Raw genomic sequence first — 57,671 nt, 5'->3', positions numbered from 1 at the left:
CCGGATCACCGCTCAGCATCTTGCGATTCGCCTTCTGAATAAATTCGATCTGCTTCCGTTGCTGCGCATCGCTCAGCCGCCCATTGCTCAGATCCGGCACCCCGCCGCCTCCGCTGCTCAGCCGCGTCCCCTGAAACGTCGCCGGCAGAAACGCCGAGCCATAGTTCATCGCTCCTCCATTGTCCGCCGCCGGATTGATCGTCACAAAACCCGGCAGATCCTCCGCCTCCGTGCCCAGTCCATAGACAATCCACGCTCCCATCGAAGGCCGCACAAACGTCTCGCTTCCGATGTGCAGCGCCACCGTCGCCATCTGGTGCGCATTCGTCCGCGTCTGCATCCCGTTCAGCAGGCACAGATCATCCGCATGCTTTGCCAGCTCCGGAAACGCCTCCGAGATCATGATCCCGCTCTTCCCACGCGGCTTGAACTCAAACACGCTGCCCATGTATTTCTGCACCTTGTTCGCCTCCGCCTTCGCCAGCTCCGGTTTGTAATCAAACGTGTCCAGATGACTCGGCCCGCCCTGCATAAACATAAAGATCACCCGCTTCGCCTTCCCAGGAAAATGCGGCGGCTTCGGTGCCAGCGGATTGATCGTCTTCGGCGGCGCCGCAGCGCCCGCCCACTGCTGATGCAGAGCGTTAAATGCCAGCCAGCCAAAGCCGGTCGATGTGGATTGAAGAATGGAGCGACGAGTGGTCATAAGATAAAGGGAAGATCAAGTGCTGGGGTCCACATCGGAGTAAATTTCGGCATGACCGAGCAACCAGTTGAAGGCTCTGTGACGTTCTCTCGCGATGCTCATGGCCGATGCCAATTGCTCAGCAGATGCCTTGGAGATCGCCATTCCATTGATGGCCAGATCCCCATCCTCAAGGGCAATGCCTTCAATGTTCAGCGGCCCAAACCAAGCTGTCTCTGCAAATTTGGCAAAGTCGAGCCGCCGGCCGTCCATCTGGAACTGCCTGAGGCGCCAGTGAACGGCAAACGCCTTGCTCGCTTCAGCTTCAATTTCTTCCGCGCTCTCGAGTTCAATCTCCTCCAGAATATCCGCCGCATCTGGGTGCAGGAAATCGATCGAATCGGTCACCTCTTTCGGATCAACACACTTGTCATGCGCAGGAAGTTCGTGGAAATCGAGCGCCCATATCAGAACGACAAGACCTTCCGCCAGCCAGGAGGCATTGATGCGAACTTGCGGCTCGAGGCTGCCGGTTGGAGCTTGGATGCAGTCGGCCTCCCAAAGCTCGAGTTCGCCTTCCGCTCCCATGTCATGGAGCCACGCTTTCATGGCCGCTTGAAGATTGGCGCAATGTTCGTTGTCGGGTTCATCGATGAACGAACGGCATATCACGGCCGAAAGGCAGAACGCACGGTGAAGAATCCGCTCCACCGTCGGCGGCACCAGCGGCGGATCCTCATCAAGGTCTTCGTTCGATTCCATGGAGATGATCAAAAGGTTAAATTAAAACACATATCTGAACTCAGCCGTTCCTAGCAGAGCCTGCACCAGTGCAGCAAGCCCCACCTCACGTTTCAGCGCTTCCGCATCACTCAGTTCCTCCCCGCTTGGCTCACGATTCAGCACCAGCCGATACACCGCTTTCACATCTCCCTTGGCTTTCTCCGCCACCTCTCCGGCCCCCCCCTCCACAAACTCATTGTTCATAAAAAACAGGGCCTGTGGTGCCACCGTCGTCACATCCCGCTGCCCCTTGATCTGCGTTGGCCCGGGGAAATCAAACGTGCTGAAAAGCTCCGGCACATTGTCCCGCACCACCGGCAGATAGATCGTGCGATACGGCTCCTCGATGCCGAGCAATCCTCGCGTCAGCCCATGCCGGCCTTTGCCACCCGTGCCCGCCACCTGGATTCCTTCCGGCCGGTCCAGCGTCAGCTTCCCTGAGAGCTGCAGCAGGGTGTCGCGCAGCGGTTCCAGTTCCAGCCGCTTCGCGTTCATCCGCCACCGCAGCTTGTTGCCTGCATCCGCATGCTCCGGGTTCCCCGTGCTCGCCAGGCGGTACGTCCGGCTCAGCATCACCGTGCGGATCATTTTCTTCATCGACCATCCGCCTTCCACAAATCGTATCGCCAGATGGTCCAGCAGTTCAGGATGCGTCGGATCGCTGCCCGTAATGCCAAAATCATCCACCGTCCGCACGATCCCTTCACCCATCAGGTGCTCCCAGATCCGGTTCACCGCCACTCGCGAGGTCAGCGGGTGTGTCGTCTGCGTCATCCACTGCGCCAGCTCCAGACGCCCCGATGATTTCGCCGGAATCTTCGGCAGCGGTGGCAGAGCAGGCATGCCCAGTTTCCCACGATCCGGCGCCGCCTTGCGGTCATGCGGATCTCCTCCCACTGCAAGCTCGCAGTCCTGGATCTCTCCCTCAATCACCCCCATGCAAAAATGCGGATCCACATCGTAGCGGATCGTCGTCTTCGGATTCCCCAGCGCGCGAATGTCATCCATCGAATGAATCCCCTCCGGCAGTTTCTGCGGCGGTCCGATCGCCTCGTCCAGCTTCGTCGGCAGATCCACCAGCATCTCCGGATCCACATACCCTGATCCATTCATGTCGCTGCGGTTCGCCTGACCTGGCAGCGTGCGACTGCTGTAAAAGATGCCCGCCAGCGCATAATAATCCTTCTGGCTCACCGGCTCCGTTTTGTGGTCATGACAGCGCGCGCAGCTCAGCGTCAGTCCCATGAACGCCCGTGAAACCACGTCGATCTGGTCATCCACCTGATCCAGCAAAAACTGCTCATAGTCCCCCTCCTGCAAATTCACGCTCCCCAGCGCCAGCATGCCCGTCCCCACGATCTGATCCCGTTTCTGCAGCACCGTTGTCGCAGGCAGTAGATCCCCCGCAATCTGCTCCGCCACAAACCGGTTGTAAGGCTTGTCCGCATTCAGCGAATCGATCACCCAGTCACGATACTTCCACGCATACGTAAACGGCGCATTCCACACCCGCCCCACGCTGTCCGCATACCGCACCACATCCAGCCAGTGCCTCGCCCAGCGTTCTCCAAACCGTTCGCTTTGGAGAAACGCATCCACCACTTTGGCAAACGCCACATCATCCGGCGCAGAATCCCGCACAAAGCGCTCCACTTCCTCCAGCGTCGGCGGCAGCCCCCGCAGATCAAACGACGCCCGCCGGATCAGCGTCACTCTCGGTGCATCCCCAATCGGATGCAGGTTATCCTTCTCCAGCCGCGCGAGAATAAAACGGTCGATGTCATCCTTCGGCCACGCCGCATCCTTCACCGCCGGCACCGGATGCCGCAAAATCTTTTGATAAGACCACGGCGTGGCGTTCTCATATTTCTCCGCTGCAGTCAGCGGAACGATCAGCGCACAGCTGAAAAGACCGCAGAGACTGACGGCGATACGCCTGCAGGGTTGAGTCTTCATGGTTGGGAAATCAGTGAAAGTCTGTGGTTAAAAAAAGGTGCCCGTGCCTCATCGCTTCTCCTTCAGCCAAGTGCTCAGCGCCTTGACGTTCTGCACAAAGTCCAGGCTGTAGATCACACCGCCCGCAGGAGTTGTTTTCTTTCCGCTCGAATCGCGCATCCAGCCACGCTCCGCATCGGTGGCAGCCCACGAGCCATCCGCGTGTTGTTCCTTTAGAATCATCGCGATATCCGATTCCGTTGGCGGCGATGACCATCGTTCGTGCTCCACTCGTGGAAACACCACCTTCTCTCCACGGCTGATCTTTTGCCGGAAACTCTCCAGCGCATCCAGCTCGCTGTCCCACTTCCATCCATAGTTCGACGAGGCCTTCTTGTCCGAATACGTCAGCACAAACCCCTTGCCACCTTCTCCCCGTTCAAAATACAACGGCTTGTTCGTTTGCAGCTCATAGTAGCGCGCAATCCTCCCGTCCGGCAGCAACGACTTCCGCAGATAAGCAATCGCCCTCGGCAGCGGCTCCAGGTATTTCTTCTCCCCGCTCGCCGCAGCCAGCTTTAGCAGAGCCCACATCGCCGCCTGGCTTTCGCGCCCGCAGATCGCGCTCGGTTCAAAGGCTCGGCTCCAGGAGGGATGCATCTCCGCATCATACTGCTGCGCCCACGCAGGCTGCGGATCAGGCATCTGGGAGGTGATGAGAAAATCGCCTCCCCGCTTCGCCGCATCGAGATACTTCGCATCCCCACGAAGTTGCCACGCCAGCAGCAGCGTGCTCATCAGCGTGGCGTGCGTGTTGTCATTCAGCACATAGCACCCGGTGAAATCCTTCGGCCACTTGCGCGGCCAGTCGGCCGGGTAGCTCCCCGGTTTGATCGGATACATCGCCACGGGCGGTGGATTGCTCGGCCACGTATCCCAATTTGCGCTCCATCCACCCGCCGGATACTGCGTCGCCATGATCGAGCTCAGCGCGAAGTCGGCCGCCTCTCTAATCTCCGCATCCTTCCCACCCAGCGCATGATCCACCCGCACCAGCAACCTCGTGGCCGCCTGCGAGACATCATCATCAAACGTCGAGTAGTTGTTCTTGTTCTGATGACGCTTCCATACATGCCAGCCGCCTTCCCCCTGCGGCACCTTCTTGCGCTCGATCAGCCTGCCTTCCTCATCACGCCGATACAGCTGCATGCCCCGGTTCTTCGCATCAAAATGCCCGGAATAGTCCCACCCGCCTGAGGCGAGTTGCGTCCTCGTCACCGCGTGCGCTGCCTCCACCGCCGCTGCCAGGCACTTCTCATCCTTCGTGGCCTCATACGCATCCAGCATCGCCATACCCACCGCGGGAGTTCCCGGCGGCTGAATCCAGATTGTGTCCGGTGCAGGAATTCCCTCAGCCTCCCGCAGCGTGAAGTCAGCGCTGTAGCGGTAAACATACCCCCCATGCGCCGCCGCCTTGCTGTGGTAAAACGAAACCGCTTTGGTAACTGCTGCGATGACCTCCTGCGGAGTGGCCGCCTGCGCAAGAGGCACCAAGCTCGATGTCGAAATCAAGACGACGGCCGAACAACATAGAGTAAGAGATGGAACCCGCATGTTCATAGGATGGTTGAAATCTGGCTTCGAAATGAGGAGGGTAGGGGCATCTGGAATGAGGCGCTGAACATCAAGCCCGCCGCTGCGTGCGTGCAGCGTGGTTTTCGATCGCCGTTCAAAGCTTGCTGCTCGGGGCCTCGGTTACTCCGTCTGGATCCCCACGTTCTTGTTCCCGTTGTCGCGCACGGCATCCACCGTGTTGTTCATGGCGCTCATCGGCACATCGCCTTCGCCAGTCACAATGATCTTGGCACCAGGGTGCTCGGGAAGAAACGTGCTCAGGTGTCCGCGCAAACGGTTCATGGCCACCTCTTCATCGCCCACCATTACGGCTTCGCCGTTCTTGATCACCCGCAGGGTGATTGCCTTTCCCGATGCCGCCGACCGGTCGCCGTCGCGTGCCCCAGCCCTCTTGGTGCCGCCATCGCCATCACGCGCTCCAGTCTTGCCCGCTCCTTCGCCGTCGCCAGTGCCCGGCTTTCTGGCACCTCCCTCGCCATCGCGCGCTCCAGTCTTGCGCGCTCTTTCGCCGTCACCGGTGCCCGGCTTTCTGGCGCCACCTTCGCCGTCGCGGGCACCCGTCTTGCTCGCGCCTTCGCCGTCACCAGTGCCCGGTTTCCGAGCACCACCTTCGCCGTCGCGCGCTCCCGTCTTGCGCGCTCCTTCACCGTCGCCAGTGCCAGGCTTCTTCACCCCGCCTTCACCGTCCCGTGCACCCGTTTTCTTCGCGCCACCATCGCCGTCACGCATGCCGGTCTTCTTGGAGCCGCCTTCACCATCACGCATCCCTGTTTTCTTTGTTCCGCCATCGCCCTCGCGCATGCCCGGCTTCTTGCTCTCGCCCTCGCTGTCACCCGTGCCGGTCTTGGCGGGTTTTTCAGCCTCGGCAGGCGCACGCGCTCCATCGCGTGTGCGCTCTTTGGCTGGCACCTCTTTTTCCACCGCACGCGCGGTGGTGAAGGAGTAGCAAACAAGCGCGCTGAGGGTGACGGCGAGCATCAGTTGGAGCACAGGCTGGCGGGCGGTTGGGTGGGCGATCATGTGAATGCGTTGGCTCAGGGTAGGGTGGTTGCGCACGCATGGGGCCAACCCTGCCATGGCCGGTGGTGCAAAAAAGGTTTCCTGAATCCGCAGCAGCGTGTGCCCGTAGTCGAGCCGCTCCGTCGGCGAGAGCATCGCCAGAGCGCCCGCATCGCAGCGCAGTTCACGGTCCGCCTGAAAACGCGACACCACAAACCACACCAGCGGATTGAACCAATGCAGCGCCTGCACGGCCGTGGCCACCCAGTTCCAGATCAGATCATGCTGCTTCACATGCAGCAGTTCATGCAGCAGCACATGCCGCAGGCTGCCTTCGTCAAAGCGCGTCTCCCAGTCCTCCGGAAGCAGGATGCTCGGCTGCGCTATGCCCACCACTGCCGGTGTGCTGCCGGCCGGCAGCAGAAGCACTCGCACCGTCTTTTGAATGCCCGCCTTCCGGCAAAGACTCGCCACCAGCGCACGAAGCAGCGGGGCCGTGCCAGTTGGCCGCTGACGCAGAGCCAGACTAAAAAGCCGCTGCCGGTACAGCGCGGCCATGAAGACGCACAAGGCTCCCATCAGCCACACGACCAGCGCCCAAGTGTAAGCAGAAATCTTGCGCTCAGGTTCCGCCACAGCACCGCCCCTATCAGAAATCATCGCCACGCTGTTAACATTCGCAGTGGTGGCAAAGTCCGCTGGCACATCGGTAGCCACAGCCAAAGCAGCAGGCCTTGGCGGAGCTTCCTCACGCTGAAACCAGCCTCCAAGTCCAAAGCCCGCCGGAATGAATGCTGGCAGCATCAGCTTCACTCCCACCAGCATCCACAATCCAATGCGCCATGCCGGGCTCAAGCGCGTGCCGAGCATCAGCCGCAGCCCCAGCACGGCCAGAATCAAAAGGCTCGCCTCAAGAGACGTGCGCAGGAGCCAGTGCAGCAATGAGTCGGCATTCATAGTGGTGGTGCTACTTTTTAAGTTTCTTCTCGGCCTGATTCAGCACTTCACGAAGCGCAGCCAGGTCATCTTGCGAGACTTCTTCACGATCCATCAGCCCGGCCACAAATGGAGCCAGCCGTCCGTTAAACACCCGGTCCAGAAAGCTCCGGCTCTCCTCATGCTGGCACTCGTCCTGTGCCACCGCGGGACTGTAGCGAAACTCCCTCCCCACCGCCTCCACCGCCAGCGCCCCTTTGTCCGCCAGTCGGCGGATCAGGCTCTGCACCGTGCGCGGCTTCCAGTGCAGCCGCCCCTCCAGCTCCTTCACCACCTCTGCCAGCGTGCTGGTACCACGATGCCAGAAGACATTCATGACCGTCCATTCAGCGTCGGAAATCTTCGGGGCAGGAGGTGTGGGAATGCGGCGCGCCATGGCTTGGATTACAAATGTGATCCATGGATTACGCATGTAATCCAAATAGGCAAGCGCTTTTTTTCAAGCAGCCATTTGCAGGCAGGAATTCGAAGATTGTCTTGCCACTGCCGCATTCCGCAGCACAAAGCATCTATACATGGAAAAACTCATTGTTCACGGCGGCGCACCTTTGAAGGGCCGCATCAATATCAGCGGCTCAAAGAACTCTTCGCTGCCCATTCTCGCGGCCACCCTGCTTACCAACGACACCTGCACCATCCGTCGTGTCCCTGATCTCAGCGATACCAATTACATGGTCCGCATCCTCGGCGAACTCGGTGCCGAGGTCGAGCGTGCCAGCGGCGTCGTCGTCGTCAAAGCAGAGAAGATCAAATCCGTCGCGCCTTATGATCTCGTTCGCAAAATGCGCGCTTCTATTTGCGTCCTCGGCCCCCTCACTGGCCGTCTCAAAGAGTGCACCGTCTCCCTCCCCGGCGGCTGCGTCATTGGCGACCGCCCCGTCGATCTCCATCTCAAAGGCCTCGAAGCCCTCGGTGCTCAGATCACCGTCGAAGGCGGCGATATCTACGTGAACGCCAAGAAAGGCTTCAAAGGCGGCCCCATGAATCTCATGGGCAAGCACGGCTCCACCGTTCTCGGCACAGACAATGTCATGATGGCCGCCGTCCTCGCCAAAGGCACCACCGTCATCGAAGGCGCTGCCGCCGAGCCTGAAGTCGAAGACCTCGCCAACTTCCTCATCAAGATGGGCGCGAAGATTGAAGGCGCAGGCACCAACCGCATCACCATCGAAGGCGTGAAGGAACTCCACGGCGCAGAGCACGTCGTCATCCCGGACCGCATCGAAGCCGGCACCTTCCTCGTCGCTGGCGCGATGATGGGAGATGGCGTCACGCTCAAGCGCGTCATGCCCGAGCACATGAAGGCCGTTACCGACGCCATGATAAAGTGCGGCTTCCCGATCGACATCACCAAGGACAGCATCACCGTGAAGCCCAATCCAAACGCCAAGGGTTTCGATCTCACCACCCTTTGCTACCCGGGCTTTCCCACCGACATGCAGGCCCAGATGTGTGCCCTCGCCTGTGTCATCAATGACGTCAGCACCATCACCGAGACCATCTTCCCCCAACGCTTCATGCACTGCGCCGAAATGAAGCGCATGGGTGCCAACATCGATCTCCAGGGCGCCACCGCCCGCATCCGCGGCGGCAATGTTCTCAAAGGCGCCCCCGTCATGGCCTCCGATCTCCGCGCCTCCGCCGCCCTCGTCCTCGCCGGCCTCATCGCCGAAGGCAAAACCGAGATCAACCGCCTCTACCACATCGACCGCGGCTACGAACACCTCGACGACAAACTCGCCGCCCTCGGTGCCAGTGTCGAACGCGTCCCCGACCGCTGATCCCCCAAAATCGCCCTTTTCATCGTATTCAGTAAATGACCAGGACGTTCCGCAAACGCACGATCGTCCTCGTCCTCCTACTCGAACTCGTCCTCGATTAGATCGCTCCGCCGAGCCTTCACCCTCCGCGTCCACCTAGAGCCTCCGAGTCCGACCCTCTTCGCATCGTAGTCCCGGCTTTAGCCGGCTCCGGGCATCGTACCCAAGCCCTGAAAACATCCAGCTTCCCTCCAAAAAAGTGCGATGGACAATCCTGTCCGTCGATCAGCGCTCGCAAAAAGCAGCACAGCGTACCATCTGCCCCTGGCCTCCATTCAAGCAGGTCCGCAGCCACCCAACTCTCCGCGCTCCTCAGTTCCCCCGTTACTCCTCTGGCTTTGCGCGTCGATCACATTCGACGCTCCCCAATCCCGTCTGCTCGGCGCCTGACTAATCCAACGCAGCCAAAGCATCTCCCCCTCTCCCCGCTCTAGGCTGCATAACTCTGAGCATCCTCCTGGAAGAGGACAGGGGTGAGGGGACAACCATCAACCACCGTCAGCATATTTCTACGCTGGTAATTTTTCAGGGCGCTCATGAAAGGCATCGGGAATTTTGACCCTCAGCCTCAGGTATCCGTGTCAATCCGTCAATCCGTGGGCAAACACTCTGGAAAAGCTGGCTTTAGCATCCCGGCCATTGGGACTTACCAAAGTAGAAGTAACTTCGTTACATCGCATCCTTCAACCCGCCGCAAAACCTGAAGAACGCAATTCAAACTCTGAATGACGCTCCTCCTTGCCCGGCGTTTACTCCCACATGACCAGCCGTCGCCGCTTCCTGAAAACCCTCTCCGCGCCCGCCCTCGCGGCAGACCCGCCGCCGTGGAAGCTGAATTACATGCTCGCTTCCTCCATGTATGGAAATCTGCCTCTCGCGGAAATCCTGCCTGAAGTCAAAAAGACCGGCGCCACCAGCATCGAACTCTGGCCCAAAAAACACGCCACCCAGCGCGAGGAAATGGACGTCATCGGCCACGACAAACTCGCCGAAATGCTCAAGTCCCAGAGCCTTACCTTCGGCGGTACCACCCGCTACGATCTTGGCCCCTTCCGCCTCACCGATGAAATCCCTATCGTCAAAAAAATGGGCGGCACCTTCATCGTCACCGGCGGGGCAGGGGACTGGAAGGTCAAGCCCGAACAACTCAAGCTGAACGTCAAAGCCTTCGTCGAAAAGATGAAGCCTCACGCCGCCCTCGCCGCCGAAAACGGCGTCACCATCGGTATCGAAAACCACATCAACAATCTCATCGACACCCCCGACTCCCTTCGCTGGCTCGCCGATGACATCCGCACCATCCCTGGCCTCGGCATCGCCCTCGCACCTTACCATCTGCCACAGGACACCGCCCTCATGGCCGATCTCATCAAGCACATCGACCAAAAGCTCACCCTCTTCTATGCCTGGGAGCACGGCATGGGCTGCTCCAAGCCCATGCCCAAGGACGAAGAAGTCCAGCAGATGCCCGGCCGTGGCAAACTCGACTGGAAGCCCCTCCTCCAAGCCCTCAAGTCCACCAACTTCACTGGCCCCACCGAAATCTTCATGCACCCCACCCCCCGCGGCATCCCCATCATGCCCACCGCCGCAGAGACCACCGCCGAAATCGTCCGTGCAAAAAACCACCTCGACAGCATCATCGTCTGACGCCGCATTTATGATTTATGATTTGGCTTCGCCTCACTCGTAAATCGTGACAGAAATACTCCACAATCCCAGCCCCCCCAATTTCTCCTTTTCTCGCTCACCATCCCCAAAGTCCCCACCGCCGAAATCATAAATCAAAAATCATAAATCATAAATCATAAATAGTATGTCCCAACCCCAAGTTCTCATCATCGTCGGCGACGCCACCGAAACAGTTGACACCCTCTATCCCTTCTACCGTCTTATCGAAGGCGGCTACAAGCCCGTCGTCGCGGCGCCGGAAAAGCGGAAATACCAGATGGTGCTTCATGAAATCAAGCCCGGATGGACCATCACCAAAGAGTGGGAAGGTTACAGCATCGACGCCGACATCGCCTTCAAAGACATCAAGCCCGAGGAATACGTCGGCATCTTCTTCAGCGGTGGCCGCGCCCCCGAGTATATCCGCGAAGACGCCGATCTCCTCCGCATCACCAAGTGGTTCTGGGAAAACAAAAAGCCCTGCGCCAGCGTCTGCCACGGCGTGGAAATCCCAGCCCGTGCCGACATCGTCAAAGGCCTCCGCATGGCCACCGTCGCCAAGTGCAAGTTCGACCTCGAAATCTGCGGCGGCATCTACGTCAATGAACCCTGCGTCATCGACCAGCACATGTACTCCGGCCGCACCTACCACGACTCCGGCCACTTCGTCCTCCCTTGGATCAAAGCCCTCGACGAAGAAAAAAAGCGCATGGGTCTCTAATTCAGAATGTGCATGGCCGCAAAGCGACGCAAAAAACGCAAAATGAATACCTCAAAACTCTGGACCCTTTTTGCGGCCTCTGCGTTTTTTTGCGGCCACCTTCGGGCCCACCCTCTCCAGGCTGAGCCCATCAACCACGCTTTCGTCCCCACCTTCGACCAGTTCAACATTCCTCAGGATCCGGACGAATCTCTGGTCAATGGTGGACTGCTCCTCCTGGCTGAGCTTAACTGCACCACCTGCCACACGGTCCCAAAGTCCTGGGAGCAGCGCCTCAAGCCCAAGCCCGGCCCCGATCTCAGCGGCGTCGGTTCGCGTCTCGATTCCGACACTCTCTGGCTCATGATCCGCAGCCCCCAGAGCCGCAAGAAAGGCACGCAGATGCCAGGCTTGTTTGCTGGCGCGGAAGGCGACGATGAAAAAGTAGAAGCCCTCGTCGAGTACCTCAGCGCCATGGAGTGGGACGCGCCGCAAGTCCCCGCTGGCGATGTGGAGCGTGGCAAAGAACTCTACCACAAAGTCGGCTGCGTTGCCTGTCACGAGCCCGCCAAAGACGTGCGCCCGCCCAAGGTCGCAGCCGATGCCGAAGTCGAAAAGCCCGGCGATGCCTCCGTGCCCATTGCACTCGCAGATGCCTATTCCTTCACCGCGCTCTCTCATTTCCTGAAAAACCCTCTCGCCATGCGCCCCGCCGGCCGCATGCCTGACCTGCGCCTAACCGCGCAGGAATCCTCAGACATTGCCGCCTACCTCCACACCGGCCGCGTCGCCGAAAAAGCGACCGCTCGCGCCGCCCTCAAGCTCCCCAAACAATCCGCTGAAAAAGGCCGCGAAATCTTCGAGCAGATGAACTGCATCGCCTGCCACAAATCAGGCCCTCAGAGTATTGTAGTACCGGCTTTTGCCGGCTCCGGCAAAACAAAGCCCCTCAAATCCCTCTCACCCACCAAAGGCTGCCTCGCCGAAAAACAGCCCAGCGGCACCCCTCGCTTCGATCTCAACGACCTCCAAAAACGCGCCCTCACCCTCGCTCTCGCGCTAATCCAAAAAGAAGACGCCCCCAAACTCACCGCCCAGGAAAGCGTGGACTGGCAGATGACCCGCCTCAACTGCTACGCCTGCCATGACCGTGATGGCAAAGGTGGTCCAGATCCTGCCCGCCTGCAGTATTTCGGCGTGAATGATCCCGGCGCCGAATCTCTCGGCCAGCTCGCCAACATACCGCCGGCTCTCGACAAAGTCGGCCGCAAGCTCACCCACGGCTGGTTCGAAAAAATCCTCTGGGGCCTGGACGGCAGCGTGCGACCTTACATGGACACCCACATGCCCAGCTTCGGTCGCGAACAAACCGAGATGCTCATCACCTGGCTCAATGAAGCAGACGCCTTGGAAAAGCCCTTCAAGATCGACGTCACCGGCCTCGCCAAACACCACCGCGCCGAACTCGGCCGCCAGCTTCTCGGTGCCAAAGGCCTCGCCTGCGTCGCCTGCCACGGCCTCAAAGATCGCAAGTCCCTCGGCCCTCCCGTCATCCGCCTCACCCACACCACCGAGCGCCTCCAGCCCGAGTACTTCAAAGAACTTCTCCTCAATCCGCAGGTCACCCAGCCCGGCACCGTCATGCCCCCCATGTTTGTGGGTCGCAAATCCGCCGACAAAGACATCGAAAGCATCTGGACCTACCTCCGCGAAGTCGAAGGCCAGCCACTCCCCGAAGGCCTCATGTCCTCCGAAGACTTCGAGCTGAAACCCGATGTGCAAAAGCGCGTCATCATCTTCCGCAGCTTCATCGAAGGCGTCGGCACCCACGCCATCGGAGTCGGTTTTCCCGGCGGACTCAATGCGGCCTTCGATGCCAAAACCAGCCGCTGGACCCTCCTCTGGAAAGGCCGTTTCCTCGATGCCATGAGCAACTGGCAGGACCGCTCCATGCCCCCCATCAAGCCCCTCGGCACCGACCTCAAACCTCTGCCTCCATCCACCACCGAGCGCACCTATCTCGGCTACACCCTCGCCAAAGACGGCACCCCCACCTTCAAATACCTCGAAAACGGCCAGCAAGTCGAAGACACCCTCCGCCCCGTCAAAGGCGGCTTTGAGCAAATCATCACCATCAACGGCAAGCAAACAAAGGAGACCCTGTCATGGTAGTCGCGAAGCGTCTTGGAGTGCGGTGGCAGAGAGGCAAGCGCAGTCTTGCCTCGGCGACACCGCTTTGGTCTGTCACCCGCTTAGCTCGCCGAATGTCCGAGCGTCTGGCGTCCTATCGCAAAGCAGCATCCTATGCCGCTGCCTTGCTCCTCCTCGCCACCACGGCTCACGCCCAGGACCAGTCGGCCTACTACCGCATCGAAACCTACGAGTCCCCCAAAGGCGTCAACTTCGAAGCCAGCGGCATCGCCGTCCTCCCCGATGGCAAGCTGGCCGTCGGTCTCCGCAAAGGCGAAGTCTGGATCGCCTACAATCCCACCGACCCCGCCAAGCCCGACTTCCGCCTTTTCGCCTCCGGCCTCCACGAAATCCTCGGCCTCGCCTGGCATGATGGAGCACTTTATACCACCCAGCGTTCCGAAGTCACCAAGCTCCGCGACACCGACGGCGACGGCAAAGCCGACGAGTATCTCTGCGCCTCCACCGGCTGGGGCGTCTCCGGTGCCTACCACGAATACGCCTACGGTCCCGTCTTCGACAAAGAAGGCAATCTCTACACCTCCCTCAATTCCAGCATGGGCAAAGCCTGGAAAGGCGCGGGCGATGAAGAAAAGCATCCCCTCTGGCGCGGCTGGGTCGTCCGCATGACCACCGCCGGCAAACTCGAACCCTGGTGCGCCGGATTCCGCAGCCCCTGCGGCATCGGCGAAAACGCCGAGGGCGACATCTTCATCACCGATCAGCAGGGCAACTGGATCCCCACCACCCCGCTCTTCCACGCCCGCAAAGGCGCTTACTTCTCCCACGCCGAATCCATCCCCGACGCCCAGCGCCCCGAGTCTCCCGTCAAAATCGCCACCAAGCAGCCCGACGGCATCACCGTCGCCGAAGCCATGAAGACCGTGCAGGGCTACACCCCTGCCGCCGTCTGGCTCCCCTACGTCAAGATGGGCCAAAGCGGCACCGGCATCGCCTGCGATCTCAGCCCCGGCAAATTCGGCCCCTTTGAAAAGCAGATGTTCCTCGGCGAATTCGTCCTCTCCGGCGTGAACCGCGTCTTCCTCGAAAAAGTCGGCGGCGAATACCAAGGCGCCTGCTTTCCATTTATTGACGGCCTCCAATGCGCCGCCCTCGCCCTCAATTTCCTCCGCGACGGCTCCCTCATCGTCGGTCAGTCCAATCGCGGCTGGAACAGCAAAGGCAATCGCCCCTTCGGCCTCCAGCGCATCGTCTGGACCAAGAAGACCCCGCTCGAAGTCCGCAAAATGGAGCTCACCAAATCCGGCTTCCGTTTCACCTTCACCCTCCCAGTCGATAAAGCCAGCCTAGGAGACCTCACCGGCAAAAGCTACACCTACCCCTTCCAAAGCAAATACGGCGGCGAAGAGCTCGACACCCAGCCCCTCACTATCCAAAGCGCCACTCTCAGCCCCGACTTCCTCACCCTCGAAGTCAAATGCACCGAACTCCGCCCCGGCTATGTCCACGAGTTCGAACTCCCCCAGCTCAAATCCACCGACGGCACCCCACTCTGGCACCGCATGGCCTACTACACCGTCAACAAGCTAAAGTAGTACAGAGCTTTAGCTCGCCCCGGAAAAGTACTCGTGAGCTTTAGCTCACTCTGGAAAGCACGTCACCCACCCCAGAGCGAGCTAAAGCTCTGAACTGCTTTCTCCCCAAAAAAAGAGATCGCCTTGCCCCCATTCCCTCGGGTAAAACGCATGCCATGAATCTCTTAAAACGCATGCTGACCTGCCTAGCGTTATTTCTCGGCACACCGCTCCTCTCCGAGGAAGCGCCACCCCTCATCCCCATGTTTTACCATGGCAGAGAAGTCCACTTTCCAGAAGACCCGCGGCAGTTCAAAGGCTGGCGCCACTTCGGCCAAAACACTCCCTTGTGGCAAGTCTCCGCCGAGCTCCCCAAAGACGTCTTCACCTTCACCCGCCTCCGCTATCCCACTCGACGCGGCGGCCGCTGGACCGCCGACTATCCGGAAGCCGATCTCAATTTCTCCTTCCGCCTCCACCAGCTCACCTCCGTCCAGGTCAACCCCTGTCCCACCATCATCGACATCGAGGAAAAGCAGCTCCGCGGCCACCCCTTCCTCTACGTCTCCGAGCCCGGCCACATGGACATCACCACCGAGCAGGCCCGCCTCCTCCGCGACTACATGCTCAATGGCGGCTTCATCCTCATGGACGACTTCTGGGGCGGCGACGAGTGGAAAGGCTTCGCCCCCTCATTCAAAAAAATCTGGCCCGACCGCAACTACGTCGAGCTAAAACCCGACCACCCCATTTTCCACAGCGTTTTCAATCTCACCTCACCACCCCAGATCCACAGCAACGTCTATTGGCAGGAGATGAACCAGCATGGCAAAACCAACATGCACAATGAGATCCGCCCCGACTCCGCTACCCCGCGTTTTCGTGCCGTCTTCGACGACCGCGGCCGCATGGTCATGCTCATCTGCCTCAACAACGACCTCGGCGACGGCTGGGAGCAGGAGCAAAGCGACCCCTGGTACTTCACCCACGTCTCCGAAAAACACGCCTACCCCCTCGGCATCAATATCGTCTTCTACGCCCTCACGCATTAGGAGCGCGAAGCAACGACATCCGGAAAGTACGACAGACACTCTTGTCTGTCGGTCAGCGTTCTCGCCACCCACCAGGCGCTCCCGCTAGGCCCGCACCCACCCTGGGAGCGCGGCACTCCGATGCCGCCCCCGCTCCGCAAACCCTCACCACCCCGCGCTAGCCATCCCATCCAGTATCCAGCATCGAGGATAGGATCTAGCCCTTCACTTCTCCGGCACCGTCACCACATCCCCCGCCTCCAGCACCTTCGCATTGCCGTTGGGAAGATCCAGCACCGTGGCTTGCGCAGCATGTTTCGGTCCGCGCCTCAGCTCCACCTTCGTCGCATCCGCCCGCTCGCTTAGCCCCTGAGCCTCTTTCACCAGATCCCCCACCGTCATCCCTGGTTTGAAAGCGTACACCCCCTGGCGCTTCACCTGTCCCACCACCGTCACCGCGGCGTCCGCCACCCGCACGTCGGCCGTGACGTTGGTCTTCGCCACCTCTTTCCCCGCCTCCACCACATCCGCCTCGATCACGAAAAACATCAGGTCCTTCGTCTTCGGCATCCGGCTCGTCAGCTGCGTCGCATCCGGGCTCCCCAGCCCTCCAAACACCACGCTCTGCCCCGGCTTCATCACAAAGCTCGCCGTCGTTTTCATCGTGTAAAAAATCGGCTGCTGAATCTTGTTTTCAGACACCACCTTGCCCTCGTGCGTGATCGGTGCGCCATAGTCCATGAACCCCTCAAAGCTCGTCGCCTCAGGGGTTACCTCCAGAAAGAGGTTCCCGGCTTCCTCCAGCGTTGGCACCACCTCCATCTTCACCCCCACCTTCTTCATCTCAAACGCCGTCGGCGTCGTGGGAATCACCGGATCTTTCTGCGTCGCCTGCTTCGGCGGATCAAACTCCGTCGGATAGATAAACTCCCGCGCCACCTCCACCGTCGCCTTCGCACCGCTGCGCGTCGTCACCGAGGGCGCGCTCATCAACTCCACGCCCTTCTGCTCGCTCAGCTTGCGCAGCAGTTCCTTGGTTTGTTCCTCATTCAAAAGCCCCAGGCTCTGCAGCCCCGGCGGCTGCTTTTCATCCAGCACCAGCCCCGCCTCCGCCAGCACCGGCGAATCCTTCGGAATGCTCACAAACCGGCTCCTCACCAGGATCTGCCTCGGCACCTCGTTCGTCGCTGCCGCCCCCGCCGTCGTTTCCGTCTTCCGGCACGCACTCAGCCCCGCCAGCACAAACGCCACGCCCAGCATCGGCACCACCATCGTCACCTTTTGCATCAAAGAATAGCCGCATCGTCCGCGACCCGCCTGCACCAGATTCGTCAGCCTCAGCCGCATCGCCTTCGCATTTGCAGACACCGCCATCGCCATCGCCATGGCCAGCGCCAGCGGCATCCACGGCCGGGCCCGCGATGCGCCCTCGCCACCTCCCAGCCCCGCCACCGCCGCCAGCAGCTCCTCCGCGAAATCCTCCGCACTCTGTCCGCTACGCTCCAGCGCCACATCATCACACGCCTCCTCACGCGCCCTTCCACACGCCCGCAGCATCACCCACACCAGCGGATGAAACCACAGCAGCAGCGCCGCCACCGTCGTCATCAAAGTAATCAGCACATCCCCGCGCGCGATGTGCGCCAGCTCATGCCGCAGCACCAGCCTCAGCCGCGCCTCACTCCACTCCGCCGCCGCCTCCGGCAGCAGCACCGTCTTTTGAGAAATCCCCCACGTCATCGGCACCGCACACGCCCCGCTCATCCGCAGGCACCCCTCCGGCAGCCTCAGTCCCAAACCCTCCGCCTCCTCCTCAAAACAGCGCCGCAGCCTCGCATCCACCACCACTCGCGCTTCCACCCGCAGCCTCCGCAGCGCCAGTGCCGAGCATCCCAGCACCACCGCGCCTACACCCATCCCCGCCAGCCACAGCACCGACCACAGCGGAGAAACCGGCGACGCCTCAGCAGCCGCTCCCGCCGTCGCCACAGACACCGTCGAGGCAATCCTCGGCCGCACACAGCTGTAATCCAGATTCACCATCGTCATCAATCCGCCAGGCCCCATCGCCCCATCATTTCCCACTCCATCCTTCTCACCCCAGGACACCCGCCACACCGGCGCCACAAAACTGCACCCCATCACCACTGGAATCATGAGCAGTGCGCAAGCCATCACAAAATGCCGCCGCGCCGCCGCCATCCATCTCCCCCACACCATCACCACCCCTCCCGCCACCACCATGATGACCGTCACCTGCAGCCCCACATCCACCAGCCACCCCGGCGTAAAAGAATAGATCGATTCCAAGTTCATAGCATTCGTCTCCTCGTTCGTGTTTGTGTTCGTGGTTAAATCATCGCCTTCAAATCCAAAGCATCAGCCCCAAGCTCAACCGTCCCCCTTGGGACCGCGGCACTCCGATGCCGCACACGCTCCGCATCCACCGACCACTCCCCACATCCCCCAAGGCTCGCCCTCTCTCTCCGAGAGCGTCCCTTGGTCATAGCCCCATGCGTCAGCAGTGTGTAAATCATAAAATCAGTCCTTCATCTCTGCGGTCTTCTAATTTGCCTTCGGCTGCTTCCACTTCGTTCCAGAGCTGCGTTGTAAAACTCCGGCCCTTCATCCCAGCGCTCCCATCCTCATCCCTTCCTCCCGCCCTTCTCCTTCTTCGCCCTCTCCAAAAACCCCCTCAACTCCTCCACCTCCCCCTCGCTCAGCTTCGTCCCCGGAGCGCTCAGATACGCCGCCAGCGCCTGCGTCAGCGACCCCCCGAAGAACGTCCCGATCACCCGGCTCAGCGTGGACTTCCCCACCTCCTCCCGTGAGTGCACCGGCGCATAAATAAACTCCCGCCCCTCCTGCCGATGCTTCAGCTGTCCTTTCCCCTCCAGAATCGTCAGGATCGATCTCAGCGCCGCCCTCGTCGGCGCCTTCTCCATCCCCTCCAAAATCTGCGACAACGTCGCCTCCCCCTGCGCAAACACGAGGTCCATGATCTCCCGCTCACGGCGGCTCAAATGCGCTATTTTCTTCATGGGTTGAAATTTCAACCCATGTTGGCGCAGGTGTCAATATCAAAGATTGAATTTTCAATCTTCAAAAAAAATACCGCTCACTTCGAAGCTCTCTATTGCCTGAAGTAACCGGTAAGAATTTGAGGGCTGCTTATTTAAGCAAATTCCAAATCTTGATCGAAGCCGTCCGAATCCGGCTTTCCTTCAGACCGCCTTTTCACAGCAGCATGAAACGCTTTAACAGCTATTCTTTCTCTATCGGTTGCTTTTTTTAAGTCCACGTTATCTAGCTGCGATTTTAATGCCTCAACTTCAGTGAATTGTTCGATATCACTTAGGTTTACAAAATGTCGAACCGTCACTTTGGACCCGTGTGCGTGTGCTTCAATAAGTAAGACATTTGTTAGCCAAAGAGCCCCTTGGTGCTTTTGGATCTTTTGTTTGATCCATGACTTTGCTCCGGACGGATCCCAGTCTTTCCAACGCCAAAGCAAATAATCCGCTTGAGGATGTGTTATTATTTTCCCATTCGCGGCTATCTTGGCGATCTTCTGGACGCATATTTCACGCAATGTGCCGCAATCTTTCTCGCTGACTAGATAATCCTGACCTTGTTCGGCGTCTTTTTGTCGGCGGGTTTGAAGTGATGTTACAAGTGCCGGCAACAGTGATCCTGTTGACTCTTTAAAAGCGTTTATCAGAATTTTGAGACGCTCCTGCTCATTTTTCTCTCGAAGAAGACCAAAATGAATGATTCGCGCCGCCCTCATTTTCGCTTCCGTGTCAAACATACTTGGGCTTCTTGGAGGAAACGAATCGCTCAAATCTGAAAGTGCCTGAATCAAAGGTCTCATATTCTTTAAAGGAATTATTTCCTTGCAGGCATCCAAATGCTCGAAGGCGAGATGTATTAGTCCTCTGGACTGCAAAGTGCTAAAACGTTTGAAAAAATTTGAATGATCACTCGACTCGTCGATTAGTTGATCCAACTCAGTTTGAGCAAATTCGTCGTCGCTAACAGAAAGAGCAAAATACCGTTCAAACATATTTGGGTGGCACACCCTTGCATCTCGCAGCCAATCCTGGGAGTCTCTACCGCTCACCCCGTATTTGCCTGAATGAGTGCTGTTAGTTGGTGGGAAAAGGCCTGAGATGATGCGCCGGAGCGCCATTTGATTGTCTTCTGAACACAGTTGAACCAGTTCGTTGATGGAAGTTTCGATTTCCTCCTGTTTTATTTCTCCAAAAAGAGACTTTCCGGTGTCTCGTGTTAAGAGAGTTTTTAATGTGGAAATTCTTTCAAAAACTTTTGGTTCGAAGACTCTCAGAACTTCGAGTGTAATAAGATCGATAGGATTTACTTCGAAATGGCTAAGATGCTGAAATTGGCGCACATGAAAATCGAACGAAGATAAGAATCGGTACACGTGTCTAAGATTGCGAAAAAAGCCTTGTAGACCATCCAGGTAAATTCGTGACCATCGATCAGCATTCCAGCGCCTCAGGACGCCTGGCTTGGCCAGAATTTCATCGAGTTTTTCAAAGAGAATTTTTTGAATTGATGCTCTGGATGCCTTTGGAATGTGATAACCAACCTGAATAATTTTTTCTAAAAATTCAACTCCACGGCCACCCGATACAGCATCCAATGCGGTTGAAACTATACTTCTTTCGAACAGCATCAGGTATATAATTTGGGGAAAGTCTGCATTGACTTTGACGAGTTGAAATACGTCGAGTATTTCACGGGTCGTCAGGCGGTCGATGTCATCAATTACGACAAGCAACGGACGTTGCATTTTCCGCAATGATGCATCCAGTGACTTCTTCAATTCGAAGAGGGATGAGTCGTCCGCTTTATCGAGTTCATCTAATGTCTCTGCGCCTGATTTTGTTACTTCAGCTGCATGATTTAGCGCTTCGGCTGCTGCTGCCGAATTAATTGCTGCCTCGGGCTCCCCAAGAGCTGCAAAAAGAGGGCTAAACATACGTCCCATGACGCTTCCAAAGGCGAGTCGTTTAGAATACCTCGATAGACGCTCTCTCACTTCAGTCGTTTTTTGTTCGCCCGAAACTGCTTTGGACGCCAATGTGATTTTGAGTTCATTGAGAAAAAATTCTGTGGTTCCGCCGGTGCCTGATAGTTGCCATGGATTAAATTCCAAAATCGGTATTTTACTCCGCCGCTTTTTCAGTGATGCGAGAACAAGATTTTTTAGAGATGTTTTGCCAACTCCCCAATCACCGTAGAGACCAATAACTAAAGAGCTATCACCATCCCAAGCTGCAATGTCATTTGCTAGACGTGTTGCAAATGAGCTTCGTCCTAGCCTGTCTTCGGGCAATCGGGAAATCGGTTTGTCCGATGAATATCGAGGCTGCTTTTTTTGACTCATGGCGAAGCCCTGTTGGATTCACTCGTTTACACCTCAGCTCACCAGCTCGCCACCACCTCATACGCATACCCTCGCAAATACTCCGTCTCCGGAATCGTTGCCAGAATCGGATGATCCGGCCGCTGCGTGTACGTCGTCACCCGCCGCAGCGTCTTCTTCGCATCCACCGCCGCATCCGTGATGCTGCTGTGAAACTCGCTCGCGCTCACATGGTGCGAGCACGTGAACGTCGCAAAGATCCCCCCCGTCTCCAGCATCTTCATCGCCCGCAGGTGGATCTCCTTGTACCCCCGCAGCGCATCCTTCACTGAACTCTTCGTCTTCGTGAACGATGGTGGATCCAGGATGATCAGGTCATACTTCGCCCCCGCCGCCTCGCTCCGCTTCAGGAAATCAAAGCAGTTCTCCGCGATGCACTCGATCTTCGCCCCAGCGATCCCCGCATTCTTCCGCGCCACCTCCGTCGCCGGCTCGCTGATGTCCACCGCCGTCACCTCGCTCGCACCCGCCAGCGCACAGGCCTGCGCAAACCCGCCCTGATTCGAAAAACAGTCCAGCACCCGCCGACCCTTCGCCAGCCGCGCCACCTGCTGATAATTGTCCAGCTGATCCAGATACAGCCCCGTCTTCTGCCCCTCGATCAGGTCCGCATGAAACGCGCTGCCCTGATACCGCACCACAAACGGCTCTGGCGTCTCCCCGCTGATCACTCCTTTCATGAGTTCCATCCCCTCCGCCTTGCGCACCGCCACCTCATTGCGCTCCACAATGCCCCGCGGCTTCAGCACCTCATTCAGCGCCTGCACGATCAGCTCCTTCCGCTGCTCCATCGCCAGCGTCAGCGTCTGCAGCACCAGAAAGTCCCCATAGCGATCCACGATCACCCCCGGCAGCCCATCCGACTCACTCCACACCACGCGGCACAGCGTCAGATCCACCCCCGACTCCTCACGCACCTTCAGCGCCCGCTGAATCCTTCGCGTGAAAAAGTCCAAATCCAAGTCCTGCCGCCGATACGAAAACAGCCGCGCCGAAATCTGCGACTGCGGATTATAAATCGCACTCCCCAGCGGCTTCCCCCTCACATCCTGCAAATGCACCACATCCCCCGGCTTCGGATCCCCAAACCGCTTCTGAATCTCCGTCGCATAAACCCAAAGATGACCATGAAAAAGACGTGCACGCGGCTGAACAGTAAGAGTAGGCATGATTGAAGGGCAGGGGAGTGATGGGTTGGTAAACAGTAGTGGGCGAGATGGTAGAGCAGACCTGGCAAATGACGAATGCCGAATTCAGAATGCCGAATGAATGACCAAGCTCAAATGAGTTGTGCGGAGCTTCCGAAACTCGGCCTCGAGTCCAAAACTCTTAGTATTGTAGTAACGGCTTTAGCCGGTCCGGAAGAGCCCTCATCCCACCCATCTCCTCCGCCATCCAACATCGTCCTCGTCCTCCTACTCGAACTCGTCCTCGATCACATCCCTCCGCAAACACCCTCCTTCCCGAATTCTCCATCGGGTCGGCTCGCACCTCCTGCATCACTCAAAATCCAGTCAATCCGCCGTCAAAAAAACAACGCCACCTTTCGCCCACCCTCATCTTCACCATTCAAAACCTCCCTTTTTCCGCGTCTTCCGCGTGTTCCGTAGGCCATCCATTCCGGCTCTCAATGCCATATCGTCATTCGTCATTAGATCCCCACCACCGCCTTGATCACCCTCGACTCCGGCAGCAGCCATCCTTCCATCTCCCCCGGCAGCTCCTCAAACGCACACCGGTGACTGATCCACGGCCTCGTATCAATCTGCCCGCTCTGAATCATCCCCAAAATCCTCGGAAAATCTGACGCCACCGCATTCCGGCTCGCCAGCAGCGTCAGCTCCCTCCGGTGAAACAGCGGATCATCAATCCCCACCGGCTCCTTCGTGATCCCCACATACACGATCCTCCCCGTGAATCGCGCAAACCGCAGCGCCCCGCTCATCGATCCCGCGTGTCCCGTCGCATCAAACACCACCTGAAACGCCGCCTCATCAGGCGCCGTCGCCACCACCTGCACTCCCGGATAATTCTGCTCCACAAAAAGCCGCCGCGCCGGATTCAGCTCCAGCACCGTGATCGCCCCCTCCGCCGCCCGCGCAAACTCCAGCACCGTCAGCCCGATCGGCCCCGCGCCAACAATCAAAACCTCATCGCCCGGCGCCACCTGCGCCCGGTTCACCGCATGGCACCCGATCGCCAGCGTCTCCACCAGCGCCAGCTGTTCAAACCCCAGCGCATTGCACACATGCAGCTTGTGCGCCGGCAGCACCATCCGCTCCCGCATTCCCCCATCACAGTGCACCCCCAGCACCTGCAACGTCTCACAGCAGTTCGTGCTCCCACGTTTGCACGAGTGGCACGTCCCACAGTTCAAGTACGGCTCCACCGAGCATCGATCCCCCACAGCGACATTCGTCACCCCATCCCCCATCGCCAGCACTTCCACCCCCAGCTCATGCCCCAGGATCCGCGGAAACTCAATGAACGGCATCTTCCCCAGATACCCGCTGAAATCCGTCCCACAAATCCCAATCGCCCTGATCCCCACCAACACCTCACCCACCCCCGGCCCCTCCGCCTCCGGCAGAGTCGTCCATTCAAAAGTCCTGGCAGCAGTAAGAGTCAGCGCACGCATAACTCGAAGGATAGGCGTCCCGCCTGTCCGGTCTATCCCATAATTCTCCCCCCAACAAACAATCCACCCACCCCATAGTGGTCCGCACAGTCCTCTGTGCGGCTCGCACGTCCCTCAACCTCCCTCTCCCCCCGCGCCCCCGCATCAAACAGTCCCCTCTCAGAACCTCCGGGAAATTTTTCTACCCCTAATTTTTCTACCTTCACTCCCCTTCGACATTTTCCCTTTTTTCCCTCTTTCGGCCAACTCTTCCGGCCCCGTCCTCATCTCACCACATACTTACCATCCACCACCTTCACTCCCGGAACCCTCCGCTCTTTCTCAAACACCTCATACGCCGGTACCAGTCCTTGCCAAAAATGAAGATGTGCCGCCTCCGCCTCCTTCATCCTCTCCTCCGTCATCCGAAACGGAAAACAATGCACCGGCACACTCCCACCTTTCTTCACCGCCGCCTCCACCACCAGATAGATCTCCTCGATCACCGCATCTGTCATCGCAAAGCACCCCACGCTGCAGATGTCCCCATGCACCATGATCAGGCTCCCCGTCCGCTTCTGCGCCAGATCATACGCATTCGGATACCCCACATTAAAGGCCAGATGATACCGGCTCGCCGGATTCATCTGCTTCAGGGACACCTGGTAAAAACCCTCCGGTGCCTGCATGTCTCCCTCCCTTGTCTTCGGCCCCAGCTTCCCTGAAAAACACGCGATCGGATAACGCCGAAACAGCCGCCACTCCGACTTCTCCGCCTGCAGCCACAGCTCCAGTTCACGGCTCTCCTTGAAAATGCGCACAAACACTGGCTGCCCCAGCTTGCACTGCGTGGACGCCAGCTCCTCGTTCAGCCGAGGCAGCAGCCGCTTCCGCACATCACTCACCCGCTGCTCTCCGCTCAGGCTCTGCCACTTCCTCGCATCCGGCGGTGCAGGGTAGGGCAGGGGCATTTCTTGGTGAGTCATGATCTGCATGGCCGGTCGGATCCAAGCTTCCGCCTTCTCCATCAGCGACAGCGCGTCCGCCGCGTCGGCCTTCTCAGCAGCACGCGGTGCGGCCTTCGGCTCGCCTGTCGGTTCTCGGGATGCACCTGCTGAAGGAGGTTTGGAGGTGGATGTTGAAGGTGATGTCGGAGTAGAAATAGAAGCCGAACGTGAACCCGAAGCCGAACGCTCATGAGCCGCCGCAGGCCTCGTCGAAACCAGCTTGTCGAAAAAAGCAGTCTTCAACAAATAGCCGTATAAAACAAGCGATGCCGTCGCCAAAGCCGCTGCCACGAATTTCATGACGCGCACCTGGTTCATGCTTCATCCTTTCTTCAGGCCACAGGCGCAGGAGCCATCGAAGGCGGGGGTTGCTTTCCACGCACAATGTTCATCGCCCCGTTCAGTTCACCTCCGGGCTCGATCGACACCGATCGTGCCGTCACATCGCCGTTCACAGAACCGCTGCTGCCAATAAGCACCGGGCCGCTGCTGTAAATCGTTCCCGTCACACGCGCCTGGATCTCCACCTCATTCGCATGCACCGTGTTCAGAAAGGCCACATCCGCACCCTTCTCCACCACAAAGCGGTGGCAGCGGATTTCTCCAATGATGCTTCCCGTCGTCCGGAAAGTCGCGTCACCGGAGCACGTTACATTCGCTTCAATGATCCCTTGGCAGGCCAGGTCACGGCACTGCACGCTGCTGGCCGAAAGACGTCCGCGCTTGCGGATCAGCACGTCTCCACGTGTCTTGACCGCCTGCGTGGAGGTCATGTTGATCTCCACATCCTCCAGCGAAATATACGCACCGCAGGCCGGACAGTTGGCAGACTTCGCAGAGCGCCCGGTCTTGAACTTGTGGCCGCAGTCAAAGCACTCCGCGTCCTTGAAATACTGGTTCCGGTACATGCCCTGCTCCTTCATCTTCTGCAGCGAAGTGGCCGTTTGCGGCGCAGGTGCAGGCGTAGGGGGAGGGGAGTTGGACTGCGGCCGCCGCATGCTCGCAGCGTTGTTCTCCTGCATCGCAGGCTCCGTCGCGGGTGCCACAGCCGCCACAGGTGCAGGTGCCGGCTTGGTCGCGGGCGGTGCCGCATCCGGAGGTGGCGGCAGGTTTTGACTTTGCAGAAAGGCGCCAAATCCATCCGCCGCAGTCGGTGGCGGAGCAGGAGTCGGTTTGCTCTCGGGCGCGGGTTCCGCAGCCGGTTGCTTCACCGGTTCTGCAGCCTTGGCCGCAGGCGGGCTTGCCGGAGGTTGTTCTTTCGCCCAGTCATCGCCCATGCCCGCCCCCGAACGTGTCACCGCCGAGGCGATCACCCGGCGTTTCTCCAGCGGCTCATACTGAGCCGCGCCACAAGAAGGGCACACCACTTCGATTTGATTCTTAGGTGGTGTGGGAAGGATGCTGGTCTTCGCGCCGAAGAGCCGCCTGAACACTCAGGTGATAAGTTAAGGTTGTTTTGGACCGCCAAACGCTGGCTTGGAGTCAGACTTTTTACCGACCTGGGACTGACCCATGAAGGTAGCGCCTTCTTCGATGGCAAGGGTGCCTGCGGCAATGTCGCCCACGAGGATCGCGTTGCTCTTCAGCTCGCAGCGTTCCTGGACGGTGATGTTGCCTTCGACTTTGCCGAAAATGATGACGGAACGGGTTTTCACTTCACCCTTGATCAGAGCGTTCTCACCCACCGTCAGGCTGCCGTCCGAAATGACTTCGCCTTCAATCTTGCCGTCGATGATAAGGTCGTGCGAGAACTTGATGGAGCCTTTGATTTCGACGTCGTTGGCGAGAACGTTTTTACTGGTGGTCATGACGGGAGCTTGATGTGAGCGTTGGGGTTGTGCAGCGGGAGCGGATGCGGTGGAGAGAATTGGGGCGCGCTCGGCCGCGGGAGCCGGTGCGTGAACCTCGGAACGCCTGTCTTCCTTTTGCCCTTCGGGTTGTCCAATGATTTGCCTTAACATGAGATTTAAAATATAGCTGTCTATTAACTTGAGTGTCAATCTTTCGGTTGCTTATTTTTTGTCAGTTTGGTGTGAGTGATTTTTGGCGAGGAGGTTGCGTTGGGTGGGTTTTGCGGCTGTATCAGTCATGATGGAATCTGTGTTCATCACAGCCGTGGAGACGGCCTGTGTTCTTGGCTTGCGGGTGGAGGACTGCCTCACCGCGCTGCGCGCCCGGCGTGGCGGGCTGGCCCTGCCCGGCCCCCTCCTGGGTGCCTCCTTCGCCTCGCTTCCTGTGGGCGCGTTTCCATCACGTGAACCGCTGAAAGGCCGCCGCTATGGCGCTGCCAGCAATGCAGCCCTGCAGGCAGCCGTATCCGCCGTCCGTCGCGCTGGCTGGAGCCCGCAGGAAGTGCGCGGCTGCTGGCTTTATGGTGCCAGCAGTCGTGGAAATGCGGCTGAAATACTGGGGGAAAATGCATGGCGTCGACCCCTGCGCAAGTTCAGTGCCAGCAACACCATGCATTGCGAAATACCTGCCGCTGTCAGCATCGAACTCGGCATCCGTGGCCCCTGGCAGATGATCTCCAACGGCTGCTCCTCCGGTCTCGATGCCCTCGGCCTCGCCTGGATGTCCGTTGCCAGCGGCGCCGCCCCCCGCGCCCTCGTCGTGGCCGTCGATCTCCCTCTCATCGACGCCCTTCTTCAAGATTTCCAGGAAACCGGCCTCCTTTCCACTAACAACGTCAACGATCCCTTCTCTCCGCGCACCAGCGGCTTCTTCCCCGGCGAAGCAGCCGTCGCCCTGACCTTGGAACGCGACAAATCAGGCCTCTGCCGCCTCGAACACTATTCCGCCAACAGCGACGCCTACGACACCCTCATGATCCCCGCCGACGGCGGCGGCATCGAATCCTGCGTCCGCACCTCCATTGATGCGGGCGATCCCGCCAGAGTCGTCGCCCTCTGCCCCCACGCCACCGGCACCCTCAACCACGCCCGTGTTGAGCCACCCGCCCTCCTCCGTGCCCTCGATGGCCGCCACGTCCCCCTCCTGCCTCTCAAGCCCCACACTGGCCACACTCTCGGCGCCAGCGGCCTCCTCGACGTCGCCCTGCTCGCCCCCCTGATGGCCGAACACTGCCTCCCCGACACCCTCCCAGGCCTCACCCCGCCTGCCTGCGGCCTGCCCCTGAACAACGCCCCCCTTCAACTCAGTCCAGGAGACCGCATCATCAAGCTCGCCTCCGGCATGGGCGGCCACAACGCCGCCGTCTCTCTCTCCGTCGTTTGATTTCCGTGCTTGGCACCGGCGGCGGATTCGCGAATATCGCGCACCGCGCATGACCCGCCTGCCTCTCTCGATCTCCATCATCTCTCTCAACGAGGAGGAAAACCTGCGCCGCTGTCTCGCCAGCGTGGTCGATCTCGCTGAGGAAATCGTCATCGTCGATTCCGGCTCCACCGACCGCACCGCCGAAATCGCCGCCGAGTTCGGTGCCAGATTCATCCATCAGGACTGGCTCGGCTACACCGCCCAAAAAAATCACTGCCTCACCCTATGCTCCCAGCCCTGGATCCTGGCGCTCGATTGTGATGAAGAAGTCACCCCGGAATTGCGGAATTCGATACACAAGTTCTTCCAAAACGGCGACGACAACCGCTTCAACGGAGCCTGGATGTCCCGCCTCGTCTGGTTCATGGGTCGCTGGATTCATCACGGCGACTGGTACCCCGACCGCAAAATCCGCCTCTTCCGACGCACTGAAAGTCAATGGATTGCAGACGGTGGAGGCCAGGTCCACGAGCGCCTCAACGTCGCCGCCCCCTGCACCACCCTCCAGGGCGACCTCCTGCACTACTCCTTCAAAAACATCCAGCACTACCTCGTCAAGCACGCCCAATATTCCAACGTTTTCCTCCAAACGCAGCAAAACAAGCACAAACGCTGGTCGTTGCTTCACACCCTCTTCCGCCCTTGGTGGCGCTTCACCCGCGCCTACCTCCTGAAACTCGGCTTCCTCGACGGTTTTCCCGGCCTATGGATCGCCGCCGCCACCGCTTTTTTCACCTTCGACCGCTACAGCCGCATGTATGAGAGCGAAGCAGAGCGCAGGGAGAAGCAATAAGATGAAACTGGCCCTCATCCATCCCCAGATCATCCGCGGCTCCGGCGTCGAGAATTACCTCATCGAATTCGCCAAACGCCTCTCCGCTTCCGGCCACGAACTCACCTACATCACCTCCCTCACCACCCCGGAAATCGGCGCCACCCTCCCGGGCCGCTGGGAACTCCAGCCCCGCATTCGCGGCTCCGCCACCATGCGCATGTGGCATTTCAACCGCCTCGCCCCACGTGCTGTTGGGGATGCGGATCTCAGCATCGCATTTGGTCGCACCTGCATGCAGGACATCCACAGGAATGGAACCGGATGCCACCGCATCTACGGCAATCTGCTCCCCCTCTGGCAGCGCCTCAGCGTCAAGCACCTCTACGAACTCCACCTTGAGCGCCGCCTTTACACCCGCCGGGAAACAAAGCAGTTCATCTCCAGCTCCGCGCGCGTAGCCGCCCAGTTGCAGGGCGTTTACGGCAGCGATGGCGAACGCCATCGCATCATCTCTCCACCGGTGGAAACCCACCTCTTCAAACCGGCGGAAAACCGTGCGAACACTCGCGAAATCATCTGCAGAAAGCTGCAAACAGATGCAGCAAAGCCCGTTCTCATTTTCGTCTCCCTCAGTCACCGCCGACGCGGCTTGGAGCCACTGCTGGAAGCCCTGGCAAGGATTGACGCTACGCTCTGGATTGTTGGCAAGAGCCTCAGCCCCACGCTGCGCGACAAGATCAACCACCTTGGCGTCGCCTCACGCATCCGAGCCGTGCCGGTCACGAGTGATCTCGTGGAGCTTTACCAGTCTGCCGACTGGTTTGTGCATCCCACGCAGTATGATGCGTTTTCAAACACCGTCCTGCAAAGTATGGCATGCGGTCTCCCCGGTATCGTTTCCGTCATGGACGGTGCCGTCGATCACGTGCGCAATGGCGAGAACGGCCTCATGCTCTACCACCCGCAGCAGCCCAAGGAACTCGCCGCCCGCATCCAGGAGGCTCTCGCCTATGATGCCACCACATGGCAGGTCCTTTCCACGGCTGCACGTGAGACTGTCCAGGCGCTCACCTGGGACCGACACATGCAGGAGTGGACGGAGGTTCTTGAGGGAACGTAATGCAGTGCCTTGAGACTTGCTGCCTGTCGTCAAAGACAACAGGCAGCGCTCTTGCGACGCTTCATTCACTCACGGAAAAAAGCGGTGGCGTTCCGCGCCTTCGTAGCGGCCTGCGGCAAGGCAGCAGTTCTTGAAACCGGCGGCTGGAACCGCAGGGGCAGAGATCCTCGCGGCCGAGTTTCTCTTCCAGCCACTTGTCTCCGTGGACGATGCGCACGCCGCGTTTGACGCGTGTTTCGCTGGGGTAGCCTTTACGACGCTTGCTGGAGCGTTCGAAAAAAGGATGCCTGTTCGTATTGATCAATGTTGTTTTGCATAAGGCCCTCCTGGTTTGGTTTGGGACCGGAGGCTGGTGCAGCCATTGACTTTTTCAAGGCGTATGTTATGTCATAACCGCGTCTTATGACACCCCGCGTTCTCAAAATAGTTTCTTCAGCCCGGCTACGGCCAGGGCTCGGGATGACTATGTCATAGAGGACAGAAGTCAGAGTTTGCTGCTATCCCCGGGAGCCCTGAATGCCGCCAGTCTGCATCAGGGCCTTTTCATATCCACCGGGGAGCAGCGCGTTCCGAATCCGAACCTCTGACTCTTATGAAACTCAATACGACTGACACCGGCCGCATCCGCAACATTGGCATCGCGGCCCACATTGATGCTGGCAAAACCACGCTGACCGAGCGCATTCTCTTCTACGCAGGAGCCATCCATGCGTGCGGAGATGTGCATGAGGGCAATACCACCACGGACTTCTCGGACATCGAGAAGGACAAAGGCATCACCATTTCCTCCGCAGCCGCGCCCTGTGCATGGACGCAGCGTCCGGTGGAAGGACTGACGCGCCTGCATGCGGGCCAGCCGCACCGGCTCAACATCATCGACACACCCGGCCACGTGGACTTCACGGCCGAGGTGGAGCGCTCCCTGCGCGTGCTCGATGGTGCTGTGGCCGTGTTCTGCGGTGTGGGCGGTGTGCAGCCGCAGAGCGAAACCGTCTGGCGACAGGCGGACCGCTATCGCGTGCCCCGTGTGGCGTTCATCAATAAGATGGACCGCCAGGGGGCGGACTTTGCCCGTGTGGTGAATGAACTGCGTGCCAAGCTGGGCGCAAATGCCTGGCCTGTGCTGCTGCCTTGGGGCGCGGAGTCCGCACTTCGCGGACAGATCGACATCATCGACGAGCGTGCACTGCGTACGAATGCAGAATCGCCCGCCGGATTCATTGTGGAAGACCTTCCTGAGGAATGGCTCTCTGCAGTGGAAACGGCGCGGCGCGAGCTGATCGAAGCGCTTGCCAATCTGGATGATGAGATCGCCGCGCTGTGGATCGAAGGCCAGCCCGTGCCTGCGCAGGTGCTGCGTGCTGCGGTGCGTCGTCAGACCATCGCCGGGCACTTTGTGCCTGTGATCGGTGGCAGTGCGTACAAGCACATCGGCGTGTCAGCGCTGGTGGATGCCATCGTGGACTTCCTGCCTGCTCCTGCCGAGGTGCAGCGCACGCAGGCCATCGAGGCTCCGTTTGCAGCACTGGCTTTCAAAGTCGTGCGCCATCCGCAGGCGGGGCGTCTGGTCTATGTGCGTGTTTATCAAGGCACGCTGCAGAAGGGCGCTTCGCTTCTCAATCCGCGGCTCGGCAAAACCGAGCGCTGCGGCAGGCTGCTCCGTGTCTTTGCCGACCGCCGGGATGAACTCGAAAGCGTTCAGGCTGGCGACATCTGCGCCGTCACAGGTTTACGTGACTTCAGCACGGGGGACACCCTGTGTCTGGAGGACCACGTGATCATGCTGGAGCCGCCGGTGTTCCCTGAACCCGTCGTCAGCATGGCCATCGAGCCTGCGAAGTCCGCCGACCAGTCCAGGCTGGCAACCGCTCTGGGACGACTCAGTGATGAGGATCCCACGTTCCGTGTGCGCACTCATGAGGAGACGGGGCAGTGTCTCATCTCCGGCATGGGCGAGCTGCATCTGGAAGTGATCCGCGAGAAACTGCTGCGCGAGCATGGCGTCGAAACCATCGCTGGCGCACCGGAGATCGCGTGTCGCGAGACCATCACGCAGGCTGCTGAGGCCGACCATTTGCTCAAAAAGCAAAACGGTGGCTCAGGCATGTATGCGCGGGTGCGGCTCGTCGTGGAGCCTCTGGAGCGTGGCGCAGGTGTGGCCATCGAAGACGCTGTCATCGGTGGCACCATTCCGGCCCAGTTCATGGGCGCGGTGCGTCGTGGCATCGCCGAAGCAACTGTGGCCGGACCTCTGGCCGGCAGTCCGCTGGTGGATGTCCGCGTGCGCATCGTCGATGGTGCCTTCCATGCGAAGGACTCAAATGACCAGGCCTTCCGCATGGCTGCCGGAGAAGCCCTCCGCGAAGCTGTGCGTCAGGCGGCTCCCGTTCTGCTGGAGCCCGTGATGCAGGTGGAGTGCGCCGTTTCAGAAGAGCACCAGGGAGACATCCTGGGCGATCTGAACCGCCGCCGTGCCCGTGTCATGAACATCGACCATCGTGGAACCGAGGCGGGAATCCTCGCCGAAGTGCCGCTGGTGGAGATGTTTGGTTATGCGGGAGCCATCCGCAGCATGTCCCGTGGCCGCGCCAGCTACTCCATGGTGCCTGCTTCCTATGAAGTGGTGCCGGAGTCGGTGAAGGCGAAGCTGGTCAAAAGGTAAGTGAACCCTACGGCGGGGCCTGTTTTCGAAAGAAAGCAGGCCCCGCTTTTTTGTGTCAAGCGGTCAAGGTGTGGTCAAGCCGTCAAGGTGTGGTCAAGAGGTCAAGACGGGTTGCCGGTGAGCGTGAGTGCATGGGCTTCGGCAAGCGTGGGTACTTCCGTCTTGGCGAGCAGTCGATGAATCACCCTCTCGGGCACGTCGGCTTCACGAGCTTTGTTCTGCTTCAGGATGGTGGTCAAAGGCGGCTCAAGATAGATGATCTCGATGCGGGCATTATAGTCGGCAAAGAGGTCGATCCAGCGTTTGCGCAGAGAGGTGGTCAGATTGGTGGCATTAAAGGCGAAGTCGCGATGAGCGCGCAGGTGCCCGCGGCATTGCTCCCTCGCAGCCTGGATGACCTGGCCTTGGTTGTCGGTGGAGGAGACATCGAGTTCCTCGCGCACGGCATCCAGCGACACCACGGGAAGCCCGCGCCGCTCCCTGGCCAGCCAGGAGTCCTTGCCAGCCCCGGGAAGGGCGCTCATCATGGTGACGGTGCAGCGTGGCTCCTCGTGTGGTGTGTAATGGAGGCTCGTCAGTTCATCGCGGTGGTAGAGAAAGCGCGCCTGATCATTCGCAAAGGCATACTCTGCGGTGAAGCAACCCTGCTCCAGGGCCGTGTCCCGCCAGAGATGCAGCGTGTCTTCCGGCCGCGACATTTCCTCGGCATGGCGGCCGCGCGTGTCTGCCAGGGCAAAGAGGTAGAGCAGGCGATTCGAAAGCAGGCTGGAAAGCTGGATGACGCTGCGCTCGGGATCGCGCGACTCTAGCAGATAAGGCGGCCGCCCGTGATAGCGCACGAGGTTGACGATGTGCTCTCGCGTCGGCAGGTCGCAGTCGAGTTCACGCAGAATGTGGCGTGTCATCGCAGCTCCCGCGATTGAGTGTTTGGGTGAGCGCGTGCGGCCTGTCTCAGGATCCAGCATGGTTGTGGCTGGTTTTCCAGCATCGTGCAGCAGAGCCACAAACAGCAGCATGATCTGCTCCAGCCGGCTCAGGTCCGGATAGTCCGCCAGCCGCGTGACCTGTTCATACACCATGCCCGTGTGCGTCCACACATCTCCCTCTGCATGCCAATGGGCGTCCTGCATGCACTGGCGCATCGGCCCGGCCCAGGACTGCTTTCCGGCCCAGTCGAAAATGGCGGCATCGCTCGCCTTCAGCACGTCGCTCCAGTTTTTCATGACCAGATGTCAGCGCCTTCCGCGAGCACGTTGGGCACCATCTGCTGGTGCTGCCAGTGCTCGCTCTGTTTCACCTTCTCCACGAATTCAGGGCGAACGATCTTCGCGCGCCCCGTGGCCTCCCCATTGGCCTCGATGCGCAGATACAGGCCCTCCATGCGCGCGTCCGTGCCACCTGTCAGCGGATTTTCAAACTCTGCCCGAAAGGCTGATTCCGTGATGATCTCCAGCAGTCGCTCATGCTTCGCCGCTCCCGTGTGCACCACCGGCACCGTGTGCACGCCGGTGCCTTCGAGCAGATCAAGTCGGCGCTCCAGGGAGAGGAAGCAGCCCGCCTCCTTGTCATAGATATCGAACTCAAAGAAGTAGTGCGGCAGCGCCCGATAAAAGACGCTGTGCTTCGCATACAGCCATTCTCCGAAGAGGATGAAGCGGTCCGCCAGCATGCCCTCCAGCACGGGGCGCTTCACCGCCACCCACTGCTTGAAGAGATCATACTGCGGGTGCATGCCCTCCGTGATCTCATGCCCGCGGCATTGCAGCACCAGGCGCCCTGCGCCTGTGAAGTGGATGCCCACGTTTGTGCCATCCAGTTTCTCCTCCACGATCAAGGACGGATTGGCAATAAACGCCGCCGAATCCTTTGCCCCCATATGGCGGTCGTCCTCCGTGCCCTTCGAACCAAACAGGTGAGGGGTGCGGGGGTATTTGATAAAGTCGTCTCGTGTGGCACCCATGGCGTGAGGGTGGGTTCAACGGCTGATGGCGCCTGTTGATTAGAAATATTTTGCAGCCTGTGTTTATGTGCGTGAGCTGAGAAGGATTCTTCAGGCGGAGTCAGTCTGCGTATTTCAGGGCTTTGCTCCACTCTTCCTGCAATCGCTGCTCCTGAATCATCTCCAGCAAAGGCTGCCGATTCCAGGCGTCGCCGAGGCCGATCATCATCCGGCTGATGTCACGGAGATGCTTGCCTGAGCCGCCTTCGCGGAAGAACTGCATCTTTCGGACAATGACGTATTCCGGCGGCGCAAAGACCACTGTTTTTCCATTGATGTCTGCCGTGACGGCGTGAGCGATGCCCCAGGCGTGAAGATCATCTCGGCCGCTCAGGTAGATGTCGGCCTTGAAGCCCGATTCATGGTGGATGAGATTGAAATGCCCACGTTGATCCCGGCTGCGTTCGGATTCGATCACATCCAGAGGCGGGCAGTAAAATTTTTCATCGGGGAAAGCGTCCAGCAGGCGACGTGAGTCCTCGCGTCGCAGAAAGACAATGATGTCCACGTCATTGGTAAATCGCGGTTCCCCATAGTACATGGCAGCCATGCTGCCGCTGACCATGTAGCGGATGCCGAGTTCATTCAGCTTCTGCGTGAAGATCAGGTATGGCTCACGTGACTGCATGCATGAAAATTTTCTTCACTTTCTGCTGTACCTGCTCTTCGGTCCAGTCTGGGTGCTGCTGGCGAAGGCGTGCTGCTTTGATGTCGCGGGCTCCCCAGTATAAATCAGACGCCGTGCGCAGTTTCTCCGCGCCCGTCATGCGCTGCAGCGTGGCGATGTATTCAGGGGTGAGAGTGGAAGCCATTGGGCGAGGGTAATGTAAACAGGGCGACTTTGCACGAAAAAGGCGGCCGATATTCTGTGTCGGCCTTTTGCACCACGAGTTCCAATCCACTCACGACTGAATAACGCGGGCGCCGCGCTGCCAGGTGACGTAGGACCAGACCCAGTGGAGGAAGACGATGATGCGATTGCGCATGCCCATGAGGAAGAGCAGGTGGATGAAGAGCCACATGAGCCAGGCCGGAAAGCCGCGCAGATGCATGCCTCCGACACTGGCAACGGCAGCGCTGCGGCCGATGGTGGCCATGATGCCTTTATCAAAATAGACGAAGGATGGGCGGGGAAGGGTGGTGCCATTTTCGATGATGGTTTTGGCGATGAAACGTCCCATTTGAATGGCTGCCGGACTCACGCCGGGAACGCGGACGCCTTTGGCATCCGTCAATGATGCCACATCTCCGGCGGCGAAGACTTCCGGATGGCCGGGAAGGCTCAGGTCTGGCTGCACCTGGATGCGGCCTGCGCGATCCAAGGGGATGCCTGCGAGTGTGCGGGTCACTTCGCTGGCCTCTACGCCTGCGCCCCAGATGATGATGTCGGATTCAATGCGCTGATCCCCGGTGACGACATAACCGGCGCCGACTTCCTTCACAGGAGAGTTGAGGTGAACCGTGACGCCGAGCTTTTCCAATCGCCTGTGGGTGTAATCTGGCAGCGTGCCCGGGAAGGTGGCCAGGAGCTTGGGGCCTGACTCGATGAGGTGGATGTTGGCTGAACTGGGATCGATGCGGCGGAAGTCGTCCTTCAGCACCACTTTGGCGAGTTCGGCCAGAGAACCTGCCATCTCCACGCCGGTGGGGCCGCCGCCGACCACGACGATTGTCATGAGGCGCGCAGTTTCCTTGGGATCGTCCGTGGATTCAGCACGCTCAAAGGCCAGCAGCACTTTTTTGCGGATCGCCATGGCATCGTCCAGGCTTTTTAGTCCCAGCGTGTGCTGCGCCCAGTCGTTGTGGCCGAAGTAGCCAGTCTTCGCACCGACGGCGATGACGAGGTAGTCATACTCCAGCACATGGTCTTGCAGATGAACCTGGCGCGCGGCGAGATCGATGGTGCGCACCTCGCCCATCAGTGTCGTCACGTTTTTGCGATGGGAGAGAATGGACCGCAGCGGCTGTGCGATATCGGTCATGGCCAGACCTGCGGTTGCCACCTGGTAGAGGAGCGGCTGGAAAAGGTGATGGTTCCAGCGGTCCACGAGCGTCACGGAAAACTGGTCCTCAGGAAAACTTTTGGCACACTCCAAACCGGCAAAGCCACCTCCCAGAACCAGAACACGTTGTTGTTTCATGCCGCCATTAAAGCATGGCGCGGCGGCACGGCAATTTGCGATGCCCCGGTTCGATCATCGGGGAATGGAGGATGCGGTTGGTTTGAGCGCACAAAAAAGCGGCTGGGTTTCCCCAGCCGCTTTCGCGAGTTTTGGTGGAGCCAGTTGCGGCGCAACTGGTCAACTTCTAGCCGATGACTTCAGGCCATTCGGTGTGGAACATCTGGCCTTCGGGCTTGTCGGTGCGCTCGTAGGTGTGGGCGCCGAAGAAGTCGCGCTGGGCCTGCAGCAGGTTGGCTGGCAGGCGGGCGGCGCGGTAGCTGTCGTAGTAGCCGAGGGAAGCGGAGAAGGCAGGGACGGGGATGCCGTTCAGGGTGGCGATGCTGACCACTTCGCGCCAGTTCTGCTGGGTCTTGCTGAGCACATCTTTGAAGAACGGGTCGAGCATGAGGTTGGCGAGGCTGGCGTTGGTGCGGTAGGCGTCGGTGATGCGGTTGAGGAACTTTGCACGGATGATGCAACCGCCGCGCCAGATGGCGGCGATGCGGCCGAGGTCGAGGTTCCAGTTCTTCTTCGCTCCCGTCGTCTGGATGAGGTCCAGGCCCTGAGCGTAGGAGATGATCTTGGAGGCGTAGAGGGCGTCGTGCACTTTCTTCACCAGTTCGGCTTTGTCCGTGGTGATGTTCACGGTCGGGCCGGTAAGCTGGGTGCTGGCGGCGACGCGCTGCTTCTTCTGGGAGGAAAGGATGCGGGCCTCCACGGCGGCATTGATGGTGCTGATGACGACGGCGTTTTCAGCGGCGTTGAGCAGCGTCCACTGGCCGGTGCCTTTCTGGCCGGCCTTGTCCACGATGAGCTCGACGATGGGCTTGCCGGTTTCCGGATCCTTCTGCTCCAGAGCCTTGCCGGAGATCTGGATGAGGTAGCTCAGGAGGTCGCCTTCGTTCCACTCATTGAAGATGGCGGCCATCTCGTCGGTGGTGAATCCGGCGTTCTTGAAGATGTTGTAGGCTTCGCAGATGAGCTGCATGTCGCCGTATTCGATGCCGTTGTGGATCATCTTCACATAGTGGCCGGCACCGCCGGGGCCGATGTGGATGACGCAGGGCTCTCCGTCCACCTTGGCGGCGATGGATTCAAAGATGGGCTTCATGACTTCCCAGGTGGAAGCAGGGCCGCCGGGCATGATGGAGGGGCCTTTGCGGGCGCCTTCTTCACCGCCGGAGACGCCAGCGCCGATGAAGCGCAGGCCTTTTTCCGTGAGGTAGGCATCGCGGCGCTCGGTGGTCTGGTAGAAGCTGTTGCCGCCGTCGATGATGATGTCGTCCTTGTCCAGGAGGGGGATGAGCTGCTCGATCACGGCGTCCACGGCGTCGCGGTCGGTATCCTTCACGGCGGTGGACTTCACCATGATGTGAATCTTGCGCGGCAGGGCGAGGCTCTGGACGAACTCCTCCAGGGTATGGCAGCCGACGAGGGCCTTGCCGGGGTGCTTGGCCACAAATTCATCCGTCACGCTGGTGGTGCGGTTAAAGACGCTCACCTGGAAGCCGCGGCTTTCCACGTTGAGAACGAGGTTCTGGCCCATCACAGCGAGGCCGATCAATCCGAAGTCACTTTTTTTGCTCATATTTAGGGGTGGGAGACATAGCCGCCCCCTCCGGCTTGGCAAAGGGGAATTTCCTCATGGCTGGCATGAGCGGGATTGATGGCATCCGTCGTGATTTAAGGGTTGTGCCGCATCCCTTGTTTTGTTTAGCTCGCCCGGCTCCGAATTTACCCTGCTTACCCCCATGCAATATCACGTCGCTCAAAACGGAATAAAGATTGGCCCTCTGGAAAAAGAGGAAGTGCTGCGCCTCTTGATTGCGGGAGAACTTAAACCCAACGACCTGGGCTGGCATGAGGGCCTGGCGGAGTGGGAGCCGCTGTCAAAGCTGATCCCCCCGCCACAGCCGCAGGCGGTTCCGTCCGGCTCCGGGGTGTTCGTAAGCCCTGGCGGGCAGCCGGCCATGGCTGTGGCTCCGCAGGGCACCTCCGGCCTGGCGATCGCAAGTCTGGTTTTTGGCATCCTGGTGTTCCTGACCTTTGGGCTGGCCGGCCTGCCCGCTGTGATCCTTGGCCACATCGGCCTCTCGAAGATCAACAAATCCAACGGCGCACTTAAAGGCCGTGGCATGGCCATCGCCGGACTCGTCATGGGCTACCTGGGCTTTGGCCTCACCTTCATCGCCATCCTTGCTTCGCTGGCAGTGCCGGCCTTCACCTCTGTCCAGTCAAAAGGAAACCAGATGAAGGCGGTGAACAATGCCAGGCAGCTCGTTCTCGCCATGAGGCAGTATTCGGCGGACCACGACGGCAGTTTCCCGCCGACGCTCGAAAGTTTGTACGAAGAACAATATGTGACGGACCGCAGGCTTCTGGAGTTCCCGGCCGCCATGGACGTCCCCGGCCAGGGATGGGAATACCGTGGAAACGGGGTCAAAGACACAGACTCCAGCACCATCGTCCTGATCTCCAAACAGCCGGATCGCAGCAAAATGAAGATCGTGGCCCGCAGCGATGGATCGGCCTCTGTTGAGAAAGCGAGCACGGCGCCCTGAAGGCGAACGTGAACCGCCTTGCGTCCTGCCTTTTGTCGATGCGGGACTTGCTCTAATCACGCCGTGTCTGCGCAAAAAGGGCCGCACTTCCAAAGTGCGGCCCCCAAATTTCGACTCTCTTAGCGGCATTCTAGCCACCAAAGCCCTCACGGCACCGGCTGGCCTTTGGCGCCGATGCAGTAGAGCGAGTTCGCCGTGCGGACGTAGATGCGCTTGTCACCAATCGCAGGCACCGAATTGACCGGGCCATCGAGCTTGCTGGCGGCGAGCTTTTCAAATTGCGGCCCCGCTTTGATCACGATGAGATCGCCCTGCTGGCTGGCGCAGAAGATTTTGCCGTCGCCAGCCACCGGGCTGCTGAAAAACTTGGCGCTGCCCGCGGTGCCTTCGACGCGCTCTTCATAGATGACTTTGCCCGTCTTGAACTCCACGCAGCGCAGGATGCCGCCGTCGCCGAGAAGATACATTTTGTCGCCAATGACGAGAGGGGAGGGGACGTAGGGCAGCCCCTTGGGAATGTCGAAGGGCACGGACACAGGCTTGCCGCTTTTCAAGTCGAGCGCAGCGATCTCCTTCACGCCACCGCCGGTGCCGAAGGTGCAGAAGTAAAAGTCGTCGCTCAGCACGCCGGAGCCCAGACTGCGCTGCTTGTAGCCGGGATTGTGCTGCCAGTTGATCTTGCCGGTTTTCAGGTCGATGCCCATGACGCCGCTGCCCGTGTCAGCGCAGATCAGCTCCTTGGCGCCGCCCTTCAATTCATGCACCACTGGAGTGGAGAAAGTGTTGAGGCAGTTCGGGATGTCCAGCTTCCAGGCCTGCTTGCCCGTTTTGGCGTCCAGCGCCACGATGCAGCTCTTCCATTTCTGCTGTTCGGGAACTTCCGTGTACACCTTGCCGTCGCGCTGCCAGTCGAATTCGCTGCGCACGATCATGAGGCCATCCACAACGATCGGCGAGATCCCTGTGCCGTGTTCGTGGATGTAGTCGGCCACGTGATCGTTGCGCCAGACCACGTTGCCCGCGTGATCCAGGGCCAGAGCCTGGATGTTGGTGCCGCTGCTCCAGTTGATGTAAATGCGCTCCGCATCCGCAAAGGCGGAGCTGCTGGCGTAGGTGTTGTACGTTTTATGAATGGGGTGCGCGACGAACTCCTCCTCATGCCTCCAGAGTTCCTTGCCATCCTTGGCCGAAAGGCAGATGACCGCACGACGATTGGCCCCCGTTTCGGCCGTGACGATGACCTCGTTTTTCCAGAGCACGGGCGAAGACCAGCCCTTGCCCACACCAACCTTCCACAGGGTGGTGCTGTCATCGACCACCGCAGGCAGGCCCGTGGTTTCGGCGATTCCGGTGCCGTTCGGACCACGGAAGCGGGACCAGTCCGCAGCGGACAGCGTTGAGACAGAAAGAAGCGTGAGGAAAGCAAAGGAGAGTTTCATGAAACAAAAAGAACGCGGCTGAAGGGCGAAAAATTACCCAAACTCGTCAACTGACTCGCAGATGTCTGGCGCTAGGACAGCAGAGGAAGTTCCGGGGTGCCGGTGACGGCCGGTTCTTCACGAAGAACCGGGGGTGCAGGTGCTTCAGCCACCTGCGGCAGCGGCGCAAAGATGGCTGGCGCCTCAGCAGGAGGTGCCGGTTCGGATGGCTCCGCGACGGCTGCCACTGTTTCCACCGGACCCTCGGGTAATGCTGAAACCACAGCCTCCTCTTCGGGCCTTTCCTGCGGTGCTTGCTCAGCCGTGGGTGCTGCGACCACCGGTTCAGTCGGGGGCTGTTCTGGAGCTGCTGGCGGAGCCGTCTCAGCAACGAACTCTGGTGCAGGCGCTGGCGCTACCTCAGGTGTCGGTGCAGGGGGCTCAGGCGCAGGCTCTGGCTCAGGTTTTGCCAGGGCAGCCTTGGCCGTTTTGGCGGCTTCCAGGGCCTCGCTGAGGCGGTACTCGAGTTCGGCGATTTTGTAGCCGTCTTCCCGCGCACGTTTGCGCGAGTCCGCCTCCACGTGGGTGAGTTTCTCCTCCATGTCGCGCAGTTTTTTGTCGCTCGTAGCCGCAGGCGCTCCGGGAGACGGCGCGGTGGCGAGACCGACGGCATTCATGAATTCCTTTTGCACCATTTCGGTGCGCGCCTCCGCCGCCTTGAGGGCGCGCTGCAGGTTCGCGACTTTCGTTTCGGCCTGGTGGGTGGCCTCACGTGCCTTCGCCAGTTCGGCTTCCGGCCCGCCAGCAGCAGCGTAGGCGGCCTGTTCATCCCGGATCTTTTTCAGCTCAAAGGCGGTGTCCTGCATCTCCATCTTTTGCTTCAGCACCATGTCCTTGGCTTCGAGCATGCGTTTCTCGAAATCAGCGGCCCGGGCGTTGGTGGCCTCGATGGCCTGCTCCTGGGCCTTCACCCGGCCCTGTTCGGCAGCGAGCGCGGTTTCGAGATCCTTGATGCGCGACTGCGTGGGTACCAGTTGGGCGGCGATTTCACGCGTGGACGCCAGTTCCGCCTCCAGCCGGGTGATCTGCTGGGAGGCGTCATTGGACCTGCGCTCGGAAACTTCGCGGTGGGTGTTGAAGCGCTGCTGCAGGTCGGTGAAGCTTGCTGCCGCCTCCACGCTCGCTTTCCGGGCTTCCGCGGCCACTTTGGAGGCTTCCGCACGTTCGGCCTGCAGCACTGCTTCGGCCTCACTGCGCTGCCTGTCCAGAGTCGCGGCGGATTCAGCCTGCAGGCGCTTGAGCTTGCCCCTCATCACCAGCCACACGACCAGCGGGGGCAGCAGGAGTGCGGCGGCGGCCACAGGGGCAAATTCTTCCAGCGGGAAAGGCCCGATCAAAGCGAGTGTTGCTGTGGTAGACGTAGTTCCTGCAAACATACTTCCTATATGAACGCTCCGCCGGACGTCTGTCCAGCACGCATTGTTCCTTGAGCGCACGATAAAGGTGGCTAGTCTGCGCCCCCTTTCCCCAAAACAACCCCCATGTCCAAGTTCAACATCCTCATCGCCGGCAACAACGACCCTATTTCGAGCAAAGGCATCGACCTGCTCAAGGCGGAGCCGTCTTTCTCTGTCGAGGTCAACATGAATCTCAAGGCCGAGGACGCGATGATCGAGGCCTCCCGCAACGCCCATGCCATCATCGTCCGCAGCGGTGCCAAGGTGACCGCCAAGGTGATCGATGCCGCACCCAATCTCAAGGTCGTCGGGCGCGCTGGCGTCGGCGTGGACAATATTGATGTGCCCGTGGCCTCCAAGCGCGGCGTGGTGGTCATGAACACCCCCGGCGGCAACACCATTTCCACCGCCGAGCAGGCCTTCACCCTCATGATGGCCCTCTCCCGCAAGACACCCCAGGCCCACGCCACCATCGTCGGCGGCAAGTGGGACCGCGCCAAATTCAAGGGCACCGAAGTCTATGGCAAGACCCTCGTCGTGCTCGGCATGGGCCGCATCGGTGCGGAATTTGCCAAGCGCGCCCAGGCTTTCGGCATGAGCGTGGTGGCCTACGACCCCTACCTTTCCAAAAATCGTGCGGAAAGCCTTGGCGTGACGCTGTGCGAAGACCTCGATGCCGCCATCGTGCAGGCCGACTACATCACCATGCACATGCCGCTGACGCCTGAGACGAAGCACATGATCAATGCCAAGCGCCTCGGCACCCTCAAGAAAACCTGCCGCATCATCAACTGCGCCCGCGGTGGCCTCATCGACGACGCCGCGCTGGCCCAGGCCCTCACGGATGGCACCATTGCCGGTGCCGCGCTGGACGTCTTCGAAGTGGAGCCCCCGCCCGCCGACTACCCGCTTCTCAGCGCTCCGAACACCGTCTTCACCCCCCACCTCGGTGCCTCCACCGAAGAGGCCCAGGAAAACGTCGGCATTGAAATCGCCGAAGTCATCAAGGCTCACCTTCTCCAAGGCACCGTCGTCAACGCGGTCAACATGCCGAATGTGGATCCCAAGGTGCTCGCAGAAATCGGTCCTTTCCTCAAGTTTGGCGAGCTCCTCGGCCGCCTCGTTTCCCAGTTTGCCCCTTCACGCGCCAACGTCGTCCGCATCAACTACAGCGGCAAGGTCGGCAGCGGCGACACCACCCTTATCTCCCGCGCCGTGCTCAAGGGCTTCCTCGAACGCGCCGTCGGCGCTGAGCAGGTGAACTACATCAACGCCAACGGCGTGGCTGAAAATCTCGGACTGCGCTTTACCGAAAGCCGCCTCACCGACCCAAGCGAATTCACCGATCTCATCGAGGTGATCGCCCGCAACGACAGCAACGAGAGCTCCAGCATCGCCGGCACCTTCTTCGCCGGAGAGCCCCGCATCGTCCGCGTCAACAGCCACCGCATCGAGGCCCGCCCGCAGGGCACGCTGCTGTTCATTGAGAACATCGACCGCCCGGGAATGATCGCCGCCTACAGCGCCACTCTGGGCAAGAACCAGGTGAACATCGCCGACATGAGCCTCAGCCGCGACAAAGAATCTGGCAAGGCCCTCACCCTCCTCACGCTCGACTCCACCCCGGGCGCGGAAGTCATCGCTGAACTGGAGAAGATCCAGGGCATCAGCAAGGTGCATTGCGTGGAGGTTTGAGGCCTTTCGCCTTCAGATTCCGACAGGCTCAGGGGACGACAACATCCGTGTTGTCGTCCCTTTCTTTTCATGGCATCATGCAGAAGTATGATCGCCGAGAAACTTCCAGCCATCGCCGGACTCAGCATTGAAGAGAAGTTTGACCTTGCCGTGGAGCTTTGGGATGAAGTGTCCGCGCGTCAAAATGAACTGCCGACCCAGAAGGTGATCCTCGACGAGGTCGAGCGGCGTTTCGCCGACTATGAGCGAGATCCAAGCTCTGCGCTGACCCTGGAAGAATTTAAGCGTAAATTCAGCCTGCCGTGAGCAGCAATGAAATTGTGCTGCTCCAAGGCGCTCAAAGCGATCTTTTGAGCATCTACGCTGTGCAAGGAGAGCAGACGTACCTGCGCGTTGATCAGGCGCTCGGCATCCTCCGTCTGTTTCCTGAGGCCGGTCCGATGCACCACAAAAACAAGATTCGTCGACTGGTGGTCACACGCACTCATTTTGGCGTTTTCTATTCTATCACTGGCACTCGGGTCCTGGTTGGCGCTGTCATGGATTTGCGCCAGTCTCCGAGGCATATCGTAAATCGATTGAATCAACTCTGAATGAATACCGGTCACCTTATGTCCAGCCGCCGCCGCTTTCTTGTCTCCAGCGCCGCCGCTGCATTTCCAGTTTGGACCATTCCCTCGAGTGCAGAGTCAGTCCCGATGCCTCAATCCGTGGCGGAGCTCTGGGCGGACTTCGATCCGCGCAAAGACCCGCTGGAGACCGAAGTCATCCGCGAATGGACGGAGGATGGTGCCGTCCTGCGCCTCGTCCGCTACCTCATCGGCACCTTCAAAGGAAAGAAGGCATTCATGGCCGCCGTGCATGGCTTTCCGCAGCAGGCGCAGGGAAGCGTGCCCGCCGTCATGCACATTCACGGCGGCGGCCAGCGCGGCTCCGTGGCGGAGGTGAAGCTGCTCGTCTCCCGCGGATACGCGGCGCTTTCCGTCAACTGGGGCGGCAGCGGCACGGGAAAAGCCCCCTTCAATTTCTGCGAGAAATCCCAGCCTCAGGATCCCAACACCGACTGGGGCGCCGTGGACCCCAGCCAGCTTAACGTCCAGGGATATGCCTCCATGCTTCCCGGCCCCAGGCAGTTCTTTGAAGACCGCGAGCACCCGAAAAACAACAACTGGTATCTTCTGGCACTCGGCTGCCGCCGCGGCCTGACCTTCCTGGAGCAGCAGCCTGGGGTGGATGCTTCACGCCTTGGCGTCCATGGCTACTCCATGGGCGGAAACCTCACCATGTATGTTGCTGGCACGGACGCGCGCGTGAAGGCCGCCGTTCCTGGCGTGGGCGGTCAGGGCTGGCGCTGGCAGGAGCACGTCTTTGGCAGCTTCAAAGCAAGTCCCCAGGATGTCGTGAAGGGAGATGTGGAGGTTTTCCGCAAAACACTCAGTTTCGAAAGCTATGCACCGCGCATCGGCTGCCCAGTCCTGCACCGCAGCGGCACCAATGATTTCCACGGATGGATGGACGACGTCTACCGCACCAATGCCCTCATTCCGCAGCCCACGCGCTACAGCTGGTCGCCGCATCTGAACCATCGCCTCAGCCCGGCGGTGGCCGTCACCATGCCACTCTGGTTTGACCAGCATCTCAAGAACGGCACTCCGCTGCCCGACACGCCCCAGAGCCTGCTCACGCTCTCGCCAGCGCCCGCCTTCCAAGTTTCGCCCGCAGCGCACCCGTGGCCGGTGGCCCGCTGCGAGATCTTTTACTCCACCGATGATGATCCCCGCGCCCGCTTCTGGCGCAGCGCAGAGGTCTGCCCCCAGGTGGGCGGCGGGTTCACGGCTGAACTGGCCCTGCACACGCGCGAATCCGCCCTGCATGCCTTCGCCAATGTCTATTTCACCCTGCCGCAGCCGGTCTCGCTCTCCGTGCTCGGCGGCTACGGCGCGCCTGTCACGGAGGTCTGCATCAGCACCCTGCTGCACACCCGCAGTGCGCAAGAACTGCAAAAGGCACAGGTTCCGCTCAAAGCTGAAATCAGCCGCCTCATCGATGACTTCACCCACGGCCTGCGCGACTGGTATGTGCTCAATCAGGGCAACAACGCGCATCAGCAGTTGTGGACGCGCAAAGTCACCGATCCCCTCTGGCGCGGCCCCGAGGGCGCAAAGCTCGCCATCACCCTCAAAATGCCCCGCACCAACCGCATGGCTTTCGTCATCGAGGAAAACGAATGGCGCAGCTATCGTGGTCCGCGCAAAACTTTTGCATGCAGGCGCGAGATCGCCGGTGCCGAAGAGGCTCAGACTCTCGTGCTTGAATTGAAGGATTTCACCGCGCGTGACGGCTCGGCTCCCGGCAGCTGGGCTCAGATTGACCAGCTGGCGATCTGCGCCCATCATGCACAATCAGCGGATGCCGAAGCGCAGCCCCCTGTCTGGAATGGCCCGCCACCGCAGTTTCTCCGCGTGGACTGGATTTGATGCTCGGCTGCTCCAGCAGCCACGACTGATCATCCCCGGCAGGAACACGGAATCGGGATGATATCAAATCACCGCATCTGAGCTACTCCATCGGCGCTGCTTTGAAATCGAGATTGATGAGGGTCTCGTCGCTCACCGTGAGGTCTTTGTCGTTTCGATGGTTGGCAGTCACCGTGAAGCGTCCCTTGCCGACCCGCATCTCATAGTAGCCTTGAGCATCGGTGGTCGCCCAGCGCACGAGAGCCTCCTCCTTGTCTTCTACCGGAGAGCTGGAGTTAAGGCGCAGGCTGGCCTCATCAATGCGAGCACCATGTTCAATGAAGGTGATGGTGGCACCTGCAAGCGGCTTGCCCGTCGTTGAGTGGGTGACGATGCCGGTGACGAGCGTGCCTTCGTTCAAGAAGATTTGGATATTTTCCCGCGGTTCATTTTCATGCATGATGAGGCCGCTGATGCTGGGGGCTGCCAGGTCCATGTCAGTGACGGCAATGAGGTAGCTTTGCTCGGGAGAAAGCAAAAAACGAAAGCCGCCATCAGCTCCGGTGCCCGTGAGTACACGGCAATAATCGTTGGTCTTGCCGCGTCCCTCCGCTTGCAGGAGGATGCCGCTGGCTGGTTTGCCATCGGGGAGGAAAACGGTTCCGCGTGCCTCGACCATTTTGAATACGGAGGTCTTCAGCTCTGGCATCGGATCATCGCGGTGTGCGTCGGGCCCCCAAACCACTTGCTCGGGCTGGTGCCACTCTTTCGACGCGCACAGAAGGGGGATGCTCTCTTTGACGTCCTCAGGCAGATAGTCAAAGATGGCGACGCCCTTTGCGTCGGTCACGCGTTCCAAGCCCAGCGCATGAGGGGCGCCACTGACGTTTATATATTGGGAGCGGTCGAAAAGGTGGATGGTCCATGGGCAAAAGGCGACGCCTGCGACGGGATTGCCCTGGCGGTCGCAGGCTTTAATCCGGCACGGTTTACTGCGGCGCAGTTGCAAGGCAACTTCCGGGGGCGTGGGATTTGCATCCAACCACTTCTGCGAACTGGCGTTATCATAGTAGTCCAACCCGAGGCCAGCTTTGACTGCCATGATTTGGCGAACGTGGATGTCAGATGGAAGACTGATACGCGCACGACCATCAACACCCGTCGTCGTGGTGGCAATGAAGGCATGGTAAGCCTCCACGCCAACCTCTGCCTGCGGCACAGGATCGCCCTTGCTGTCCTTGACGGTGATTTGGACGGAAACGCACGGGCGCAGAGTGATGCGTACCATTTCGCGATGTTTGAGCGTTCGCTGGTCGGCGTCATTGCACACCCAGGTGCCTTGCACGGTGCCATCTTCGCTGCGGGCGAGGAGTTCTGCGTAGCGTATGCTGGGCGAGCCGAGGACGAATTCGAAATGCCCCTTGGCATCCGAGCGCACAGCGCGGGAGGGCTCGCTCCAGGGATGAATAATGGCTCCAGCCACGGGCCGGTTATCGGTGCCGACGACGTCGCCAACGATCACCGACGATTCGGGAAGTTGTGCAGCGGCAAGGCTGGCAGCTGAATACAGAAGGAGTAAGCAGGCTTTCATTGATGCTTCAAACGCACAGGCCGCCCGGTCTATTGGTCTCGTTTGAGGTTCCAAGCTGCGGTTTTTTATTGTCAGCACATCAATCACCCGCCCCGCGAATAGCGCGTGGTTGTCTCCATGCCGCCACACCGGGACACATACCTTACAAGACCTTAATGTTCCCGCGGTCATTCAACCTCTGAACCTCCTGTTTGGAGTAAAGGACTGACGGCAGATTATAAAGAGAAAAGCAGGTGTTATAATCACCCCAACTTTTTGCAGTTCAACGGTGCCTCCATCCGGGCTAGAGAGACGTAAACGATCCGACTTTTGCCTATTTTGACACCTTCCACTCTTTATACGCCCAACCTCTCCCCCAGTACTCTGCTGCAGCTCTCGGCCATCCTCGGCACGGATGTAAGCCCTGAGCGTGCCCGCACGGCCATCCTTCAGGCTACGCAGACGGAGACAGATCCTTTCGCGCAGCTCAGCGCCGCCGCTGCAGGCGCTGGCATGCGCATTTCTCCTGCACGCCTCCCCTTGAGCGATGCCCTGTGGCAGGCTCATGCGGACTCACCGGTGGTCATCTGGAGCACGGCGGAAAGCCGCTGGCTCGTCATCACCTACGCAGGCTGGTTCAAACTCCGCATGGCCGATGGGGAGCATCCGACCCACCGCATCAGTGTCACACGCCAGGCTCTCGCACGCCTCGTGGGAGTCACGAGCGTTCATGATGTGGTGGAGGCCGGCATCGTCCACCCAGACCGTGCCGCATCGGAGATCAGCACCGCGTCACAGCACGGGCATGACGTGGCTCATGAGCACGTCGGCCTGAGTCCCGCCCGGCGCTTCATTGGCCTGCTTCTGGCGGAGAAGCAGGAGGTCCGCACGCTGCTGATGTTCTCAGTCATTTCAGCGGTCCTCTACCTCGCCGTGCCCCTGGCGGTGGACGCCATTGTGAGCAATCTCGCATTTGGCGGCCAGGCCCGCCCCTACCTGCAGGCTCTGGTCATTGTGTCTCTGGCGCTCTTCGGGTGCCTGGGGCTTCAAGCTGTCATCAGCGCTTTTCAGTTCTATGTATCAGACATGATTCAGCGTCGCATCTTTGTGCGTGCCGCTTCAGACCTGGCCCACCGCCTGCCGCGTGTGAAGGCCCAGGTGCACGATGAAGTCCACGCTCCGGAAATGGTAAACCGCTTTCTGGATGTGGTCACCGCCCAGAAATCCACAGCCTTGCTTCTTCTCGATGGGGTAAACCTCGTCTTCGGCGGGCTCATCGGCATGCTGCTTCTTTCGCTTTACCACCCCCTGCTTCTCCTCTTCGCCGCAGTGCTGCTCATCCTCATCATCCTCAGCCTCTGGCTGCTGGGGCGCGGCGCGGTGGACACCAGCATCGAGGAGTCCCGGATGAAATACGATCTGGTGAACTGGTTTGAGGAAGTCGCTCATTTCCCCTTTCTCTTTAAAGGCCCCGGCGGCAGCCGCATGGCGCATGAGCGTGCGAACGAGCTCAGCACCGGTTACGTGATGGCCCGCAGCAGGCACTTTCGCGTGCTCATGCGCCAGATAGCAGCCCTGCTCACGCTTCAGGTGGTGGCTTCCGCCGCCCTGCTTGTGGTGGGTGGCTACCTCGTTATCAGCCAGCAGATCACCCTCGGTCAGCTCGTCGCCAGCGAGATCATCATGAGCGGCATCGTTGCCTCCCTCTCCAAGCTGGGCAAAAAACTCGAGGCCTGGTATGACGCCATGGCCGCCATGGACAAGCTCGGCCATGTCTTCGATCTCGAAACCGAGCGCGAAGGCGGTGAACGCCCGCGGGTGCATGGCAGCGGCGCCGAGGTGGTCGCCAGCCAGATGTCCTTTGCGCACATCCCCACCATGCCGCTCTTCAGCTGGCGCAGCTTCACCATCCCTGCCGGTGCCAGCGCCGCGATCGTGGGCCCTCATGGCGCGGGTGCCAGCTCCTTGCTGGACATTCTCTTTGGCCTCCGGACTCCCACGGCCGGCTACGTCACCGTCGATGGCGTGGATCTCCGCAGCTGGGATCTCGAAGCCCTGCGGGAAAGCACCCAGCTGCTCCGCCGGGATGAAATCATGGACGCCACCGTCGTGGAAAATTTGCGCCTCGGGCGCAGCGACATCGGCATGGATGAAATTCGCGCCGCGCTGAAACAGGTCGGCCTCCTGGAGGAGCTTCTGGCCCGGCCGGAAGGACTGAACCTGCGGCTCCAGATCGGCGGCGCACCCCTCTCTGGAAATCAGCGCATGCGTCTTCTCCTTGCCCGCGCCTTGGCGCAGCGCCCCCGCCTCCTGCTGATCGATGAATTGCTCGACAACATGGACGACGCCTCCTTTGCCCCGCTCTCCGCCGCAATCCTGGGCAAATCGGCTCCCTGGACCGTCATTGTCACCACCCGCGATTCCCAGGTCAGCAGCCGCTGCGACCAGATCATCGAGTTGTCTCCCTGCCGGATGACCGATGGCACCACCCCGCAAACCACCGCCGCTTAGTCTCAGCATCGTCCTCCTACTCGAACTCGTCCTCGATCCAAGCGCCCCGCACCTGCCCATGACGCCGATTACAACATCCGCTCCCCACGCTTGCTCCGCCCCCCCGCTGCCCGCGCTCAGTCTCGCCACCCCCGCGCGCTTCACTCGCATCTTCAGCCATCTGCTGCTGGGGGGCTTTGCCGTGCTGGCCATCGCCCTCATGTTTCTGCCCTGGCGCCAGTTCGTCGCTGGCACCGGGCGGGTCATTGCTTTCAATCCCTTGGACCGCCGGGTGAATGTGGAGGCCCAGGTCTCCGGCCGCGTGCGCAACCTTCACATCACCGAAGGCCAGCGCGTCAAAAAAGGCGAGCTTGTCATCGAAATTCAGGACAATGACCCCAACCTTCTGAACAATCTCCGTGCCCAGCGCGAGGCGATCGAGAGCCGCCGTGATTTTGCCCAGGGTCGTGTGGAGTCTCTCACCGCACAGATCACCCAGCAGGAACTGGCCAAAGCTCAGGCCATCGATGGCGCACAGCAGCGTGTGGCTGGGGCCAAAATCGCCGCCGAAACGGCACAGCTCAATCACAAACGCACGCTGGATCTCTTCAACAAGCAGCTCGAATCCCAGCGCAATCTGGAACTGGCCACCCTCCAGCGGGATGCCACCGCCGCCGATCTCAAATCCGCCGAGGCCGCCCTCAAGCGCACCGGCAATGACATGGACGCCCTCATCGCCTCCATCCACGCTTCCAAAGGCAGCGCCCTCGGTGAAGTCGCCACCGCCGAGCGCGATCTCTCCGCCATCGATGTCCAGATCAATCAGAACCTGCGCCAGATCGTGGAGGCTCCGCGCGACGGCGTCGTCCTTCAGGTCTCTGTCACCGATGGCACCTACCTGCGCCCCGGCTCGCTCATCTGCGTGATCATTCCTGAAAGCGACAGCCGCAACGTCGAAGTCTGGGTCGATGGCAATGACATGCCGCTCATCCACGCGCGCAAGGAGGAGAACGGCGTCGTCACTCCGGGCAGCCCGGTGCGCCTCGCCTTCGAGGGCTGGCCTGCCGTGCAGGCCATCGGCTGGCCGCAGCTCGCCATCGGCACTTTCGGCGGCGAGGTGGTCTTCATCGATGCAAGCGATGACGGGCAGGGGCGCTTCCGCGTGCTCATCGGCCCCGCGGATGACGTCGTGGACCGTGGCGACGGCCGGGGGCCTGTCACCGTCGGCTGGCCGGACCGCGAGCGCTGGCTGCGTCAGGGCACCCGCGCCAACGCCTGGTTCCTGCTGGATGAAGTGCCGCTCTGGTTTGAGCTGTGGCGGCAGATCAATGGATTTCCCGCCGTGAACTCCAGCGCGGAAGGCAGCCTGGACCCCACCAAAAAGTGACATTTCCTACCACACTGAACAGGCACTCCATTTTGAAGATGAAAATAAACACGCCCACCGCCCGAAAGACCATCGCCTTCGCCTCACCCTCCGTGCGCCGCTGCCGTGCCGCCATGGTGGCCCTGGTGCTGCCCTTTGCCAGTCTCGAGGCCGCGCCGGAGGAGAAGGAGAAAAGCCGCCCGCTGCTTCTTGCCGACGTCCTGCAAAGCGTGAAGACCCAGTATCCGCCCTACCTGGCTGCCATGATCGAGCAGGACATCGCCAACGGCCGCGCCCGACAGGCCATGGGGGCCTTTGACCTCAACCTCAGCGCCGGAGGCGCCTTTGCACCCGCCGGATATTATGACGGCCAGACGGCCTACACCATGCTGGAGCAGCCGTTTTCCAACTGGGGCGGCAGCGTCTACGGCGGCTATCGCCTCAGCAGCGGATTCCTTCCCAACTACAACAAGGATCGCACCAGCACCGATGGCGAAGGCGTTCTCGGCTTTCGCATCCCTCTTCTGAGAGATGGCACCATCGACCGCAGACGTGCCACTCTTTGGCAGGCTAAGATCGACCAGGAGCTGGCTGATCCAATCATCTTCCGCCAATACCTGGACTTTGTCCGCGCCGCCTCCATCGCCTACTACGGCTGGCTCTCCGCAGGGATGCGCCTGAGCCTCAGCGAAGAGCTTCTGCGCGTTGCCAAAGAGCGAGACTCCGGCATCGCCGAACAAGTGAAAACAGGTGCTTCGGCCCCGATTGTGCAGGTGGACAATCAGCGCCTCGTCGTCAGCCGCGAGATCGCCGTCGTCCAGGCGCGGCGCCGTCTGCAGGCCGCCACCATCGAGCTCTCTCTCTTCTATCGCGACCGTCGCAGCGCGGAACCCATCCTCGCCGCACGCACACGCCTGCCCTCGTCGTTTCCCAAGCACTCCTCTCCTTCGGACTCACAGCTCACCGTGGACATCGCCAAGGCCCGCATCTTCCGCCCCGAGATACGCCGTATCGAACTCACCCTCGAAAAGGCGGACATCGACCGCCGCCTCGCCAAAAACAACCTGCTGCCCAGCCTGGAAGTCGGCGTGCAGGCCGCGCAGGGCCTCAATGGCCGGACGCCGCGCGATGTCGAACGCACCGAGATGGAGGCCAAGGTCGAGTTCAAAGTCCCGCTCCAACGCCGTGAAGCCAAGGGCCGCCTCGATGTGGCCCAGGCCCAGATCGACCGGCTCGATCAGGAGATGCTTTTCGCAAGGCAGCGCATCACAGCGGATGTGCGCGACTCCCACAGCGCCCTGCTGGCCGCCAATGAGGTTCTGCGCCAGACTCGCCGAAATGTGGACCTTTCCCAGCAGCTGGCCGGCGCCGAAGCTGAGCGCCTCAAGCAGGGAGCCACCGACTTGCTGGCCCTGCAAATCCGTGAGCAGGCTAATTTCGACGCCAAGGTCCTCGAAGTGGAGGCCCAGTTCGAATACTTCCGCGCTCTTGCCAATTACAATGCCGCCATCGCCGCAAGCCCCTGACCATCCGCATGGCGGTCCCGTCTGGGACAACGAGGATTCATGCAGGGCCCAAAGCAAACGACGCGGCCGAAAGGGCTGCGTCGAATTCCTGTCGTTGAGACAAATGGATGACTGCTGCTCTCGCTACTCCAGCAGCCATTTCACCGCCGTGCCTGCAGGCTCCTTGCCTTCGCCTTTCACCCACTGCGGCAGATTTGCCTGAAGAGCGATCATGCCCGGCAGATCCTGGTATTTAGCACCACCCGGCAGGAACATCGGATCGCGATAGTCCAGCAGCTTGCCAAAGCGGAAACCGTGCGTGTCGACCGCGGCGCGGTCGATCGCACTGCCAGCCAAGGCACGTGCCGCTGCGGCGATGGGGCCGGTCTGCTCTCCAAAGGCCGCCAGGCACACCGTCTTCGGGCTTGGGTGGCTTCCCACCTTGGTGTTGCGCAGGAAGGTCGTCAGCGTCAGCACATCATGCACGCGCTGGGCGTAGAGTGCGTTGTTGTAGCCGTAGGTGTAGCCGGCAAACTCACGCGGATTGGCCACCACCCGGTTCTGCTTGCCTTCCGCATTGCCTTGGAAAAGCAGGTCCACTCCCAGCACCGCCGAGCCGCCAGCCACCAGTTCCTTCACCTCTTTGCTGCCCGCCAGTCCAGACTTGCCCGCGTCATCCAGCCAGATCACCACGCGCCCGTTCCACTGCTTGGGATAGAGCCAGGACACTGCCAGCTCCTCCTGGTAGGTCTTGTTGGTCAAGGTGCCGCTCATGGCCAGGTGATCGCCCTGATCCTGCTTGTCCTTCAGCGTCCATTCCACCTCGCCCGCCTTGTCATAGCTGCGGCCGATGATCGCCTCCACGCCCTGCTGCAGCACCTTGGGGTCAGCCTTGCTCAGCTGCTTTTCAGCGTCGTCCGTCAGGTAGGTCAGCAGCTTGCGTTCAAATTCAGGATCCGCCGCCTTGGGGGCAGGGTGCTTGTCGTCCCACACCGTGAGCTGCTCCTTCGTCAGCGGCTCGTAGTCCTTTTCGATCACCGGAGAAGGGAAGCCCAGTTTGAAGTGCTTGTTCACGAACGTGTAAAACGCAGAGCGCGTCACCGCGTTGTAGTTGTGCGGGAAGTGCTCCCCGCGCAGCAGGAAGACGTTGTCCTTCTTGCCAAAGGTCGTGTACAGCTTCTGCAGATCAGGAAAGCCCTTGGTGGCCATTTCCTTGGTCCAGTCGTTGGCCGTGTTCATGCCCTGCGGCTTCGGAGCAAAAAGACCCGCAAACTCCACATTGCCCGTGCCAATGCGCAGCAGCGAGGTGTTCTCGCAGGTGCAGCCCCCCTGCATCGCCGTGCTCACCATCACGCAGGGAAACGAAAGCTTGATGCGGTCATCGATCGCCGCCAGCAGCATCGTCTGCGTGCCGCCGCCGCTCGCACCCGTGATCGCCGTACGTTCAGGGTCCACCTCGGGAATGGAGAGCAGGAAATCCAGCCCGCGCACTGCGTTCCACGTTTGCAGGCCCATGATGGACTGCAGATGCGCCTCCGCCTGCGGGCTGAAGAGACCCCAGTTCTTCACCGTGTTCATCTCCGGCCGCTGCTTGGCAAAGGTGTGCACCACTTCACGCGGGATCTGCACCGAGTCCGAATCACTCAGCATGTCCCACTGCCAGACGATGCAGCCCATGCGCGCCAGCTGCACGCAAAGCGACTGGAAGATGCTCTTGCCGCCCTGCTCAAAACGCTCGCCGCCTGCGGCGATCTCCGCGCGCACCTTGGCCTCCGTTTCCATGGACAGGCGCGCATCCTTCCAGTGGCCGTGCGCAAACATCACGCCTGGCACCTTGCCCTTGATCTCCTTCGGCTTCCACAGGCTGCCCGTCACGTAGAACCCCGGCGCGCTCTCAAAGTAAACCTTCTCCACCGTGAATCCATCGCCCTCCACCTTGCCATGCACCACCGCATTCAGCGGCGTCTTCGTCGGCATCGGCCACAGGCCCTCCGCCACCAGGATCTGCCTCCGCACCTGCTCCTTGCGCGCATCCCACTCGCTCAGCGACGAAGGCGGATTGAAGGGAAAATAGCCGTTCAGATCCTTGGGCGGCTGCAGGCGGCTGTCTTCGGCATTGGCCAGGGTGGAAGCAAGCGCGACGGCGAGGAGAGTCAGTTTGGGATTCATCGGGTTGGAATAGAGAGGACAGAGGCACACTGCTACGGAGCCAGGGCGGCAGGTTGATCAGCCAACGTCGAATAATCAAGCCTGGAACAGCCTCGTCGGAGGAGAACCTTCGGGAAAGCGCATGAACTCATGTCGCCCTGCTCACGGCAGTTGACAGGCCGCGCCGTTTGTCAGCTAGTAGGCGGCATGCCCATGCCATTTGACTCATCCTTTCGGTGGTTCGTTTTCGCCACAGTGTTCCCCGCTGCCTTGGCTCACCTCCACGCCGGAGACTTCACAGCACAGGTCAGCGAAGCGCGCAAAACCCACTACCAGCTGGCACCCATCGCGGCAAACACGCTGATCATGGAGGATAAATTCGATGAGGCGATGCAAGTCTTCATCAAGGCGGTGCCAGATGCAGAGCTGACCGCCGCGGACTGCATGGTGCTCGCCGAGTTCTTGTTCCGCCTCGATGATGCGAAGTCGCTCGAGTACTCCCGGCGCGCCAATGACAAGCTCCCTGACGAACCCGCCACCAATCTGGAACTCGCAAAGAGGCTCCACCGAGCAGGCAATCACACGGAGGCGCAAATACGCTACAAGTGGTCCCTGGCCGCTGACCCCGCGCAATTTCTCCCGAATGCCCTCCAGGCCGAATGCCTGACTCGCTCCCGCATGGCCAAGGAAGCCGTGGCTCACTGGGAAAAGGCCGGCCCAGAGGACAACGCCACCGGTATTGCCTACGGCATCTTTGAAGTGCACGGTCCGGCCAATCCCCTCAAGCGCCGCGCCGACCTTCTGAAAGCCGTGCAGCAGGGGCAGACCGCGAAGATCGAGGACCTCATCGCCCTCTCCGCGGTTTGGGACCGCGACTGGTGGAACTCGGAGGTGAACAAAGCCTTCCTGCAGCGGGACATGGAGATGGCCAGGAAGGTTCTGGCCGCAGAACCTCAGCGCCTTGCCGAGCTCAACCTCTACGCCCGCACGTATCTGGAGGAAGTAAACGCGGAATGGCTCAAGAAAGAACTGGAGGAAGGCGGCTGGCTCATCGGTGAAAAGAGCAAGCTGCCCTCCAGTGCGCGGGTGGCGGAGCGCCTCATCAATCTGGCGGGCAAACATCATCTCGCAGACGTGCCCACGCTGCTGTCACGTTTTGAAAAGGAGCTTCGCACCCGCGCCTTTGCCGACGGCCCCAAGGACCTGGGCGCGGTCAACCTTCTCGCGGGTCTGATGATCAACGCCGGCAAAGCCCGCGCCGCAGATTTGACCGCCGTCAAGCGTGTCGGCTGGAAGCTCTACCACGACCCCGTCATGGCGGGCGGTTACCTCGCCGACAAGCTGAACCAGAACAAGCTGGACTACAAAAACCTCGAACTCCGAAGTGCGCTCACCGAATTCCCCCAGGACAGCATGCTCTGCATGCTCGACGTGGTTCTGGCCAAAGAGGGAAGCTATTCCATGCGCGATCCTCTCCTGGCCGCCATTCCAGCCGAGTTCACCCAGCTCTCTCCCGACGTGGGCACAGTCAGAGGCATCTCACGCCTGAACGCGTACTTCGGCATGTTAAAAGAGTACCTGGACAAGCAGTTTGTGAAATGAGGCAAACCGAGGGTGACTGACGCTCCGCTTCATCTCGCTGTGATTCTGAAGCAGCCGGCTTTCTGTCTCAAGTCATAACCAGTCGGAAAAAAGCTTTAGCACCGCATTCAGCCAAGGCCCCATCATGCCTGCGCCCCATCTTTCTCTTCACAAGCGCGACGTTGATCTTATTGAGACTTGCGCAATAGACTGACACCTCTGCCTTTGAAGGCCAACGGCCTTCCGTATCATAGCGAAGGTTTCCCGAGCCTCGGCGAGGCCACCCTGGTACGGGGGTGCATCCTACAGGAAAGCAACCCAGCGCCTTCTTTTCACAACGCGACCTCCAGCAGCGTCTGCCTCGCCATTCC

Annotated in this window: 44 protein-coding genes (1 of these 44 cut by a window edge); 19 read left to right on the top strand and 25 right to left on the bottom strand. The window is 60.1% G+C overall.

Features of this window, described 5'->3' with window-relative positions; all coding sequences use genetic code 11:
- From ACILSO_RS06985 to ACILSO_RS06960, 6 genes are all read right to left on the bottom strand, one after another.
- Positions 1–706, bottom strand: partial view of a DUF1501 domain-containing protein gene (locus ACILSO_RS06985; protein WP_395736660.1) — the 5' portion only. Its footprint begins 644 nt before the window's first position; the window shows 706 of its 1,350 coding nt (coding positions 1–706); the start codon lies at positions 704–706; its stop codon lies off the left edge, out of view.
- A gap of 15 nt (positions 707–721) precedes the next feature.
- Positions 722–1,447: a DUF4272 domain-containing protein gene (locus ACILSO_RS06980; protein ID WP_395736659.1), complete on the bottom strand. Its 726-nt coding sequence runs from the start codon at positions 1,445–1,447 to the stop codon at positions 722–724.
- 21 nt (positions 1,448–1,468) lie between these two features.
- On the bottom strand, positions 1,469–3,424 hold the full coding sequence (locus ACILSO_RS06975; RefSeq protein WP_395736658.1) for a DUF1549 and DUF1553 domain-containing protein: 1,956 nt from the start codon (positions 3,422–3,424) through the stop codon (positions 1,469–1,471).
- Between the two features lie 48 nt (positions 3,425–3,472).
- Complete coding sequence (locus tag ACILSO_RS06970; RefSeq protein WP_395736657.1) at positions 3,473–4,975, bottom strand: polysaccharide lyase; 1,503 nt, start codon at positions 4,973–4,975, stop codon at positions 3,473–3,475.
- A gap of 183 nt (positions 4,976–5,158) precedes the next feature.
- A complete protein-coding gene (locus ACILSO_RS06965) occupies positions 5,159–6,994 on the bottom strand; it encodes a M56 family metallopeptidase (RefSeq protein WP_395736656.1) in 1,836 nt (611 codons plus the stop codon).
- 10 nt (positions 6,995–7,004) lie between these two features.
- The gene (locus tag ACILSO_RS06960; RefSeq protein ID WP_395736655.1) at positions 7,005–7,409 is read right to left on the bottom strand and encodes a BlaI/MecI/CopY family transcriptional regulator; all 405 of its coding nucleotides are present in this window, start codon (positions 7,407–7,409) and stop codon (positions 7,005–7,007) included.
- A 139-nt stretch (positions 7,410–7,548) separates the two neighbouring features.
- Here ACILSO_RS06960 and murA point away from each other — a divergent pair, with 139 nt between their 5' ends.
- The 6 genes from murA to ACILSO_RS06930 all read left to right on the top strand — a co-directional run bounded on the left by murA (position 7,549) and on the right by ACILSO_RS06930 (position 16,001).
- Positions 7,549–8,814, top strand: coding sequence for a UDP-N-acetylglucosamine 1-carboxyvinyltransferase (gene murA / locus ACILSO_RS06955; protein ID WP_395736654.1), 1,266 nt, complete (start codon positions 7,549–7,551; stop codon positions 8,812–8,814).
- Between the two features lie 798 nt (positions 8,815–9,612).
- Positions 9,613–10,503, top strand: a complete 891-nt coding sequence (locus ACILSO_RS06950) for a sugar phosphate isomerase/epimerase family protein (protein WP_395736653.1) — start codon at positions 9,613–9,615, stop codon at positions 10,501–10,503.
- Positions 10,504–10,669: 166 nt separating this feature from the next.
- A complete protein-coding gene (locus ACILSO_RS06945) occupies positions 10,670–11,245 on the top strand; it encodes a DJ-1/PfpI family protein (RefSeq protein ID WP_395736652.1) in 576 nt (191 codons plus the stop codon).
- A 42-nt stretch (positions 11,246–11,287) separates the two neighbouring features.
- Positions 11,288–13,396, top strand: a complete 2,109-nt coding sequence (locus ACILSO_RS06940) for a c-type cytochrome (protein WP_395736651.1) — start codon at positions 11,288–11,290, stop codon at positions 13,394–13,396.
- A 92-nt stretch (positions 13,397–13,488) separates the two neighbouring features.
- Positions 13,489–14,970 (top strand): hypothetical protein, encoded by a 1,482-nt coding sequence (locus ACILSO_RS06935; protein ID WP_395736650.1) that lies wholly within the window; start codon positions 13,489–13,491, stop codon positions 14,968–14,970.
- Positions 14,971–15,125: 155 nt separating this feature from the next.
- Entirely contained in the window at positions 15,126–16,001 is an 876-nt protein-coding gene (locus ACILSO_RS06930) for a DUF4159 domain-containing protein (RefSeq protein WP_395736649.1), read from the top strand.
- Positions 16,002–16,205: 204 nt separating this feature from the next.
- Here ACILSO_RS06930 and ACILSO_RS06925 read toward each other — a convergent pair whose 3' ends face one another.
- The 9 genes from ACILSO_RS06925 to ACILSO_RS06885 form a co-directional block, all read right to left on the bottom strand.
- A complete protein-coding gene (locus tag ACILSO_RS06925) occupies positions 16,206–18,296 on the bottom strand; it encodes a M56 family metallopeptidase (RefSeq protein ID WP_395736648.1) in 2,091 nt (696 codons plus the stop codon).
- A gap of 329 nt (positions 18,297–18,625) precedes the next feature.
- Positions 18,626–19,021 (bottom strand): BlaI/MecI/CopY family transcriptional regulator, encoded by a 396-nt coding sequence (locus tag ACILSO_RS06920; RefSeq protein ID WP_395736647.1) that lies wholly within the window; start codon positions 19,019–19,021, stop codon positions 18,626–18,628.
- Positions 19,022–19,155: 134 nt separating this feature from the next.
- Positions 19,156–21,396, bottom strand: a complete 2,241-nt coding sequence (locus ACILSO_RS06915; protein WP_395736646.1) for a P-loop NTPase fold protein — start codon at positions 21,394–21,396, stop codon at positions 19,156–19,158.
- Between the two features lie 38 nt (positions 21,397–21,434).
- Positions 21,435–22,604, bottom strand: a complete 1,170-nt coding sequence (locus tag ACILSO_RS06910; RefSeq protein WP_395736645.1) for a class I SAM-dependent rRNA methyltransferase — start codon at positions 22,602–22,604, stop codon at positions 21,435–21,437.
- 482 nt (positions 22,605–23,086) lie between these two features.
- Positions 23,087–24,073 carry a zinc-binding alcohol dehydrogenase family protein gene (locus ACILSO_RS06905; RefSeq protein WP_395736644.1) on the bottom strand — a complete coding sequence of 329 codons (987 nt, stop codon included), beginning with the start codon at positions 24,071–24,073 and terminating at the stop codon, positions 23,087–23,089.
- A 263-nt stretch (positions 24,074–24,336) separates the two neighbouring features.
- The gene (locus ACILSO_RS06900) at positions 24,337–25,038 is read right to left on the bottom strand and encodes a murein L,D-transpeptidase family protein (protein WP_395736643.1); all 702 of its coding nucleotides are present in this window, start codon (positions 25,036–25,038) and stop codon (positions 24,337–24,339) included.
- 208 nt (positions 25,039–25,246) lie between these two features.
- Positions 25,247–25,384 carry a hypothetical protein gene (locus ACILSO_RS06895; RefSeq protein ID WP_395736642.1) on the bottom strand — a complete coding sequence of 46 codons (138 nt, stop codon included), beginning with the start codon at positions 25,382–25,384 and terminating at the stop codon, positions 25,247–25,249.
- A gap of 7 nt (positions 25,385–25,391) precedes the next feature.
- Positions 25,392–26,492 (bottom strand): polymer-forming cytoskeletal protein, encoded by a 1,101-nt coding sequence (locus ACILSO_RS06890; protein WP_395736641.1) that lies wholly within the window; start codon positions 26,490–26,492, stop codon positions 25,392–25,394.
- 12 nt (positions 26,493–26,504) lie between these two features.
- The gene (locus ACILSO_RS06885; RefSeq protein WP_395736640.1) at positions 26,505–26,867 is read right to left on the bottom strand and encodes a polymer-forming cytoskeletal protein; all 363 of its coding nucleotides are present in this window, start codon (positions 26,865–26,867) and stop codon (positions 26,505–26,507) included.
- A 280-nt stretch (positions 26,868–27,147) separates the two neighbouring features.
- Here ACILSO_RS06885 and ACILSO_RS06880 point away from each other — a divergent pair, with 280 nt between their 5' ends.
- The 4 genes from ACILSO_RS06880 to fusA all read left to right on the top strand — a co-directional run bounded on the left by ACILSO_RS06880 (position 27,148) and on the right by fusA (position 32,892).
- Positions 27,148–28,293: a beta-ketoacyl synthase N-terminal-like domain-containing protein gene (locus ACILSO_RS06880; RefSeq protein ID WP_395736639.1), complete on the top strand. Its 1,146-nt coding sequence runs from the start codon at positions 27,148–27,150 to the stop codon at positions 28,291–28,293.
- 49 nt (positions 28,294–28,342) lie between these two features.
- Entirely contained in the window at positions 28,343–29,128 is a 786-nt protein-coding gene (locus ACILSO_RS06875) for a glycosyltransferase family 2 protein (protein WP_395736638.1), read from the top strand.
- Between the two features lies 1 nt (position 29,129).
- Complete coding sequence (locus ACILSO_RS06870; RefSeq protein ID WP_395736637.1) at positions 29,130–30,230, top strand: glycosyltransferase family 4 protein; 1,101 nt, start codon at positions 29,130–29,132, stop codon at positions 30,228–30,230.
- A 592-nt stretch (positions 30,231–30,822) separates the two neighbouring features.
- The gene (gene fusA / locus ACILSO_RS06865; protein ID WP_395736636.1) at positions 30,823–32,892 is read left to right on the top strand and encodes an elongation factor G; all 2,070 of its coding nucleotides are present in this window, start codon (positions 30,823–30,825) and stop codon (positions 32,890–32,892) included.
- 101 nt (positions 32,893–32,993) lie between these two features.
- Here the strand turns inward: fusA and ACILSO_RS06860 are convergent, their stop codons facing one another.
- The 6 genes from ACILSO_RS06860 to gnd all read right to left on the bottom strand — a co-directional run bounded on the left by ACILSO_RS06860 (position 32,994) and on the right by gnd (position 38,641).
- Positions 32,994–34,115: an AAA family ATPase gene (locus ACILSO_RS06860; RefSeq protein WP_395736635.1), complete on the bottom strand. Its 1,122-nt coding sequence runs from the start codon at positions 34,113–34,115 to the stop codon at positions 32,994–32,996.
- Positions 34,112–34,852, bottom strand: a complete 741-nt coding sequence (locus ACILSO_RS06855; protein WP_395736634.1) for an RNA ligase family protein — start codon at positions 34,850–34,852, stop codon at positions 34,112–34,114. Before ACILSO_RS06855 ends, ACILSO_RS06860 begins: the two co-directional genes overlap by 4 nt.
- A gap of 100 nt (positions 34,853–34,952) precedes the next feature.
- Positions 34,953–35,519 (bottom strand): hypothetical protein, encoded by a 567-nt coding sequence (locus ACILSO_RS06850; RefSeq protein ID WP_395736633.1) that lies wholly within the window; start codon positions 35,517–35,519, stop codon positions 34,953–34,955.
- Complete coding sequence (locus tag ACILSO_RS06845) at positions 35,506–35,703, bottom strand: hypothetical protein (RefSeq protein ID WP_395736632.1); 198 nt, start codon at positions 35,701–35,703, stop codon at positions 35,506–35,508. The genes ACILSO_RS06850 and ACILSO_RS06845 overlap by 14 nt, the downstream gene beginning before the upstream one ends.
- A 90-nt stretch (positions 35,704–35,793) precedes the next feature.
- Entirely contained in the window at positions 35,794–37,032 is a 1,239-nt protein-coding gene (locus ACILSO_RS06840; protein WP_395736631.1) for an NAD(P)/FAD-dependent oxidoreductase, read from the bottom strand.
- Between the two features lie 166 nt (positions 37,033–37,198).
- Positions 37,199–38,641, bottom strand: a complete 1,443-nt coding sequence (gnd, locus tag ACILSO_RS06835; RefSeq protein WP_395736630.1) for a decarboxylating NADP(+)-dependent phosphogluconate dehydrogenase — start codon at positions 38,639–38,641, stop codon at positions 37,199–37,201.
- Positions 38,642–38,804: 163 nt separating this feature from the next.
- Here gnd and ACILSO_RS06830 point away from each other — a divergent pair, with 163 nt between their 5' ends.
- Positions 38,805–39,614 carry a DUF4190 domain-containing protein gene (locus tag ACILSO_RS06830; protein WP_395736629.1) on the top strand — a complete coding sequence of 270 codons (810 nt, stop codon included), beginning with the start codon at positions 38,805–38,807 and terminating at the stop codon, positions 39,612–39,614.
- Between the two features lie 146 nt (positions 39,615–39,760).
- On the opposite strand, the gene ACILSO_RS06825 is transcribed toward ACILSO_RS06830, so the two are convergent.
- The gene (locus tag ACILSO_RS06825; RefSeq protein ID WP_395736628.1) at positions 39,761–41,053 is read right to left on the bottom strand and encodes a PQQ-binding-like beta-propeller repeat protein; all 1,293 of its coding nucleotides are present in this window, start codon (positions 41,051–41,053) and stop codon (positions 39,761–39,763) included.
- Positions 41,054–41,124: 71 nt separating this feature from the next.
- Positions 41,125–42,429 (bottom strand): hypothetical protein, encoded by a 1,305-nt coding sequence (locus ACILSO_RS06820; RefSeq protein ID WP_395736627.1) that lies wholly within the window; start codon positions 42,427–42,429, stop codon positions 41,125–41,127.
- 144 nt (positions 42,430–42,573) lie between these two features.
- Here ACILSO_RS06820 and serA point away from each other — a divergent pair, with 144 nt between their 5' ends.
- The 4 genes from serA to ACILSO_RS06800 all read left to right on the top strand — a co-directional run bounded on the left by serA (position 42,574) and on the right by ACILSO_RS06800 (position 46,661).
- The gene (serA, locus tag ACILSO_RS06815; RefSeq protein WP_395736626.1) at positions 42,574–44,184 is read left to right on the top strand and encodes a phosphoglycerate dehydrogenase; all 1,611 of its coding nucleotides are present in this window, start codon (positions 42,574–42,576) and stop codon (positions 44,182–44,184) included.
- A gap of 87 nt (positions 44,185–44,271) precedes the next feature.
- A complete protein-coding gene (locus ACILSO_RS06810; protein WP_395736625.1) occupies positions 44,272–44,490 on the top strand; it encodes an addiction module protein in 219 nt (72 codons plus the stop codon).
- Positions 44,487–44,777 carry a type II toxin-antitoxin system RelE/ParE family toxin gene (locus ACILSO_RS06805; RefSeq protein WP_395736624.1) on the top strand — a complete coding sequence of 97 codons (291 nt, stop codon included), beginning with the start codon at positions 44,487–44,489 and terminating at the stop codon, positions 44,775–44,777. Before ACILSO_RS06810 ends, ACILSO_RS06805 begins: the two co-directional genes overlap by 4 nt.
- Before the next feature lie 18 nt (positions 44,778–44,795).
- Complete coding sequence (locus ACILSO_RS06800; protein ID WP_395736623.1) at positions 44,796–46,661, top strand: alpha/beta hydrolase family protein; 1,866 nt, start codon at positions 44,796–44,798, stop codon at positions 46,659–46,661.
- A gap of 82 nt (positions 46,662–46,743) precedes the next feature.
- Here the strand turns inward: ACILSO_RS06800 and ACILSO_RS06795 are convergent, their stop codons facing one another.
- A complete protein-coding gene (locus tag ACILSO_RS06795) occupies positions 46,744–48,402 on the bottom strand; it encodes a hypothetical protein (RefSeq protein ID WP_395736622.1) in 1,659 nt (552 codons plus the stop codon).
- A gap of 147 nt (positions 48,403–48,549) precedes the next feature.
- Between ACILSO_RS06795 and ACILSO_RS06790 the strand changes: the two genes are divergently transcribed.
- From ACILSO_RS06790 to ACILSO_RS06780, 3 genes are read left to right on the top strand one after another with little or no spacing between them, the layout of a single operon-like run.
- Positions 48,550–50,721: an ATP-binding cassette domain-containing protein gene (locus ACILSO_RS06790; RefSeq protein ID WP_395736621.1), complete on the top strand. Its 2,172-nt coding sequence runs from the start codon at positions 48,550–48,552 to the stop codon at positions 50,719–50,721.
- On the top strand, positions 50,690–52,087 hold the full coding sequence (locus ACILSO_RS06785) for an HlyD family secretion protein (protein ID WP_395736620.1): 1,398 nt from the start codon (positions 50,690–50,692) through the stop codon (positions 52,085–52,087). Before ACILSO_RS06790 ends, ACILSO_RS06785 begins: the two co-directional genes overlap by 32 nt.
- 38 nt (positions 52,088–52,125) lie before the next feature.
- Complete coding sequence (locus ACILSO_RS06780; RefSeq protein ID WP_395736619.1) at positions 52,126–53,592, top strand: TolC family protein; 1,467 nt, start codon at positions 52,126–52,128, stop codon at positions 53,590–53,592.
- Positions 53,593–53,715: 123 nt separating this feature from the next.
- On the opposite strand, the gene ACILSO_RS06775 is transcribed toward ACILSO_RS06780, so the two are convergent.
- Positions 53,716–55,740: an acetylxylan esterase gene (locus ACILSO_RS06775; protein ID WP_395736618.1), complete on the bottom strand. Its 2,025-nt coding sequence runs from the start codon at positions 55,738–55,740 to the stop codon at positions 53,716–53,718.
- Positions 55,741–55,989: 249 nt separating this feature from the next.
- Between ACILSO_RS06775 and ACILSO_RS06770 the strand changes: the two genes are divergently transcribed.
- Complete coding sequence (locus tag ACILSO_RS06770) at positions 55,990–57,321, top strand: hypothetical protein (protein ID WP_395736617.1); 1,332 nt, start codon at positions 55,990–55,992, stop codon at positions 57,319–57,321.
- Positions 57,322–57,671 lie beyond the last annotated feature (350 nt).

The sequence above is a fragment of the Prosthecobacter sp. genome, assembly GCF_044226605.1.
In the GTDB taxonomy this organism is placed as follows: Bacteria; Verrucomicrobiota; Verrucomicrobiia; order Verrucomicrobiales; family Verrucomicrobiaceae; genus Prosthecobacter.
The sequence above is the reverse complement of the archived record's forward strand: the minus strand, read 5'-3'. Positions and strand labels throughout refer to the sequence as shown.

Coding starts and splice junctions, on each gene's coding strand:
- ACILSO_RS06980 (WP_395736659.1), bottom strand. CDS start 1,447: ATGGAATCGAACGAAGACCTTGATGAGGATCCGCCGCTGGTGCCGCCG.
- ACILSO_RS06975 (WP_395736658.1), bottom strand. CDS start 3,424: ATGAAGACTCAACCCTGCAGGCGTATCGCCGTCAGTCTCTGCGGTCTT.
- ACILSO_RS06965 (WP_395736656.1), bottom strand. CDS start 6,994: ATGAATGCCGACTCATTGCTGCACTGGCTCCTGCGCACGTCTCTTGAG.
- ACILSO_RS06960 (WP_395736655.1), bottom strand. CDS start 7,409: ATGGCGCGCCGCATTCCCACACCTCCTGCCCCGAAGATTTCCGACGCT.
- murA (WP_395736654.1), top strand. CDS start 7,549: ATGGAAAAACTCATTGTTCACGGCGGCGCACCTTTGAAGGGCCGCATC.
- ACILSO_RS06950 (WP_395736653.1), top strand. CDS start 9,613: ATGACCAGCCGTCGCCGCTTCCTGAAAACCCTCTCCGCGCCCGCCCTC.
- ACILSO_RS06945 (WP_395736652.1), top strand. CDS start 10,670: ATGTCCCAACCCCAAGTTCTCATCATCGTCGGCGACGCCACCGAAACA.
- ACILSO_RS06940 (WP_395736651.1), top strand. CDS start 11,288: ATGAATACCTCAAAACTCTGGACCCTTTTTGCGGCCTCTGCGTTTTTT.
- ACILSO_RS06935 (WP_395736650.1), top strand. CDS start 13,489: ATGTCCGAGCGTCTGGCGTCCTATCGCAAAGCAGCATCCTATGCCGCT.
- ACILSO_RS06930 (WP_395736649.1), top strand. CDS start 15,126: ATGAATCTCTTAAAACGCATGCTGACCTGCCTAGCGTTATTTCTCGGC.
- ACILSO_RS06925 (WP_395736648.1), bottom strand. CDS start 18,296: ATGAACTTGGAATCGATCTATTCTTTTACGCCGGGGTGGCTGGTGGAT.
- ACILSO_RS06920 (WP_395736647.1), bottom strand. CDS start 19,021: ATGAAGAAAATAGCGCATTTGAGCCGCCGTGAGCGGGAGATCATGGAC.
- ACILSO_RS06915 (WP_395736646.1), bottom strand. CDS start 21,396: ATGAGTCAAAAAAAGCAGCCTCGATATTCATCGGACAAACCGATTTCC.
- ACILSO_RS06910 (WP_395736645.1), bottom strand. CDS start 22,604: ATGCCTACTCTTACTGTTCAGCCGCGTGCACGTCTTTTTCATGGTCAT.
- ACILSO_RS06905 (WP_395736644.1), bottom strand. CDS start 24,073: ATGCGTGCGCTGACTCTTACTGCTGCCAGGACTTTTGAATGGACGACT.
- ACILSO_RS06900 (WP_395736643.1), bottom strand. CDS start 25,038: ATGACTCACCAAGAAATGCCCCTGCCCTACCCTGCACCGCCGGATGCG.
- ACILSO_RS06895 (WP_395736642.1), bottom strand. CDS start 25,384: ATGAAGCATGAACCAGGTGCGCGTCATGAAATTCGTGGCAGCGGCTTT.
- ACILSO_RS06885 (WP_395736640.1), bottom strand. CDS start 26,867: ATGACCACCAGTAAAAACGTTCTCGCCAACGACGTCGAAATCAAAGGC.
- ACILSO_RS06880 (WP_395736639.1), top strand. CDS start 27,148: ATGATGGAATCTGTGTTCATCACAGCCGTGGAGACGGCCTGTGTTCTT.
- ACILSO_RS06875 (WP_395736638.1), top strand. CDS start 28,343: ATGACCCGCCTGCCTCTCTCGATCTCCATCATCTCTCTCAACGAGGAG.
- ACILSO_RS06870 (WP_395736637.1), top strand. CDS start 29,130: ATGAAACTGGCCCTCATCCATCCCCAGATCATCCGCGGCTCCGGCGTC.
- fusA (WP_395736636.1), top strand. CDS start 30,823: ATGAAACTCAATACGACTGACACCGGCCGCATCCGCAACATTGGCATC.
- ACILSO_RS06860 (WP_395736635.1), bottom strand. CDS start 34,115: ATGAAAAACTGGAGCGACGTGCTGAAGGCGAGCGATGCCGCCATTTTC.
- ACILSO_RS06855 (WP_395736634.1), bottom strand. CDS start 34,852: ATGGGTGCCACACGAGACGACTTTATCAAATACCCCCGCACCCCTCAC.
- ACILSO_RS06850 (WP_395736633.1), bottom strand. CDS start 35,519: ATGCAGTCACGTGAGCCATACCTGATCTTCACGCAGAAGCTGAATGAA.
- ACILSO_RS06845 (WP_395736632.1), bottom strand. CDS start 35,703: ATGGCTTCCACTCTCACCCCTGAATACATCGCCACGCTGCAGCGCATG.
- ACILSO_RS06840 (WP_395736631.1), bottom strand. CDS start 37,032: ATGAAACAACAACGTGTTCTGGTTCTGGGAGGTGGCTTTGCCGGTTTG.
- gnd (WP_395736630.1), bottom strand. CDS start 38,641: ATGAGCAAAAAAAGTGACTTCGGATTGATCGGCCTCGCTGTGATGGGC.
- ACILSO_RS06830 (WP_395736629.1), top strand. CDS start 38,805: ATGCAATATCACGTCGCTCAAAACGGAATAAAGATTGGCCCTCTGGAA.
- ACILSO_RS06825 (WP_395736628.1), bottom strand. CDS start 41,053: ATGAAACTCTCCTTTGCTTTCCTCACGCTTCTTTCTGTCTCAACGCTG.
- serA (WP_395736626.1), top strand. CDS start 42,574: ATGTCCAAGTTCAACATCCTCATCGCCGGCAACAACGACCCTATTTCG.
- ACILSO_RS06810 (WP_395736625.1), top strand. CDS start 44,272: ATGATCGCCGAGAAACTTCCAGCCATCGCCGGACTCAGCATTGAAGAG.
- ACILSO_RS06800 (WP_395736623.1), top strand. CDS start 44,796: ATGTCCAGCCGCCGCCGCTTTCTTGTCTCCAGCGCCGCCGCTGCATTT.
- ACILSO_RS06795 (WP_395736622.1), bottom strand. CDS start 48,402: ATGACCGCGGGAACATTAAGGTCTTGTAAGGTATGTGTCCCGGTGTGG.
- ACILSO_RS06785 (WP_395736620.1), top strand. CDS start 50,690: ATGGCACCACCCCGCAAACCACCGCCGCTTAGTCTCAGCATCGTCCTC.
- ACILSO_RS06780 (WP_395736619.1), top strand. CDS start 52,126: ATGAAAATAAACACGCCCACCGCCCGAAAGACCATCGCCTTCGCCTCA.
- ACILSO_RS06775 (WP_395736618.1), bottom strand. CDS start 55,740: ATGAATCCCAAACTGACTCTCCTCGCCGTCGCGCTTGCTTCCACCCTG.